Origin of the sequence: Pseudoroseicyclus aestuarii (assembly GCF_003217255.1) — a bacterium.
Classification (GTDB): domain Bacteria; phylum Pseudomonadota; class Alphaproteobacteria; order Rhodobacterales; family Rhodobacteraceae; genus Pseudoroseicyclus; species Pseudoroseicyclus aestuarii.
In genome coordinates, this window is sequence record NZ_QJTE01000001.1 from 947,047 (window position 1) to 1,003,135 (window position 56,089).

The 56,089-nt window shown below is 67.5% G+C and carries 54 protein-coding genes and 2 tRNA genes (2 of these 56 running past the window's edge); 29 read left to right on the forward strand and 27 right to left on the reverse strand.

The features are described from left to right. The 4 genes from DFP88_RS17210 to pyrH form a co-directional block, all read right to left on the reverse strand. A protein-coding gene (locus tag DFP88_RS17210) for a phosphatidate cytidylyltransferase (RefSeq protein ID WP_425450804.1) crosses the window boundary here: on the reverse strand, positions 1-262 show its start. The gene continues 581 nt to the left of window position 1, outside the view; 262 of the gene's 843 nt are visible here — the first part of the coding sequence; its start codon is at positions 260-262; its stop codon lies beyond the left edge, outside the window. A gap of 7 nt (positions 263-269) precedes the next feature. Beyond that, complete coding sequence (uppS, locus tag DFP88_RS04430; protein WP_110813202.1) at positions 270-1,010, reverse strand: polyprenyl diphosphate synthase; 741 nt, start codon at positions 1,008-1,010, stop codon at positions 270-272. 39 nt (positions 1,011-1,049) lie between these two features. After that, on the reverse strand, positions 1,050-1,613 hold the full coding sequence (gene frr, locus DFP88_RS04435) for a ribosome recycling factor (RefSeq protein WP_110813203.1): 564 nt from the start codon (positions 1,611-1,613) through the stop codon (positions 1,050-1,052). Positions 1,614-1,717: 104 nt separating this feature from the next. After that, positions 1,718-2,494, reverse strand: a complete 777-nt coding sequence (pyrH, locus tag DFP88_RS04440) for a UMP kinase (protein ID WP_110813204.1) — start codon at positions 2,492-2,494, stop codon at positions 1,718-1,720. 113 nt (positions 2,495-2,607) lie between these two features. On the opposite strand from pyrH, the gene miaA reads away from it, so the two are divergent. The 6 genes from miaA (at position 2,608) to DFP88_RS04470 (ending at position 11,136) form a co-directional block, all read left to right on the forward strand. Continuing rightward, positions 2,608-3,537 carry a tRNA (adenosine(37)-N6)-dimethylallyltransferase MiaA gene (gene miaA / locus DFP88_RS04445; RefSeq protein ID WP_110813323.1) on the forward strand — a complete coding sequence of 310 codons (930 nt, stop codon included), beginning with the start codon at positions 2,608-2,610 and terminating at the stop codon, positions 3,535-3,537. A gap of 235 nt (positions 3,538-3,772) precedes the next feature. Beyond that, positions 3,773-5,422 (forward strand): ABC transporter substrate-binding protein, encoded by a 1,650-nt coding sequence (locus DFP88_RS04450; RefSeq protein WP_110813205.1) that lies wholly within the window; start codon positions 3,773-3,775, stop codon positions 5,420-5,422. A gap of 175 nt (positions 5,423-5,597) precedes the next feature. After that, positions 5,598-6,614 (forward strand): ABC transporter permease, encoded by a 1,017-nt coding sequence (locus DFP88_RS04455; RefSeq protein WP_425450811.1) that lies wholly within the window; start codon positions 5,598-5,600, stop codon positions 6,612-6,614. 10 nt (positions 6,615-6,624) lie between these two features. Continuing rightward, positions 6,625-8,067 (forward strand): ABC transporter permease, encoded by a 1,443-nt coding sequence (locus DFP88_RS04460; RefSeq protein WP_110813207.1) that lies wholly within the window; start codon positions 6,625-6,627, stop codon positions 8,065-8,067. Between the two features lie 91 nt (positions 8,068-8,158). Beyond that, positions 8,159-10,234: a dipeptide ABC transporter ATP-binding protein gene (locus tag DFP88_RS04465; protein ID WP_110813208.1), complete on the forward strand. Its 2,076-nt coding sequence runs from the start codon at positions 8,159-8,161 to the stop codon at positions 10,232-10,234. Between the two features lie 92 nt (positions 10,235-10,326). Then, the gene (locus DFP88_RS04470) at positions 10,327-11,136 is read left to right on the forward strand and encodes a DUF1206 domain-containing protein (RefSeq protein ID WP_110813209.1); all 810 of its coding nucleotides are present in this window, start codon (positions 10,327-10,329) and stop codon (positions 11,134-11,136) included. Here DFP88_RS04470 and DFP88_RS04475 read toward each other — a convergent pair. Further along, positions 11,133-11,720 (reverse strand): lytic transglycosylase domain-containing protein, encoded by a 588-nt coding sequence (locus DFP88_RS04475; RefSeq protein WP_110813210.1) that lies wholly within the window; start codon positions 11,718-11,720, stop codon positions 11,133-11,135. The two genes, DFP88_RS04470 and DFP88_RS04475, sit on opposite strands and share 4 nt — an antisense overlap. Before the next feature lie 201 nt (positions 11,721-11,921). Here DFP88_RS04475 and ssb point away from each other — a divergent pair, with 201 nt between their 5' ends. Continuing rightward, positions 11,922-12,467 carry a single-stranded DNA-binding protein gene (gene ssb, locus DFP88_RS04480; protein WP_110813211.1) on the forward strand — a complete coding sequence of 182 codons (546 nt, stop codon included), beginning with the start codon at positions 11,922-11,924 and terminating at the stop codon, positions 12,465-12,467. Between the two features lie 40 nt (positions 12,468-12,507). Here ssb and DFP88_RS04485 read toward each other — a convergent pair whose 3' ends face one another. Further along, complete coding sequence (locus DFP88_RS04485; RefSeq protein ID WP_110813212.1) at positions 12,508-13,608, reverse strand: anhydro-N-acetylmuramic acid kinase; 1,101 nt, start codon at positions 13,606-13,608, stop codon at positions 12,508-12,510. Positions 13,609-13,687: 79 nt separating this feature from the next. Here DFP88_RS04485 and tyrS point away from each other — a divergent pair, with 79 nt between their 5' ends. From tyrS to eno, 3 genes are all read left to right on the forward strand, one after another. Next, positions 13,688-14,938: a tyrosine--tRNA ligase gene (gene tyrS, locus DFP88_RS04490; RefSeq protein ID WP_110813213.1), complete on the forward strand. Its 1,251-nt coding sequence runs from the start codon at positions 13,688-13,690 to the stop codon at positions 14,936-14,938. Positions 14,939-15,064: 126 nt separating this feature from the next. Then, positions 15,065-15,493 (forward strand): Fur family transcriptional regulator, encoded by a 429-nt coding sequence (locus tag DFP88_RS04495; protein ID WP_110813214.1) that lies wholly within the window; start codon positions 15,065-15,067, stop codon positions 15,491-15,493. Between the two features lie 39 nt (positions 15,494-15,532). Next, positions 15,533-16,810, forward strand: a complete 1,278-nt coding sequence (eno, locus tag DFP88_RS04500; RefSeq protein WP_110813215.1) for a phosphopyruvate hydratase — start codon at positions 15,533-15,535, stop codon at positions 16,808-16,810. A gap of 176 nt (positions 16,811-16,986) precedes the next feature. On the opposite strand, the gene DFP88_RS04505 is transcribed toward eno, so the two are convergent. The 3 genes from DFP88_RS04505 to guaB all read right to left on the reverse strand — a co-directional run bounded on the left by DFP88_RS04505 (position 16,987) and on the right by guaB (position 22,120). Further along, positions 16,987-19,305, reverse strand: a complete 2,319-nt coding sequence (locus DFP88_RS04505; RefSeq protein WP_245904677.1) for an ATP-binding protein — start codon at positions 19,303-19,305, stop codon at positions 16,987-16,989. A 204-nt stretch (positions 19,306-19,509) separates the two neighbouring features. Next, positions 19,510-20,664 (reverse strand): RsmB/NOP family class I SAM-dependent RNA methyltransferase, encoded by a 1,155-nt coding sequence (locus DFP88_RS04510; RefSeq protein ID WP_110813217.1) that lies wholly within the window; start codon positions 20,662-20,664, stop codon positions 19,510-19,512. A gap of 7 nt (positions 20,665-20,671) precedes the next feature. Next, entirely contained in the window at positions 20,672-22,120 is a 1,449-nt protein-coding gene (gene guaB / locus DFP88_RS04515; RefSeq protein WP_110813218.1) for an IMP dehydrogenase, read from the reverse strand. Positions 22,121-22,271: 151 nt separating this feature from the next. Between guaB and DFP88_RS04520 the strand changes: the two genes are divergently transcribed. From DFP88_RS04520 to DFP88_RS04530, 3 genes are all read left to right on the forward strand, one after another. After that, entirely contained in the window at positions 22,272-22,844 is a 573-nt protein-coding gene (locus tag DFP88_RS04520; protein ID WP_110813219.1) for a fasciclin domain-containing protein, read from the forward strand. Between the two features lie 48 nt (positions 22,845-22,892). Next, a tRNA-Gly gene (locus tag DFP88_RS04525) sits at positions 22,893-22,966 on the forward strand. A 183-nt stretch (positions 22,967-23,149) separates the two neighbouring features. Continuing rightward, complete coding sequence (locus DFP88_RS04530; protein WP_110813220.1) at positions 23,150-23,704, forward strand: fasciclin domain-containing protein; 555 nt, start codon at positions 23,150-23,152, stop codon at positions 23,702-23,704. Positions 23,705-23,774: 70 nt separating this feature from the next. Here the strand turns inward: DFP88_RS04530 and pgi are convergent, their stop codons facing one another. The 10 genes from pgi to purM form a co-directional block, all read right to left on the reverse strand. Further along, a complete protein-coding gene (pgi, locus tag DFP88_RS04535; protein WP_110813221.1) occupies positions 23,775-25,376 on the reverse strand; it encodes a glucose-6-phosphate isomerase in 1,602 nt (533 codons plus the stop codon). 4 nt (positions 25,377-25,380) lie between these two features. After that, a complete protein-coding gene (gene pgl, locus DFP88_RS04540) occupies positions 25,381-26,052 on the reverse strand; it encodes a 6-phosphogluconolactonase (RefSeq protein WP_110813222.1) in 672 nt (223 codons plus the stop codon). A gap of 10 nt (positions 26,053-26,062) precedes the next feature. After that, positions 26,063-27,625, reverse strand: a complete 1,563-nt coding sequence (zwf, locus tag DFP88_RS04545; protein WP_110813223.1) for a glucose-6-phosphate dehydrogenase — start codon at positions 27,623-27,625, stop codon at positions 26,063-26,065. Between the two features lie 126 nt (positions 27,626-27,751). Further along, positions 27,752-28,336 carry an HNH endonuclease gene (locus DFP88_RS04550; protein WP_110813224.1) on the reverse strand — a complete coding sequence of 195 codons (585 nt, stop codon included), beginning with the start codon at positions 28,334-28,336 and terminating at the stop codon, positions 27,752-27,754. Positions 28,337-28,506: 170 nt separating this feature from the next. Continuing rightward, positions 28,507-30,075 (reverse strand): ATP-binding cassette domain-containing protein, encoded by a 1,569-nt coding sequence (locus tag DFP88_RS04555; protein WP_245904695.1) that lies wholly within the window; start codon positions 30,073-30,075, stop codon positions 28,507-28,509. After that, positions 30,041-30,163 (reverse strand): hypothetical protein, encoded by a 123-nt coding sequence (locus DFP88_RS17455; RefSeq protein ID WP_281268151.1) that lies wholly within the window; start codon positions 30,161-30,163, stop codon positions 30,041-30,043. Before DFP88_RS17455 ends, DFP88_RS04555 begins: the two co-directional genes overlap by 35 nt. A 76-nt stretch (positions 30,164-30,239) precedes the next feature. Beyond that, a complete protein-coding gene (locus DFP88_RS04560) occupies positions 30,240-30,908 on the reverse strand; it encodes an alpha/beta hydrolase (RefSeq protein WP_110813226.1) in 669 nt (222 codons plus the stop codon). Then, positions 30,905-31,528, reverse strand: coding sequence for a DNA-3-methyladenine glycosylase family protein (locus tag DFP88_RS04565; RefSeq protein WP_110813227.1), 624 nt, complete (start codon positions 31,526-31,528; stop codon positions 30,905-30,907). The genes DFP88_RS04560 and DFP88_RS04565 overlap by 4 nt, the downstream gene beginning before the upstream one ends. A 231-nt stretch (positions 31,529-31,759) precedes the next feature. Then, positions 31,760-32,374, reverse strand: coding sequence for a phosphoribosylglycinamide formyltransferase (gene purN / locus DFP88_RS04570; protein ID WP_281268147.1), 615 nt, complete (start codon positions 32,372-32,374; stop codon positions 31,760-31,762). Beyond that, positions 32,371-33,420, reverse strand: a complete 1,050-nt coding sequence (purM, locus tag DFP88_RS04575) for a phosphoribosylformylglycinamidine cyclo-ligase (protein ID WP_110813228.1) — start codon at positions 33,418-33,420, stop codon at positions 32,371-32,373. Before purM ends, purN begins: the two co-directional genes overlap by 4 nt. A gap of 80 nt (positions 33,421-33,500) precedes the next feature. On the opposite strand from purM, the gene DFP88_RS04580 reads away from it, so the two are divergent. Continuing rightward, positions 33,501-33,576: transfer RNA gene (locus DFP88_RS04580), tRNA-Ile, on the forward strand. A 121-nt stretch (positions 33,577-33,697) separates the two neighbouring features. Here DFP88_RS04580 and DFP88_RS17520 read toward each other — a convergent pair. Together DFP88_RS17520 and DFP88_RS17525 are read right to left on the reverse strand one after the other, a co-directional pair. Continuing rightward, a complete protein-coding gene (locus DFP88_RS17520) occupies positions 33,698-34,180 on the reverse strand; it encodes a LysR substrate-binding domain-containing protein (protein WP_425450805.1) in 483 nt (160 codons plus the stop codon). Positions 34,181-34,294: 114 nt separating this feature from the next. After that, on the reverse strand, positions 34,295-34,423 hold the full coding sequence (locus DFP88_RS17525) for a LysR family transcriptional regulator (RefSeq protein ID WP_110813230.1): 129 nt from the start codon (positions 34,421-34,423) through the stop codon (positions 34,295-34,297). A gap of 119 nt (positions 34,424-34,542) precedes the next feature. Here DFP88_RS17525 and DFP88_RS04595 point away from each other — a divergent pair, with 119 nt between their 5' ends. Continuing rightward, complete coding sequence (locus DFP88_RS04595) at positions 34,543-34,809, forward strand: Rid family hydrolase (protein ID WP_220032282.1); 267 nt, start codon at positions 34,543-34,545, stop codon at positions 34,807-34,809. 90 nt (positions 34,810-34,899) lie between these two features. Here the strand turns inward: DFP88_RS04595 and DFP88_RS04600 are convergent, their stop codons facing one another. Further along, positions 34,900-36,081 carry a zinc-binding alcohol dehydrogenase family protein gene (locus DFP88_RS04600; protein ID WP_220032283.1) on the reverse strand — a complete coding sequence of 394 codons (1,182 nt, stop codon included), beginning with the start codon at positions 36,079-36,081 and terminating at the stop codon, positions 34,900-34,902. Between the two features lie 112 nt (positions 36,082-36,193). On the opposite strand from DFP88_RS04600, the gene DFP88_RS04605 reads away from it, so the two are divergent. After that, on the forward strand, positions 36,194-36,808 hold the full coding sequence (locus tag DFP88_RS04605) for a TetR/AcrR family transcriptional regulator (RefSeq protein ID WP_181418554.1): 615 nt from the start codon (positions 36,194-36,196) through the stop codon (positions 36,806-36,808). Positions 36,809-36,898: 90 nt separating this feature from the next. Next, positions 36,899-37,276, forward strand: a complete 378-nt coding sequence (locus tag DFP88_RS16810) for a hypothetical protein (protein WP_146227415.1) — start codon at positions 36,899-36,901, stop codon at positions 37,274-37,276. On the opposite strand, the gene DFP88_RS04610 is transcribed toward DFP88_RS16810, so the two are convergent. Further along, the gene (locus DFP88_RS04610) at positions 37,253-38,437 is read right to left on the reverse strand and encodes an MFS transporter (protein ID WP_110813232.1); all 1,185 of its coding nucleotides are present in this window, start codon (positions 38,435-38,437) and stop codon (positions 37,253-37,255) included. The two genes, DFP88_RS16810 and DFP88_RS04610, sit on opposite strands and share 24 nt — an antisense overlap. 231 nt (positions 38,438-38,668) lie before the next feature. Between DFP88_RS04610 and soxR the strand changes: the two genes are divergently transcribed. Further along, positions 38,669-39,100, forward strand: coding sequence for a redox-sensitive transcriptional activator SoxR (gene soxR / locus DFP88_RS04615; RefSeq protein ID WP_110813233.1), 432 nt, complete (start codon positions 38,669-38,671; stop codon positions 39,098-39,100). A gap of 278 nt (positions 39,101-39,378) precedes the next feature. On the opposite strand, the gene DFP88_RS04620 is transcribed toward soxR, so the two are convergent. Further along, a complete protein-coding gene (locus DFP88_RS04620) occupies positions 39,379-40,239 on the reverse strand; it encodes a LysR family transcriptional regulator (RefSeq protein ID WP_110813234.1) in 861 nt (286 codons plus the stop codon). A gap of 141 nt (positions 40,240-40,380) precedes the next feature. On the opposite strand from DFP88_RS04620, the gene DFP88_RS04625 reads away from it, so the two are divergent. From DFP88_RS04625 to DFP88_RS04635, 3 genes are all read left to right on the forward strand, one after another. Continuing rightward, positions 40,381-41,244, forward strand: coding sequence for an alpha/beta hydrolase fold domain-containing protein (locus DFP88_RS04625; protein WP_181418555.1), 864 nt, complete (start codon positions 40,381-40,383; stop codon positions 41,242-41,244). Then, positions 41,241-41,876 carry an NAD(P)-dependent oxidoreductase gene (locus tag DFP88_RS04630; RefSeq protein ID WP_110813235.1) on the forward strand — a complete coding sequence of 212 codons (636 nt, stop codon included), beginning with the start codon at positions 41,241-41,243 and terminating at the stop codon, positions 41,874-41,876. The genes DFP88_RS04625 and DFP88_RS04630 overlap by 4 nt, the downstream gene beginning before the upstream one ends. Positions 41,877-42,821: 945 nt before the next feature. Then, positions 42,822-44,699, forward strand: coding sequence for a DUF2264 domain-containing protein (locus tag DFP88_RS04635; protein WP_181418556.1), 1,878 nt, complete (start codon positions 42,822-42,824; stop codon positions 44,697-44,699). Here DFP88_RS04635 and DFP88_RS04640 read toward each other — a convergent pair. The 3 genes from DFP88_RS04640 to DFP88_RS04650 are packed head-to-tail and all read right to left on the reverse strand — an operon-like array spanning position 44,696 to position 47,901. Then, complete coding sequence (locus DFP88_RS04640) at positions 44,696-45,433, reverse strand: FadR/GntR family transcriptional regulator (protein ID WP_110813326.1); 738 nt, start codon at positions 45,431-45,433, stop codon at positions 44,696-44,698. The genes DFP88_RS04635 and DFP88_RS04640 overlap by 4 nt on opposite strands. A gap of 49 nt (positions 45,434-45,482) precedes the next feature. Next, positions 45,483-46,265: a carbohydrate-binding protein gene (locus DFP88_RS04645; protein ID WP_220032284.1), complete on the reverse strand. Its 783-nt coding sequence runs from the start codon at positions 46,263-46,265 to the stop codon at positions 45,483-45,485. A gap of 10 nt (positions 46,266-46,275) precedes the next feature. Continuing rightward, positions 46,276-47,901 (reverse strand): heparinase II/III domain-containing protein, encoded by a 1,626-nt coding sequence (locus DFP88_RS04650; protein ID WP_110813237.1) that lies wholly within the window; start codon positions 47,899-47,901, stop codon positions 46,276-46,278. Between the two features lie 315 nt (positions 47,902-48,216). On the opposite strand from DFP88_RS04650, the gene DFP88_RS04655 reads away from it, so the two are divergent. The 8 genes from DFP88_RS04655 to kduI form a co-directional block, all read left to right on the forward strand. Then, positions 48,217-49,158 carry a carbohydrate ABC transporter permease gene (locus DFP88_RS04655; protein ID WP_110813238.1) on the forward strand — a complete coding sequence of 314 codons (942 nt, stop codon included), beginning with the start codon at positions 48,217-48,219 and terminating at the stop codon, positions 49,156-49,158. A gap of 28 nt (positions 49,159-49,186) precedes the next feature. Continuing rightward, positions 49,187-50,044 (forward strand): carbohydrate ABC transporter permease, encoded by an 858-nt coding sequence (locus DFP88_RS04660; protein WP_245904679.1) that lies wholly within the window; start codon positions 49,187-49,189, stop codon positions 50,042-50,044. A 4-nt stretch (positions 50,045-50,048) separates the two neighbouring features. Continuing rightward, the gene (locus DFP88_RS04665) at positions 50,049-51,221 is read left to right on the forward strand and encodes a glycoside hydrolase family 88 protein (protein WP_220032285.1); all 1,173 of its coding nucleotides are present in this window, start codon (positions 50,049-50,051) and stop codon (positions 51,219-51,221) included. Positions 51,222-51,239: 18 nt separating this feature from the next. Further along, positions 51,240-52,361, forward strand: a complete 1,122-nt coding sequence (locus tag DFP88_RS04670; RefSeq protein WP_110813240.1) for an ABC transporter ATP-binding protein — start codon at positions 51,240-51,242, stop codon at positions 52,359-52,361. Positions 52,362-52,447: 86 nt separating this feature from the next. Beyond that, positions 52,448-53,068 (forward strand): DUF624 domain-containing protein, encoded by a 621-nt coding sequence (locus DFP88_RS04675; protein WP_110813241.1) that lies wholly within the window; start codon positions 52,448-52,450, stop codon positions 53,066-53,068. 12 nt (positions 53,069-53,080) lie between these two features. After that, positions 53,081-54,322: an ABC transporter substrate-binding protein gene (locus tag DFP88_RS04680; RefSeq protein WP_220032286.1), complete on the forward strand. Its 1,242-nt coding sequence runs from the start codon at positions 53,081-53,083 to the stop codon at positions 54,320-54,322. Positions 54,323-54,387: 65 nt separating this feature from the next. Further along, positions 54,388-55,974 carry an acyltransferase gene (locus tag DFP88_RS17500; RefSeq protein ID WP_110813243.1) on the forward strand — a complete coding sequence of 529 codons (1,587 nt, stop codon included), beginning with the start codon at positions 54,388-54,390 and terminating at the stop codon, positions 55,972-55,974. Between the two features lie 23 nt (positions 55,975-55,997). Beyond that, positions 55,998-56,089, forward strand: partial view of a 5-dehydro-4-deoxy-D-glucuronate isomerase gene (gene kduI / locus DFP88_RS04690; protein WP_110813244.1) — the 5' end (the start) only. It continues 733 nt past the right edge of the window; only the first 92 of its 825 coding nucleotides appear in the window; its start codon is at positions 55,998-56,000; the stop codon falls past the right edge of the window.

The following is a 56,089-nucleotide window of genomic DNA, read 5'->3' on the forward strand; positions in this document are numbered from 1 at the left end:
TCGCCACCAGCGCGGCCAGCAGCATGCCCGGTGTCGGGCGCTGCGGCTCGATCATCATCCACAGTTCCCAGACCATGACCGCGGTGACGAAGACCGTGAGCATCTGGAACCAGACGCCCCCCGCCAGCACCGCCATCAGACCGATGACGGCCATGGCGGCGCCCGAGACGAAGCGCACGGTGAAATCGGCCCAGCGGCTTGCCGCGGCGCCCTCGGCCTGCGCGGCGGCGGTGGGCGCCTGTGTCGTGGTCTCCGTGCTCACGGGCGGCTCAGGCCGGCGCCGCGCCGTAGCGGCGCACGCGATTGGAATAGGCCTCGACAACCTTGGCGAATTCGGCGGCGGTGAAATCGGGCCAGAGCGTATCGACGAAGTCGTATTCGGCATAGGCTGATTGCCAGAGCAGGAAGTTCGAGATCCGCGCCTCGCCGCTGGTGCGGATCACCAGATCCGGATCGGGCAGCACGCGGGTGTCGAGGAATCGCGCCAGCGTCTCGGCATCGACATCCTTGTGCGTCAGCCGCCCCTGCTCGATCTCGAGCGCGAGGCGCTGCGCGGCGCGCGTCACCTCGTCCCGTCCGCCGTAATTGATGGCGATGGTCAGGTTCAGGCCGTCGTTGCCGCTGGTCAGCAGCTCCAGCTCGTCCATCAGGCAGACCAGCTTCTCGTCGAGCTTGATGCGGTCGCCGATGAAGCGCACCCGCACCTTCTCGGCCATGAGCGCGCGGGCTTCGCGCTCGATGTAGCGGCGGAACAGCGCCATCAGGCCCGCGACCTCGGTCTGCGTGCGCTTCCAGTTCTCGGTCGAGAAGGCGAAGACGGTCAGGTAGCGCACGCCGAGGTCCGGGCAGGCCTCGACCAGCTCGCGCACCCGCTTGGCGCCGGCGTGATGGCCGAAGAGGCGCGGCCGCCCGCGCAGCTGCGCCCAGCGGCCGTTTCCGTCCATGATGATGGCCACGTGCTTTGGCCCGTCGCCCCGCGGCGCGGGGCTGGCAGTCGTCGTCTCGGGCATCGCCTTACTCCCTTGAGGCCGCGTCCGGGTCGTGCCGTCTCAGACCTGCATGATCTCCGCCTGCTTGGTCTCGAGCTGGGCGTCGATCTGCTTGATGTACTGGTCGGTCATCTCCTGCACCTCGGATTCCCAGAACTTCTGGTCGTCCTCGGACAGGCCGTCGGCCTTGGCCTTCTTGATCTGATCCATGCCGTCGCGCCGCAGGTTGCGCACCGCGACGCGCGCATGTTCGGAGTATTGCGCGGCAACTTTGGTCAATTCACGGCGCCGCTCTTCGTTCAGCTCGGGAATCGGCAGCATGATGATGGTGCCGTTCATCTGCGGATTGATCCCGAGGCCGGAATCGCGGATCGCCTTCTCGACCTTGTTCACAAGGCCCTTGTCCCAGACGTTGATCGTGACCATCCGCGGCTCGGGCACGTTGACCGTGCCGACCTGGTTGATCGGGGTCGGGCTGCCGTAGGCATCGACCATGACCGGATCGAGCATGGAGCCGGAGGCGCGCCCGGTCCGAAGAGAGGCGAATTCCGTCCGCAGGCTGGCGATGGCGCCATCCATCCGGCGCTTGAGGTCGTCAGTATCGAGTTCGAAGTCGTCGGCCATCGTGTCGTTCACCCGCTCCACTTGTAGAGATTGCCACGGCTATACCCGAGGCATGGCCGCAGTTCCACCGCCTCTGTCGGCGCCCGAGGTCCGGCGCCCCGCCCTCAGGCGGTGACGCGCGTGTAGGTGCCCCGCCCGGCGAGGATGCCGCGGAAGCCGCCCGGCTCGTCGAGGCTGAAGACGATGATCGGCAGGCGGTTCTCGCGCGCAAGGGCGATGGCGCTCGCGTCCATGACGCCAAGGTGCTTTTGCAGCACCTCGTCGTAGCTGACGGTCTCGTAGCGCTTGGCATCCGCGTGCTTCTTGGGGTCCTTGTCGTAGACCCCGTCGACCTTGGTGCCCTTGAAGATCGCCTCGCAGCTCATCTCGCTGGCGCGCAGCGTGGCGGCGGTATCGGTGGTGAAATAGGGATTGCCGGTTCCGGCGGCGAAGATCACCACCCGCTTCTTCTCGAGGTGGCGCACCGCCCGGCGGCGGATGTAGGGCTCGCAGACCTGGTCCATCGGGATCGCGCTCACGACGCGGGTGAAGACGCCCAGCTCCTCGAGAGCCGACTGCATCGCCAGAGCGTTCATCACGGTGGCCAGCATGCCCATGTAGTCGGCGGTCGTCCGCTCCATCCCCTGGGCAGAGCCGGCGAGGCCGCGGAAGATGTTGCCGCCGCCGATGACCATGCAGATCTCGGTGCCCATGTCGCGCACCGACTTGACCTCGCGCGCGATGCGCTGGACGGTCGGCGGATGCAGCCCGAACGTCGTATCGCCCATCAGAGCCTCGCCCGAGATCTTCAGCAGGACCCGGCCGAAGGCGGGAGTCTCGGTCTGGTCGGGCTGGGTCTGGGCGGCCGCGCTGGCGGCACCCTCTGGCGCGGTGGGGGTCATCTGGTCGACTCCGGTCGTAAACGGGGTTCTGGGGCTGGGGGCGGCCGTCAATCCGGCGCGGGCAGGATGGAGCATTGCCGGCCGCGGCGCAATGCCGCATCGCGCGCCCTGCTGTGACGGAAGCCCGCTGGAGCGCCCTGGCCCGCGCCGTGCCGCCGGGCCGGCCCGTGCTGATCGCGGGCCCCACCGCCTCGGGCAAGTCGGCGCTGGCGCTCGAGATCGCGGCGCAGGGCGGCGGGCGCATCGTCAATGCCGATGCGCTGCAGGTCTATGCCGACTGGCGCATCCTGACCGCCCGCCCCTCCACGGCCGAAGAGGACGCGGCGCCGCATAGCCTTTACGGCCATGTCGCGCGGGATCGGCCCTATTCCGCCGGCCACTGGCTGCGCGAGGTGGCGCCGCTGCTGGCGGGCGGCGAGAGGCCGATCGTGGTCGGCGGCACAGGCCTCTACTTCTCCGCCCTGACCGAGGGGCTGGCCGAGATCCCGGCGACCCCGCCTGCCCTGCGGGCCGAGGCCGATACGATCCCCCTGCCCCGGCTGATCGAGACGCTGGACGCGCGCAGCCGCGCGGGCCTCGATCTGGCCAATCGCCCCCGCGTGCAGCGCGCCTGGGAGGTCCTGCAGGCCACCGGGCGCGGCATCGCGGACTGGCAGGCCGAGACGCCGCCGCCGCTGCTGCCGCTGGAGACCGCCGAGGCGCTGGTGCTGACGCCCGATCCCGCCTGGCTCAATGCGCGCATCGCGCGCCGCTTCGACGCCATGCTGGGCGGCGGCGCGCTGGACGAGGCGCGGGCGGCCCTGCCGCATTGGGCGCCGCCGCAGCCCTGGACCCGCGCCATCGGCGCGCCCGAGCTGATCGCCCATCTGCGCGGCGAGATGGATTTGCCCGCGGCGCGCGAGGCCGCGGTCATCGCCAGCCGGCAATACGCGAAGCGCCAGCGCAGCTGGTTCCGCAGCCGAATGCGGGCCTGGACCGCCGTCGATCCGGCAACCGGCGCGATCCTCGAGCGGGGTCTTCCTGCTCCGGCCGGGCGCGGCTGATCAATAATCAGGCACTGCGCGCAGAGGATCGGCAGCTGCGGCGAGTTTGCCCGGCAAGGTTGTTGACGGAATAGTTTGCGTGCGACACATCATGTCGCAAACAGACCATCCGGTACGGCGCCCAGGCTCCCAGGATCGGCCGGGACCACATGCAGCGCAGACTGCAGCCGGGCCCAGGGAGGCCGAGAGCGCGCCGCAAAGCGCCGGTCGCGACCGACAACAGGGAAAAAAGACGATGACGCAGACCAAGACGCCGGGATCCTCCGTGCACCCCGCGGCCCTCATGTACGCCGAGGAGCACAGGTCCGGAAAGCTGAGCCGCCGCGAGTTCCTGACCCGCAGCACCGCGCTTGGCGTCTCCAGCGCCGCCGCATGGGGCCTGATCGGCCTGCAGCAGCCGGCGCGCGCCCAGGACGAGCCGGTCGAGGGCGGCACGCTGCGCATGCAGATGCAGACCAAGGCCCTCAAGGATCCGCGCCTCTCGGACTGGAGCCAGATCGCGAACTTCTACCGCGGCTGGCTCGACTACCTGGTGGAATATCAGAACGACGGCTCCATCCGCGGCATGCTGCTCGAGAGCTGGGAGGCGAACGAGGACGCGACCGAGTTCACGCTGACCGTCCGCCAGGGCGTCACCTGGAACAGCGGCGATCCCTTCACCGCCGAGGACGTGGCCCGCAACATCACCCGCTGGTGCGACAGCACGGTCGAGGGCAACTCCATGGCCGGGCGCATGGGCACGCTCGTCGACCGCGAGACCGGGCAGGCGCGCGAGGGCGCGGTCGAAGTCACCGGCGATCACACCGTCGTCCTGCACCTGCAGGACCCCGACGTCGCGGTCGTCGCCAACATGACCGACTATCCCGCCGCCATCGTCCACAGCTCCTACGAGACCGGCGATCCGTCCGAGGACCCCATCGGCACCGGCCCCTACCTTCCGGCCGAGAACCAGGTCGGCGTGCGGCAGGTGCTCGAGCGGAACGCGGACCACACATGGTGGGGGACAAAGGTCTACGGCGGCCCCTACCTCGACCGGATCGAGTACATCGACTACGGCACCGATCCCGCCGCGACGCTGGCCGCAGCCGAATCCGGCGAGATCGACGCCACCTACGAGACGACCGGCGATTTCGTCGAGATCTTCGACAGCATCGGCTGGATCCCCTCCGAGGTCGTGACTGCCGCGACCATCACGGTCCGGCTGAACCAGAACAGCGCGCCTTACGACAGGGCCGATGTGCGCCGCGCGGTGCAGATGGCGGTCGACAATGCCGTGGTGCTCGAGCTGGGCTACAATGATCGGGGCGAGGTGGCGGCGAACCACCACGTCTGCCCGATCCATCCCGAATACGCCGATATCGGCCCCGCGGAGCATGACCCCGCCGGCGCGCTGGCGCTGATGGAAGAGGCCGGCGAGGCCGATCACACCTTCGAGCTGATCTCGCTCGACGATGCCTGGCAGGCCGCGACCTGCGACGCCGTGGCGGCGCAGATGCGCGACGCCGGGCTGAACGTCGAGCGCGCGGTCCTGCCCGGCTCCACCTTCTGGAACGACTGGCTGACCTATCCCTTTTCGGCCACGGAATGGAACATGCGCCCCTTGGGCGTGCAGGTGCTGGCGCTGGCCTACCGCTCGGGCGAGGCCTGGAACGAGACCGCCTATGCCAACCCCGACTTCGATGCCGCGCTGGCCCGGGCGATGTCCGTCGCCGATGCCGAGGCGCGCAGCGAGATCATGGCCGAGGTCGAGCAGATCCTGCGCGACGACGGCGTGGTCGTGCAGCCCTTCTGGCGCTCGCTCTACCGGCACCACACCGAGGCGGTGCACGACATGGAGCAGCACCCGACCTTCGAGCATCACCACTACCGGTGGTGGATGTCCTGATCCGCTGATCGCCGCCGGCGTCCCCGCCTTTGGGCGCCGGCGGCCCATGTCTTCCGCCCAGACCCGTCCCGCCGCCCGAGGCAGGCGCCGCCGCACCGGCGGGCGCCGCAGGGACCCGACCCCGCCCGAAGGACGCCTGCCCTTGCTGCGATTCATCGCCGGACGCCTTGCCACGATGCTGCTGACGGCCCTGTGCCTGACGCTCGTCGTCTTCTTTCTGACCAATCTCGCCCCCAGCCTCGAGCGCGTCGCCAAGACGCAGATCGGTGCCCGCGTCTCGGATGCCGAGGTCGAGAGCTGGCTGAACCGCAATGGCTACGGCGGCCCGATGCTGGCGCGCTACGGCGAATGGCTGGGCGTCATGCCCGGATGGACGAGCGCGGCCGAGGACGGCGGGCTCGCCGCCGGACGCTGCCTCGGGGATACCGCAGCGGAGGCCGGGGCGCCGCGCTACTGCGGCGTTCTGCAGGGCGACTGGGGCACCTCCACCGTGTTCCGCGACGAGGTCGCCACGATCATCGCCCGCTCGCTGGCGCTGACCGGCAAGCTGATGCTCTGGGTGCTGGTGGTCATGGTGCCCGGCGCGCTGGTGATCGGCGTGCTCTCGGGGATGCGCGAGGGCAGCCGCACCGACCGCGGCCTCTCGACCCTCTCGATCCTCTCGACAGCGACGCCGGAATACGTCTCGGGCGTGGTCTTCATCGCCGTCTTCGCCAGCTCCGCCGTCGGGCTGCGCTGGTTCAACGGCTCGGCCACCTCGGCGATGGAGCAGGCGACCTTCACCAATTTCACCCTGCCGGTCATGACCATCGCGCTCTACGGCATGGGCTATATCGCCCGCATGACCCGCGCCAGCATGGCCGAGGTCATGACCTCCCAGTACATCCGCACCGCCCGGCTCAAGGGCGTCAGCTTCCGCGCGCTTGTGCTGCGCCATGCGCTACGGAACGCGCTGATCGCGCCCTTCACGGTGATCATGCTGCAGATCCCCTGGATCCTGAACGGCGTCGTCATCGTCGAGACCCTGTTCAACTACAAGGGCTTCGGCTGGACGCTGGTACAGGCCGCCAGCAACAACGACATCGAGCTGCTGCTCGGCGTCTCCGTCGTCTCGGTGATCGTGGTGCTGCTGACGCAGCTGATCTCGGACCTCGGCTACGTCTATCTCAACCCGCGCATCCGCATAAGCTGAGGAGAGGCCCATGGATCCCCTGACCTGGACCGGCGCGCTCGGCACTGTCCTGAACCCCCTGCTGCTGCTGTGCACCTGCGCTTTCGCAATTGCCGCGCTCGCCGCGACCCTGCTCGGCCTGCGCGCCGCACCGGCCCGCGCCGGATCGGCTGCCGCCCTCGCCGGCCCCGGCGGCGCGCCCGGCGCGGCCCGCCTTGCGGTGCGCCTCACCTTCTGGGCCATCGTCGCGGTGCTGGTGGCCTATCTCGTCGGCGGGCTCGTCACGCCCTATGGCACCGGCGGCATCCTTGGCTGCCTCTCGCGCCGGTTCCTTCCGGTCTGGATCGCCCTCGCCGCGAGCTTCGGCCTGTCGATCGCCTTCAAGCGGCGGCTCGGCCTTTATGGCAAGCTCTTCGACAGCACCATCGGGATGATCGGCTTCGCGCTGGTGATGTTCTGGGTCTATACCGCCCTCTTCACAGGCCTCTTCGGCTGGATCGTCACGCAGGACCCGCTGACGACGCTCTCGGGGCTGAAGAACAAGGTCCCCGGCACGCCGATCCCCGGCGCGACGGGCCCATGGTCGCACTACCTGCTGGGCGGCGACAACCTGGCGCGCGATGTCTTCAGCCGGATGGTCGCGGGCAGCTGGATCGTGGTGCAGATCGCGCCGCTGGCGACGCTCTTCGCCTTCATGGTCGGCATCACGCTCGGCCTTCCCGCGGGCTTCTACGGCGGCAGGCTCGACACCCTCCTCAGCTTCCTGGCCAACCTGATCCTCGCCTTTCCGGTGATCCTGCTGTTCTACCTGCTGGTCACGCCCGAGATGGTCGCCTCCGGCGTGCCGGCCTGGATGGCGGTGGTGCTCTTCCTCTTCCCGATCCTCTTCGTGGTGGTGCTACTGAACGCCCGGCTCTACACCCGGCCCCTGCGCCGCACCCTCTGGGTCGGCGCGGCCCTCCTCGGCCTCGGCTGGCTCTACCTGTCGATGATCTCGCAGGCCGGCACCCCGATCGCCTTCCTGCCCGAAGACCTCGACCTCTTCGACGTGCCGGGCGGCATCCTCGTGGTCTTCGTCTCCGTGGTCTTCGTCAATGCACCCACGGTCTTCCGCATCGTCCGCGGCCTCGCCATGGACATCAAGACGCGGGACTACGTCGCCGCCGCCCGGACCCGCGGCGAAGGCGCTTGGTACATCATGCTGTGGGAGATCCTGCCCAATGCCCGCGGCCCGCTGATCGTCGATTTCTGCCTGCGCATCGGCTACACCACGATCCTTCTCGGCACGCTCGGTTTCTTCGGCCTCGGCCTGCCGCCCGACAGCCCGGACTGGGGCAGCACGATCAACCTCGGGCGGCGGCTTCTGTCGATCTACCCCCATGCCGCTCTGGTGCCGGCCTTCGCGCTTCTCAGCCTCGTCCTCGGCCTCAACCTGCTCGCCGACGGGCTGCGCGAGGAAAGCCTGCGCGATTGACCGCGCCCCTTCATGTTTCGAAAAATACTCCGGGGGTCCGGGGGCTGGCCCCCGGCTCCGTTTCACGCCAGCGCCGCGCCAGGAGGTCCTGATGACCGCCACCGACCAGCCGATCCTCGAGATCGACGATCTCTCGATCTCCTTCTTCACCCGCGACGGCGAGATCCCGGCCGTGATGAATTTCTCCGCCCGCGTCATGCCCGGCCAGGCGCTGGGCCTCGTCGGGGAATCGGGCTGCGGCAAATCCACCGTGGCGCTTGGCGTGATGCAGGATCTGGGCACCAACGGCCGCGTCACCGGCGGCGCCATCCGCTTTCGCGGACGCGATCTCACGCAAATGACCCCGAAGGAGCTGCGCGCGATCCGCGGCAGCGAGATCGCGATGATCTACCAGGAGCCGATGGCCTCCCTGAACCCCGCGATGCGGATCGAGCAGCAGCTGATCGAGGTGCCGATGATCCACGAGGGGCTGGGCCGCGCCGAGGCCCGGGCTCGCGCGCTCGAACTGGTGGGGGATGTCCGCCTGCCCGACCCCGAGCGCATCCTGCGTGCCTATCCGCACCAGCTCTCGGGCGGGCAGCAGCAGCGCATCGTCATCGCCATGGCACTGATGAGCAAGCCGGCCCTCCTCATCCTCGACGAGCCGACGACGGCGCTCGACGTCACCGTCGAGGCGGCGGTGATCGACCTGCTGCGCGAGCTGGGGACCAAGTACGGCACCTCGATGCTCTTCATCAGCCATAACCTCGGCCTCGTCCTCGAGACCTGCGACCAGATCTGCGTGATGTACTCCGGCGAGGCGGTGGAGCGCGGGCAGATCGCCGATGTCTTCGACAAGATGCGCCATCCCTACACGCAGGCGCTCTTCCGCTCGATCCCGCTGCCCGGCGCGAACAAGGAAAGCCGCCCGCTCGTCCCGATCCCCGGCAACTTTCCCCTCCCGCACGAGCGCCCGCCCGGCTGCAATTTCGGCCCGCGCTGCGATTACTTCGCCGAGGGGCGCTGCGACGCCAGCAAGATCGCGATGGACCGGGTCCCGGACGAGGCGCTGCACGAAAGCCGCTGCCTCCGCTGGGACGAGATCGACTGGGACGCGCCGCCGCAGACCGCCGTGCACAAGCCGAAAACCGAGATCGGCGAGGTCGTGCTCGAAGTGCGGGACCTGCAGAAGTACTACGAGGTCTCCAGCGGCGCGCTGGGCGGCGGCGCGGCGCGAGTGGTCAAGGCCAACGAATCCCTCTCCTTCGTGGCGCATGAAAGCGAGACTCTCGCCATCGTCGGCGAGTCGGGCTGCGGCAAATCGACCCTCGCCAAGGTGCTCATGGGGCTCGAGGTGGCGACGCGGGGCGGCGTGGCCATGGCCGGGCAGGAGATCGCGGATACGCCGATCCAGTCCCGCGGGACGAAGACCATCGCCGACCTGCAGATGATCTTCCAGAACCCCTTCGACACGCTCAACCCCTCGATGACCATCGGGCGGCAGATCATCCGCGCGCTCGAGATCTTCGGCGTTGGCAGGACCGGGGCCGAGCGGCGCGAAAGGATGCTCGAGCTGCTGGATCTGGTAAAGTTGCCGCGCGCCTTCGCCGCCCGCAAGCCGCGCCAGCTTTCGGGCGGGCAGAAGCAGCGTGTCGGGATCGCCCGCGCCTTCGCCGGCGACGCGCGCATCGTCATCGCGGACGAGCCCGTGAGCGCGCTCGACGTCAGCGTGCAGGCCGCCGTCAGCGACCTTCTGATGGACATCCAGCGCGAGAAGAAGACCACGCTCCTCTTCATCAGCCACGACCTGTCGATCGTGCGCTATCTCGCCGACCGGGTGCTGGTGATGTACCTCGGCCATGTCGTCGAGATCGGCACGACGGAGCAGATCTTCGCGCCGCCCTACCACCCCTATACCGAGGCGCTGCTCTCGGCGGTGCCGATTGCCGACACCTCCATCAAGAAGAAGCACATCGTCCTCGAGGGCGAGGTGCCGAGCGCGATGGACCCGCCGCCGGGCTGCCCCTTCCAGACCCGCTGCCGCTGGAAATCGAAGGTCCCGGGCAACAGGTGCGAGACCGAGCTGCCGCCTCTCCGGACCCTGGCCACGGGGCACCAGAGCCTGTGCTGGCTGGACGAGGCCGAGCGTGCCGTGATGGAGCCAGTGATCCAGACCGCCGCCCCCTAGGGGCAGGAAATGATAAGCAGCGGGAACCGGCAGCCGCTGCACGACCTTGTGAAGTCATGACAGATCAAAAACTCGGTTGGGCCGTTCCGGTCATGCGCGCGGGCTTCGTCGGACGAGGCCTGATGAATCTCACCATCGGTATACTGGGCTTCTTGGCGGCGCGCTCCGGCAGCACGCCCGAGGGGACCAGCGATGCCCTCGAACGGCTCGAAGGGCAGCCCTGGGGCGTCGCCGCGCTCCTGGTGATCGCTCTGGGCCTGCTGGCCTACGGCATCTGGCGCCTCGCCGCCGCCTTCTGGGACCTCGAGGCCTATGGCACAGAGGCGAAGGGCATGATCGCCCGCGCCGGGCAGACCGTCACTGGCGTGATCCACATTGGCCTCGCCGCGGTCGCGGCAGCGGTGGTCTTCGGCAGCGGCGGCTCCGGCGGCGGCTCCAGTATCGAGGACTGGACTGCGCGCATCATGGGCTGGCCCTTCGGCCAGTGGATCGTCGGCATCGCCGGCGCAATCGCAGCGGCTGCGGGCCTTTATTACATCTACAAGGGCATCAGCGAGAAATACATGCGCATGCTGCGCTCCAAGCCGCTGACGCTGCGCCTGCGCCCGCTGCTGACCGCCGGCCTCGCCGCGCAGGGCGTGGTCATCACGATCATCGGCGGCCTTCTCGTCTATGCCGCCTGGACCACCAATCCGCAGGAGGCCGGCGGCCTTGGCGATGCCTTCACCTGGCTGCGCGATCAGCCCTACGGCCTCTGGCTGGTCATGGCGCTGTCGCTGGGTCTTTGCGCCTTCTGCGTCTTCTGCCTCGTGAATGCGGCCTACCGCATCATCCCGCGTCTCGGCACCGACGACGTCGAAACCCTGGCCTCGAAGATCGAAGCCAAGGCCAAATCGGCCTAACGCCCGAGAATCGCGAGGACATAGCCCTCTGTCTCGGCGTAGGGCGGTATGCCGCTGTAGCGGCGTACCGCCTCCGGCCCGGCGTTATAGGCGGCCAGCGCCAGCCGCCAATCCCCGAAGGCATCGAACTGCATCCGCAAGTAGCGCGCCCCGCCGTCGAGGTTCTGCTCGGGATCGGTGGGGTCCACGCCCATCATCTGCGCGGTCCCCGGCATAAGCTGCGCCAGACCCAGCGCCCCGACCCGGCTGACGGCGGCGGCATTCCAGCCGCTTTCCTGCTGCACCAGCCGAAGGAAGAGGTCGGCGGGCACGCCGTGCCGCCGCGCCGCGGCCTGCGCCAGGGACAGGTATGGTCCGCTATAGCGACCGGCATAGCGCGGCACACCGGCCAGTCCCGCCGGCGCCTCGCTCCGCTCGGGCTGCAATCGGCTGGACCCCGCGTATTGCTGCGCGGCTCGCCCGTCGAGAAACGAGAAGCGATCGGCAAGGCTGGAGCTGGCCGACATGGTCGAGACCGAGTCGGCCAAGACAGGGCCCGGCAGGACCAGAAACCCCAACAGGGCTGCGCGCGTGATCGGCTTCATAGGCAGTTCCCGTCCTTGCGCGGCGGCCTGCCCCTGTCGAGGCGCCCGCCATCGTCGCGGCGAAGACTACCCGATCCCGCTGCGGAAGCCACCCCCTGCCGCGTTTAGCCCCTGTTAACCGCGCGGCGAAGACCTTAGGCTTCCGCCTCGAAGCCGGCCGGGCCGGCACCCACGGACGCAAGACAATCAGGGGGACAGCACATGGCCGGATCGGTCAACAAGGTGATCCTGGTCGGCAATCTCGGGCGCGACCCCGAGGTTCGGACCTTTCAGAACGGCGGCAAGGTGGTGAACCTGCGGATCGCCACATCCGAGCGCTGGCGCGATCGCAGCACCGGCGAGAACCGTGAGCGCACGGAATGGCACTCGGTCGCCATCTTCAACGAGAACCTCGGGCGGATCGCCGAGCAATACCTCAAGAAGGGCTCGAACGTGTACCTCGAGGGCCAGCTCGAGACCCGTAAATGGCAGGACCAGAACGGCCAGGACCGCTACTCGACCGAGGTCGTGCTGCGCAACTTCCGCGGTGAACTGACGCTTCTGGGCGGCCGCGGCGATGGCGGCGGCGGCGGTGGCGGCGGCTACGACGGTGGCGGCAGCTCGGGCGGTGGCGGCTATGGCGGCGGCTACGACGACCGCGGCGGCAACGACGGCGGCTACGGCGGCGGCAATTCCGGCGGCGGATCCGGCTCCGGCTCGGGCGGCGGCGGCGGCCGCGGCGATCTCGACGACGAGATCCCGTTCTGATCGAACGTCTTCGCGCCCGCCCATCGGCGGGCGCGGACCCTCAGCCGATCTTCCCGGCGGGCAGCAGGGCCGGACGGTTGACCGTGCCGCCGCCGATCGCGGCCCGGACGCCGGTGGTGCCCGGCGCGGTGGTCGGCATCCCGCGGGTGACCCGCACGGCGAGATAGGCCATCGACTGAGCCTCGATCATGTCGCCGTCGAGGCCCAGATCCTCGACCGGCTCGACCGGGCAATCGGCCCCGGCGGCGATCATCTCCATCAGCACCGGGTTACGCCGTCCGCCCCCCGAGACGAGGATTCGCCGCGGCGGCTGCGGCGCAAGCTCCAGCCCCGCCATCACGCCCGCGGCCGAACAGGCACAGAGCGTTGCGGCGGCATCGGCATCGGACAGATCCGCGACCGCGTCGATCATCCAGGCGAAGGTGCCGCGATCAAGCGTCTTGGGCGCCATGCGCGTGAAGTAGCGGTCTTGCAGGAAGTGCTCCACCACGCCCTCGGCGACGGTACCCCCGCGCGCAAGAACGCCGTCCTCGTCGCAGGCACGCCCGATCCTCGTCCGCACCAGATCGTCCACCAGCGCCGTCGCCGGACCCGCATCGAAGGCCAGGAGTGCGCCCTCGTCCTGCGGCCGCGGCACCGTAGGATCGACCAGCGTCAGCTTGGCGATGCCGCCGAGGTTCAGCACCGCCACCGGCCCCTCGAGGTCCAGGTACCGCGCCAGGGCCCAGTGGTAGAAGGCCGCCATCGGCCCCCCCTCGCCGCCCATCTGTACGTCCGCGCTGCGAAAGTCCGAGACCACGGGCAGGCCCATCAGCTGGGCCAGCGCCTGCCCGTCGCCGATCTGCAGCGTGCCGCTTCCGCGCGGATCATGGATCAGGGTCTGGCCGTGGAAGCCGATCAGCTCGAGCCCCTCGAACTGGCTGAGCAGCTCTCCATGGGCGGCGGTGACGACGCGGGCGGCCGAGACGACATGCGGCCCCTCCCATTCCCCGAGCGCCGCGCGCAGCACGCTGCGCTCGCCCTCGGTATAGGGGCGGTAACCGCTCCCGCCGATGGAATAGAGCTTCTCCCCGTCGGTTTCGATCACCGCGGCGTCGACGCCGTCGAAGGCCAGGCCCGACATCGCCCCGAGCACCCGCATTCCGCCTGACTGCAACATCGTCTTTCCCAACCTTCTCCGGTTCCCTATAGAGTGCAGCGTCAATCACAGGGGCACAAGCATGACCTACCACCCCAAGTCCGAGTTCATGGCGACGATCATGGAGCGCGGCTTCATCGCCGATTGCACGGATTACCAGGCGCTGGACGAAGCGCTCTCGACCGGGGTGGTGACCGCCTATATCGGCTATGACGCGACGGCGGCCTCGCTGCATGTCGGGCACCTGCTGAACGTCATGCTGCTACGCTGGTTTCAGAAGACCGGGCACCGTCCGATCACGCTGATGGGCGGCGGCACCACGAAGATCGGCGACCCCTCCTTCCGTTCGGACGAGCGGCCGCTGCTGGACGATGCCGCCATCGCCAGCAACATCGCCGGCATGCAGGCGGTGCTGAACCGCTACCTCGCCTATGGCGAGGGGCCGACGGATGCCTTGCTGCTGAACAACGCCGACTGGCTGGACGGGCTGGAATACATCAAGTTCCTGCGCGACGTGGGCCGGCATTTCAGCGTCAACCGCATGCTGTCCTTCGAGAGCGTGAAAAGCCGGCTCGACCGCGAGCAGTCGCTCTCGTTCCTCGAGTTCAACTACATGATCCTGCAGGCCTACGACTTCATGGAGCTGAACCGCCGCCACGGCTGCCTGCTGCAGATGGGCGGGTCGGACCAGTGGGGCAATATCGTCAACGGCGTCGACCTGACCCGCCGGATGAGCGAGCGCGAGATCTTCGGCCTGACGACGCCGCTGCTGACGACCTCGGACGGGCGCAAGATGGGCAAATCCGCCGGCGGCGCGATCTGGCTGAACGAGGCGATGCTCAGCCCCTATGGCTTCTGGCAGTTCTGGCGCAACACCACCGATGCCGATGTCGGGCGCTTCCTCAAGCTTTATACCGAGATCGACGTCGAGGAATGCGACCGCCTCGGCGCCCTTGGCGGCTCCGAGATCAACGCCGCGAAGATCACGCTCGCCAACGAGGTCACGGCCCTGCTTCATGGGCGCGCGGCGGCCGAGGCGGCAGAGGCCACGGCCCGCGAGGTCTTCGAGAAAGGCGGCGTCGGGGATGATCTGCCGAAACTCACGCTGAGCGCCGAGGATATTGGCGACGGCATCTCGATCGCGCAGCTTCTGGTGCGCGCCGGCCTTGCCGGATCGGGCAAGGAGGCGCGGCGGCTGCTGACCGAAGGCGGCGCGAAGATGGACGATGCCCCGATCGCCGATCCGGGGCTGATGCTGGACGAGGCGGCGCTGTCCACGCCGGTCAAGCTTTCGGCCGGCAAGAAGCGGCACGCGCTGGTGCAGATCGGCTGAGCGCGCGCTGGCCGGCGCCGCGGGAGCGGGGGTTTCACACCCCCGCGCCCCCGTGGAGTATTTGAAGAAACATGAAGGGGGCGGCGCCGCAGGACCCGATACGGCGCCGCGAGACTGGAGGCCGCGATGTCGAAAACCCTCCTCGATCGCTGCGAGGCCGGCGGCCTGCGCCTGACGGACCAGCGCCGCACCGTGGCGCGGGTGCTGGACGCGGCCGCCGATCACCCGGACGTCGAGGAGCTGCATTCCCGCGCCGCCGCCGTCGATCCGCGCATCTCGATCGCGACGGTCTATCGCACGGTCAAGCTGTTCGAGGAGAATGGTTTGCTGGAGAAGCGCGATTTTGGCGACGGGCGCGCCCGCTACGAGACCACCGACGGCGCGCATCACGACCACCTGATCGACATGGAGACCGGGGCGGTCATCGAGTTCGTCGATCCCGAGATCGAGGCGCTGCAGGAGAAAATCGCGGCGCGGCTGGGCTATCGCCTCGTGGGTCACAGGCTGGAGCTTTACGGGCGGCCCGTCCGGGGCCGCGGCTTGAAAAAGGACTGAGCCTCGGGCATCAGCGAGACAACCGCAAAGGGGGCTTTCATGAGCACGATCATCGACATTCACGGCCGCGAGATTCTCGACAGCCGCGGCAACCCGACCGTCGAGGTCGACGTCACGCTGGAGGACGGCTCCATGGGCCGCGCCGCCGTGCCGTCGGGCGCTTCGACCGGCGCCTACGAGGCTGTCGAACGGCGCGACGGCGATGCCGCCCGCTACAAAGGCAAGGGTGTGCGCGAGGCCGTCGCGGCCGTCAACGGCGAGATTGCCGAGGCGCTTCTGGGCACGGACGCGACCGAGCAGACCGGCATCGACCGCATGATGATCGAACTGGACGGCACCGAGAACAAGGGCCGACTGGGCGCCAATGCCATCCTCGGCGTCTCGCTCGCCTGCGCGAAGGCGGCCGCGGAGTTCACCATGCAGCCGCTCTACCGCTACGTCGGCGGCACCAGCGCCACCACCCTGCCGGTGCCGATGATGAACATCATCAACGGCGGCGAGCATGCCGACAACCCGATCGACATTCAGGAATTCATGATCGCCCCCGTGGCCGCGCAGACGATGCAGGACGCGGTGCGCATGGGCTCCGAGATCTTCCATACGCTCAAGAAAGAGCTGTCGACCGCCGGCTTCTCGACCGCCATCGGCGACGAGGGCGGCTTTGCCCCTGCCCTGTCCTCGACCCGCGAGGCGCTCGACTTCATTCTGCGCGCCGTGGAAAAGGCCGGCTACACGCCGGGCGAGCAAATGAAGATCGCGCTCGATTGCGCGGCGACCGAGTATTTCAAGGACGGCAAATACGTCATGGCCGGCGAGGGGCGCACCCTTTCGAGCGAGGAGACGGTGCGCTACCTGCAGGACCTAGCCGGCGACTACCCGATCTTCTCGATCGAGGACGGCATGTCCGAGGACGACTGGGACGGCTGGAAGATGCTGACCGATGCGCTTGGCGACAAGGTCCAGCTGGTGGGCGACGATCTCTTCGTCACCAATCCGGTGCGTCTGAAGGACGGCATCCAGCGCGGCGTCGGCAATTCCCTGCTGTGCAAGGTGAACCAGATCGGCACGCTGACCGAGACGCTCGAGGCCGTCTCCATGGCGCAGCGCGCGGGCTATACCGTGGTGATGTCGCACCGCTCGGGCGAGACCGAGGATGCGACAATCGCCGATCTCGCCGTCGCGACGAACTGCGGGCAGATCAAGACCGGCTCGCTCTCGCGCTCCGACCGGATGGCCAAGTACAATCAGTTGATCCGGATCGAGGAGATGCTGGGCGAAAGCGCGCATTACGCCGGCACGTCGATCCTGAAGGCCTGATCGACCGAGACCGGCCGCGGCAGGCGCCGCGGCCGGTTCTGGGGGCCGTCGTCCTTCTGGCAGGAGCGCCCCTATGTGCGGGACGACGCGATCGTCCCGCGCTGGGCCGAGGTGACGGAGCCCCGTTTCATTTCTAGACACTTGAGGCGCCGCAAGCAGCGGAGCCGTCAGCCCGTCTAGACCTCGCGCCCGTCGTTGACCTGCTGCAGCACCGTTTCCGTGAGCTCGGAGAGAGAAAAGGGCTTCGGCAGGAAGGTCGAATTCGAGACCCGTCGCTGCTGCTCGCCGGCGTGATCCTCGGCATAGCCCGACATGAAGACGACGCGTGTGCCGGGCCGGTCCTCGAGGGCCTCTCGGACCCAGGTCGGGCCGTCCTTGCCCGGCATCACGACGTCGGAGACGATGACGTCGACATGCACCTCCGGATCGGAGAGCGTCTCCAGCGCCTCTTCCGCGCTTTCGGCCTCGATCACCGAAAGGCCGCGCAGGCGCAGCGCCCGGCTGGCAAAGGCCCGGACCGGCGCCTCGTCCTCGACCAGCAGGATGACCCCGTCCACCTGCTGGCCTGCGCGGTCCCCATCGTCGCCGAGGCCCGGGACTGCCTCGTGATCCTCCGGCTGCAGCTCCTGTCCGGGGAAGTAGAGCGTGAAGGTCGTGCCGAGGCCAACTTCGCTGTCGGCAAAGATATAGCCGCCCGTCTGCTTGACGATGCCATAGGCGGTCGAGAGGCCGAGACCGGTCCCCTCCCCCACCTTCTTGGTGGTGTAGAAGGGTTCGAATATCTTCGGCAGGCGTTCGGCCGGAATGCCGTGGCCTGCGTCGATCACCCGGATCGCCACCCAGTCTCCGACGGTCAGGGTCGCCCGGTCGCGGGTCAAAGGCTGATCGAAGCGCTCGTTGACGGTCTCGATCCGGATTTCGCCGCCGCCGGGCATCGCGTCGCGGGCATTCACCACCAGGTTCATCAGCACCTGTTCAAGCTGCCTCTTGTCGGCGCGGATGGGGCGCAGGGCCGGGTCGTGGTGCAGCGACAGCGTCACCTTCTCGCCGACAAGGCGGTTCAGCAGATGCGTCAGGTCGGCGAGGGTGTCGCGCAGGTCCAGGGTCTCTGGCACCAGCGTTTGTTTGCGCGAGAAGGCGAGCAACTGGCCGACGAGGCTGGCGGCGCGGTTGGTGTTCTGGTGGATCTGCACGAGGTCGGGGTAGTCCCGGTCGGAACTGTCGTGGCGCAGCATCAGAAGATCGCAATGCCCGGAGATCGCGGTCAGAAGATTGTTGAAATCATGCGCGACGCCACCGGCAAGCTGCCCCACGGCCTGCATCTTCTGGGCCTGGACGAACTGGGCCTCGAGCGACTTGTGCTCGGTTTCGTCGCGGATCACCGCGACTACCTCATCGCTGCGCGGTCTGCGGGCGTCTGGCCGCGGCAGGGGCGCGAGAGAGATCGAGACCTGCCGGTCCTGGTGCGGCGCCGCGCAGCGCAGCAGCTGCGGGCCGGGCAGGTCGCGCCCCTCGGCGGCTTCCTGCAGCCAGTCGGTGATGGCGCGGCCCAGCCCCTCGAACCGCTGGGCCATGGTGGCATCGGCGGTCAGGGGGTCAGGCAACAGCTGCCGTGCGGCCGCATTGGCATCCAGGATACGACCGCTCGTCGCCAGCCGCAGCAGCGGCACGGGGAGACCCGCCATGGCGTTCCAGGCCGGATCGGTCTCTGCCCCGCGGCCGCTGGGCCCCTCCTCCACGGCGGCGGGCCGCGGCGCCTCGGCGCCGGGCAGCAGGTAGATCTCGCGCCTGCCGCCACCAAGCGGGATCTCGGCGACGAGGCAGGCGATGGCGCCCCCCGGCGCCGCGATGGAGATGGTCTCGCCCCCCGAAACGCCGCCCGCGGCGACACCGTCGAGCGTGCGCGGGCGGGTGCCGATCAACCGGCGCGCGGCTTCGTTCATGAAGAGGATCGCGCCGCCCTCGCCGGCCGTCAGCATCGGCAAGCCGAGGGCATCGGCAGCGCGGCCCGTGCCGGCGGATTCGGCCGCATCGGCAAGCCGCCAGATGGTAAGCCCGGCCTCCAGCCGCTGCGCCGAGAGCCGCAGCGTTCCACGCCCGGTGACGATGGTCTCCTGCGCCCCGCCCTGCCTGGCCGCCCGATCCAGAAGCCGCTGAAGCACGGTATCGGGGCTCGCGAAAAGGTCCGAGAGGATCTGCGACAGAAGGCCCGCCCCCCTGCCGCCAAAGCGGTCCTCGGCCGCGCGGTTGCGGCGGATCACGCGGCCGTCGTCATCCGTCAGGAAGGCGGGCGACTCGTCGGCCTGCACGACACCGCCGAGCATGGCGATCAGCCTGCCGCGGCGGCGGCGGCGCAGCGCAGCCGCCGCCAGCACGAAAAGCACGACTGCCGCGAGCATGCCGCCCGCCAGGAGCAGCGAGGCCCTGTAGGGCGAGGCTGGTGGCAAGAGCGGCATTGCCACGAGGGCGAGCCCAGAGAGCAGCCCGATCAGCAACAAGCGCGCCGGGGCAAGGGCTTCTCCCCTTCCCCAGCGTCGACCCGGCCTGGAAAATTCAGCATCCAGCACATCAAGACCCATTCGCTGACCACACCGACATGAGGCAGGAAATTGGCTAATGCCGGGTTAATCACCGCGGGCGGCGCAGGAGACGAGAGCGATTTCCGACAATCGCAACCTAGAGGCGATAATCCCTAGAATTCAATCTTTTTTGAGGATCGACAGGAAGAAGCCGTCACCGCTATCGTCGGGGAGGCGACGCCAAGCCAGCGCGGCACGCCAGCCGGGGTTGCGCGACAGGAAGGCCGCGATGCGCGCCTCGTTCTCTTCGGCCAGGATCGAGCAGGTGGCATAGGCCAGAACGCCGCCCTGCCTCACCCGGCCCGCCGCGGTATCGAGGATCTCGTCCTGCAGGCGCAGCAGATCCTCCAGCCGCTCGGGCGTCAGCCGCCACTTGGCATCGGGCGCCCGGCGCCAGGTGCCGCTGCCCGAGCAGGGGGCATCGACGAGCACGAGGTCGGCCATCGGCGCGGCGCCGGGGGCTGCAAGATCGATGGTGACGCCGGCGCGGGCGGCCCGCGGGGCGATGTCGGCCATGCGGGCCGGGTCCGCGTCATGGGCGGTGACCTGCACCTGCGCGAGGGCAGCCATGGCAAGCGCCTTGCCGCCGCCCCCGGCGCAGAAGTCCAGAACCTCCAACCCGTCGCGCAGCGGCAGGCGGAGGACGGCCTCCTGGCTGGCGGCATCCTGCAGCTCCACCAGGCCGGAGGCATAGGCCGCGCTATTGCGGATGCGGCGGGCGCCGTGCGTCACTCGAAGGGCCGTGCGGACGGGGTGCGGGAGGGCGTCGATGCCATCCTGATCCAGCGCCTGCGCCGCCTCCTCGCGGGTGCCGCGACCCGGATTGACGCGCAGCGTCACCGGCGCCCGGTCGCGCAGCGCCAGGGCCGCGGTTTCGGCATCCGGACCGAGCGCGGCCTGCAGCCGCGGCCAGAGCCAGTCGGGCATGTCGAGGCGCAGGGCATCGGGCATGGCGCCGGGTTCGGGCGCCAATTCCTCTGGCGCCAGTGGCGCGGGGGCATGCCCCGTGCCGGTGAACAGCGCCTCCACCTCGGCGCTCTGCTGCCGCAGCAGCCCGAGGATCAGCCCGCGCCCGCTCTCTGCGCCGCCCATCCAGGCGGCCGAGCGGCGCCGCCGCAGCGCGTCGAAGACGTGATCGCGCACGGCGGCCCGGTCGCCCGACCCGGCGAAGCGACTGGAGCGGGCCCAGCCGGTCAGCGCCCTTTCGGCGGCCATGCCGCCGAGGATGGCGTCCAGGATCTCGATCGCGGCGGAGAGGCGCGCGGCGGGGGTCATCGGGGGCCTACCCGATCCGGTAGTTCGGCGGCTCGCGCGTGATCTGCACGTCGTGGACGTGGCTTTCCGAGAGACCCGCATTGGTGATCTTCACGAAGTCGCAGTTGCCCCGCATCGCGGTGACCGTGCCATGGCCGGTATAGCCCATCGCCGCCCGCAGCCCGCCGACGAGCTGGTGGATCACCGCATTGGCGCTGCCCTTGTAGGGCACCTGCCCCTCGATCCCCTCGGGCACCAGCTTGTCGCTGGCGGCATCCTTCTGGAAATAGCGGTCGGCACTGCCGCGGGCCATGGCGGCCAGGCTGCCCATGCCGCGATAGGCCTTGTAGCTGCGGCCCTGGAACAGGATCACCTCGCCCGGGCTCTCGTCGGTGCCGGCGATCATGCTGCCGACCATGGCGCAGGAGGCGCCCGCCGCGATGGCCTTGGCGAAATCGCCCGAGAACTTGATGCCCCCGTCCGCGATGACCGGCACATCGCCCGCCGCGGCGGCGCAGTCCATGACCGCCGTCAGCTGCGGCACGCCGACGCCGGCGACCATCCGCGTCGTGCAGATCGAGCCGGGGCCGATGCCGACTTTGATGCCGTCGGCGCCCGCCTCGATCAGCGCCCGCGTCGCGGCGCCGGTGGCGACGTTGCCGGCGATCACCTGCACCTGCGGCGCATGGGCCTTGAGACGCTCGACCGCCTTGGCAACGCCCTCGGAATGGCCATGGGCGGTATCGATCACCACCACGTCGACGCCGGCCTCGATCAGCGCGGCGGACCGCTCGAACCCGGCATCGCCGGTGGTCGAGGCGGCGGCGACGCGCAGGCGCCCCAGCTCGTCCTTGCAGGCCACCGGGTTCAGCACCGCCTGCTCGCTGTCCTTGAGGGTCAGCAGGCCGGTCAGCTTGCCCCCCTTGTCGGTGACGAGCAGCTTCTCGATCCGGCGCTGCTTCATCAGGTTGCGCGCTTCCTCGCGGTCCACCGGCTCGGTCAGGATCGCGAGGCCCTCGGCGGTCATCATCGCGCGCACGGGCGTATCGTCATGCTCGGCAAAGCGCATGTCGCGGTTGGTGACGATGCCGACGACGCGGCCATCGGCCTCGACCACCGGAAAACCGGTGACGTTGTAGCGCTCCATCAGCGCGCGGGCATCGCCCAGCGTCTGCTCGGGCGTCAGGGTGATCGGCTTGTAGACGATGCCCGAGACGAAGCGCTTGACCTTGCGAACCTCGTCGGACTGCTGCTCGACCGTCAGGTTGCGGTGGATCACGCCGATCCCGCCGGCCTGCGCCATGCAGATGGCCATGCGCGCCTCGGTCACCGTGTCCATCGCGCTCGACAGGAGCGGGATGTTCAGCTCGATCCCGCGCGTCAGCCGCGTACGGGTATCGGCGGTCGAGGGCAGGACCGAGGAGGCCGCCGGCACCAGAAGCACGTCGTCGAAAGTCAGAGCCTCGCGGATTTCCATTGCCGTCACTCCTTGTCTGCGCCCGGATGCAAGCGCGCTTACTCCATGCGCCGGGCAGGCGCAAACGCCGCCGCGGGATCCAGCGGCAGCGGGAACGCTGGGAGCCGACAAAAGGTTAAGATGCCGGACCAAGAACACGAGGACCCGCGTCATGCATGTCGCAGCCCCCCTGACCGCCCTGCTCTCGCTGAGCCTTCTCGCCGCGGTGCCCGCACAGGCCCAGACCGCCGAGGCCGCCCCCCTGGACGAGAGCAACACCGTGGTCGTCAATGCCAAGGACAGCCCCGAGCTGTCGCGCCTTGCCGCCGCGATCGAGATCGCTGGCATGGCCGAGGGGCTCGAGGGGCCCGGCCCGCTGACGCTCTTCGCCCCCGTCGATGCAGGATTCGAGGCGTTGCCGGAGGGCAGCTGGGACAGCCTGAACGATCCGGCCAACCGCGATTCGCTCGTCGCCCTGATCGGCGGCCATGTCGTCGAGGGTGCCCTGACGACGGAAGCTCTGTCTGCCCTGCTGGCCGAGGAGGAGGACGGCGTGCTGGCCCTGCCCAGCATCGCCGGCACGCCGCTATTCGTGGCGCAGGGAGAATCCGGCCTGACGGTCACGACCGACCCCGAGGGTGCGGCACAGGCGACCTGGATCGCCGCCGATATCGCCTCCTCCAACGGTGTGCTGCACGAGATCGACGCCGTGCTGCTGCCGGCGCAGGACGCGGCGGCAGACTAGCCGCCCCTTGCAAGGGGGCTGCGCTTGGGCTAATCGGGCGCAGCCTTTGCGGGTATGATGTAATGGTAGCCTGTCAGCTTCCCAAGCTGAACGCGCGGGTTCGATTCCCGCTACCCGCTCCAGCCTCCTCCTGATTGCCGAACTTACGTTCCAGCCGTTCGCCGGACGCGGCTACGCGCGCCAGAGCCGGCTGGATCAAAGATTTCATTCGCGTCACCCTGTGGCGAGGACGCAAACTAAACTCTGCGGCCTTTCGTTCTTCCTGTATCGCTCCGAGCTGGTCGGGGCATGACAGGGAGAAACACATGAAACGCTTCACCACCGCAAGCTTCGCACTGCTGCTCGGAACCGCTGCTCTGCCCGCGCTGGCGCAGGACAACCCGATGGTCGGCGGCGCCGAGATGTTCCCGGACAGCACCATCGTCGAGAACGCGGCGAACTCTGCCGATCACACCACGCTCGTCGCGGCGGTTCAGGCCGCTGGCCTGGCCGAGACGCTGTCGGGTGACGGTCCCTTCACCGTCTTCGCACCGACCAACGAGGCCTTCGAAGCCCTGCCCGAAGGCACGGTCGACACGCTGCTGATGCCCGAGAACAAGCAGATGCTGACCGACATCCTGCTGTGCCATGTCGTCGATGCGGAGGTCTTCTCGACCGACATCGCCGGCATGATCGAGGATGACGGCGGCATGCACGAGGTCCAGACCATGGGCCCCTGCGTCCTCGAGGCCGCGATGGACGGCGACGCGCTGACGCTCACGGACGAGAACGGCACGGTCGCGACCGTGACCCAGGCCGATGTGGATCAGTCCAACGGCGTCATCCACGTGATCGACGCTGTCCTGACGCCCGCAAGCTAAGACACGACAAAGGGCCGGAGCGATGCTCCGGCCCTTTTTCCTTGCCTGACGTGCAGGCGTGGCGGCTGTCTCAGACGCCCTGCTTGCGCAGGAAATCAACCAGCTGCGCGGTGGAGCCGTCCTTGCCCGCCGCCGACTGCTCGCCGTCGACCATGGGCTGCAGCGCCGTCGCCAGCTCTTTCCCCAGCTCCACGCCCCATTGGTCGTAGGAGTTGATGCCAAGGATCGCGCCCTCGACGAAGACGCGGTGCTCGTAGAGCGCCACGATCATGCCGAAGACCTCGGGCGTCAGCTTCGGATAGGCCAGCGTGGTCGAGGGGCGGTTGCCCTCGAAGACGCGGTGGCTTGCCTGCCGCTCCAGCTCGTCGCCGGTCAGGCCCTTCTTCTCCATCAGCCCGCGCGCGACATCCATGTCGCGGCCCTTCATCAGCGCCTCGGACTGCGCGAGGCAGTTGGCGACCAGCATGCGGTGCTGATGCTCCAGCCCCTCTTCATGGCCCTGCGCCGCCACGAGGAACTCGCAGGGAATGACCCGCGTGCCCTGATGGATCAGCTGGTAGAAGGCGTGCTGGCCGTTGGTCCCGGGCTCGCCCCAGACGACGGGGCCGCTGTCGTAGGGCAGCGGCTTGCCGTCCATGCTGACGCGCTTGCCGTTGCTCTCCATCTCCAGCTGCTGGAGGTAGGCCGGCAGCCGCGCGAGGCGGTTGTCGTATGGCAGCACGGCGCGGGTGGCATGGCCCAGAACCTGATTGTGCCAGAGGCCGACCAGCGCCAGCAGCGCCGGCATGTTCTCGTGCCATTCAGCCTGGCGGAAGTGCCGGTCCATCGCCTGGCCGCCGCGCAGGAAGGCGCGGAAGGCGTCGCCGCCGATGGCGATCATCAGGCTCAGCCCGATCGGGCCCCACATGGAATAGCGCCCGCCGACCCAATCGGCGAAACCGAAGACGCGCGAGGGGTCGATCCCGAAGTCCGAGGTCTTGTCGACCGCGCTCGACAGCGCGGCGAACTGCGCCGCCGGGTCAGAGACCGTCTCGCCCATCCAGGCCTTGGCGGTACGCGCATTGGCCATGGTCTCGGCGGTGGTGAAGGTCTTGGAGGCGACGATCACCAGCGTGGTCGCCGGATCGCAGGCCTGCAGCACGTCCTGGATATCCGCCGGATCGACGTTCGAGACGAAGTGGCAGCGCGGCCCGTCGTGGTAGGGCCGCAGCGCCAGCGCGCCCATCGCCGGGCCGAGGTCCGAGCCGCCGATGCCGATGTTCACGACATCGGTGATCTTGCCGCCCTGCCCCGCGAAGCTGCCAGTGCGGACGGCTTCAGAGAAGTCCTCCATCCGCTGCAGCGTCTCGAGGACCTCGGGCATGACGTCCTGGCCGTCCACCTCGACCGCGCCGCCGTCGAGGTTGCGCAGCGCGGTATGCAGCACCGCGCGACCCTCTGTCACGTTGATCGCCTCGCCGGTGAACATCGCCTCGCGCCGCTCGGCGACCTTCGCCGCCTCAAGCTGGCCGATCAGCATGTCCAGCGTTTCGGCGTCGATGTTGGTCTTGGAATAATCAAAGAGCATATCGCCGACAGAGACGGAGAACGCCTCGGCCCGGTTGTCGTCGAACAGATCCTCGATGCGGCGGGAGGCGACCGCCTCCGCCTTGGCCTTCAAAGCCTCGAACATGGTATTACTCCTTGGCCCAGTGCACGACGGCGTTCTTCAGGATGGCCGCGACCGGCGCCTCTTCGGGCGGCAGGCTGCGGGCCTTTTCCAGCGCCTCGCGCTTGGCCTCTCCGGTGATGACGATGTGCCGGCGCACCGCGTCGTTGAGCATCTTGGCAGACAGCGTGATCCGCGCCTCGGGGGCGCCGGGCGCGCGCATCGCGACCAGCGGCGCCTCGGTGGTCAGCCCCTCGGCCAGCCTGTCGGCGCCGGGAAAGAGCGAGGCGGTGTGCATGTCCGCGCCCATGCCCAGCAGCACGACGGAGATCGGGTTCAGCGCGCCAACGGCGGCGGAAAGCTCCTCCATCGCCTCTTCGGGCTGCTCCTTCGGCAGGTAGAGCGGCACGTAGGTCGCCGAGGCGGCGCGATCCGTCATCAGCCGCCGCTTCACGAGGCCAGTATTGGAGCGGGGGCTGTCCTCGGGCACCCAGCGCTCGTCCGTCAGCAGGACCTTCACCCGGTCCCAGTCCAGATCGACACTGGAGAGGCTGTCGAAGATCGGCCCGGGCGTGGTGCCGCCCGGCACCGCCAGGCTGGCGGTCTCGTCCCGGCCGAGCGCCTCGCGCAACTCGCCGGCAAGGCGGTTCGCGAGGTCGATCATCATCATCTCGGCGTCGGCGTATTCGATCAGTTCCATGACGGTATCCTTACTCGCCCGCCTTGCGCGGCTGCTGCACCGGGGGCTGGACTGGGTCGTCCTCGGGATCGTGGATGCCGCTGCCGACGGTCGTCGCGGGACCGGGCCGACGCTTGAACTCCTCGCGGATTTCGCGCCAGCGGCGACCGTCGCGATGCATGAGCATCATCGCATCCTCGGGACCCTGCGTGTCGGGATCGTAGGTCTTGGGCACGTCGTGCCGCGCCTCCCAGCCGGCGATGATCGGATCGGTCCAGGCCCAGGCGGCCTCGACTTCGTCGCCGCGCATGAAGAGCGTCTGGTTGCCGCGGATCACGTCCATGATCAGCCGCTCGTAGGCATCCGGCACCTGCTCCTGATCCGGCCCCAGCGCATCGGCGAAGGTCATGTCGAGCGGCACGTCCACCAGACGCATCCCGCCCGGCCCCGGCTCCTTGATGGTGACCTGAAGGTCCATCCCCTCGTTCGGCTGCAGCCGGATCGCGAGGATGTTGCGGTGGCGGGCCGTGTCACCCTCGAAGATCGTGTGCCCGAGGTCCTTGAAGACCACGGCGATCTCGGAGGTGCGGGCCTTCAGCCGCTTGCCGGTGCGCAGGTAGAAGGGCACGCCGGCCCAACGCCAGTTGGCGATATGGGTCTTGAGGGCGATGAAGCTCTCGGTATGGCTGCGCGGGTTCTCGACGTCGTCGCGGTAGGAGGGATCGCCCCCGGCGGCGTCGTACTGGCCGCGCACGACCTGATGCGGCTGCAGCGGTTGCAGCGCGCGGATCACCTTGAGCTTCTCGTCGCGGACCCGGTCGGCGTCGTATTGCGCCGGCGGCTCCATCGCGATCAGGCACAGAAGCTGCATCAGGTGGTTCTGCACCATGTCGCGCATCGCGCCCGACTGGTCGTAGTAGCTGCCGCGGCCACCCACGCCCACCGTCTCGGCGACGGTGATCTGGATGTGATCGACGTAGTGCGAATTCCACAGCGGCTCGAAGAGCACGTTGCCGAAGCGGACGGCCATCAGGTTCTGGACGGTTTCCTTGCCCAGGTAATGGTCGATCCGGTAGATCTGGTGCTCGCCGAAATGCGCGGCGAGATCGGCGTTCAGCTGCTGCGCCGAGGCCAGATCGCGGCCGAAGGGCTTTTCGACGACGATGCGGCTTTGCTCGTCGGCGATGGAGTGGGTGTGCAGCCGCTCCGCGAGATCGCCGAAAAGCGAGGGGCCGACCGAGAAGTAGAAGGCGCGGATCACGCCGTCGCGCATCAGCGCGGCAAGCTCGGGCCAGCCGCCGTCGCCCTTGGCGTCGATGGGCACGTAGTGCAGCCGGCCGAGGAACTGCTTCAGCCCCTCTGCATCGGCCTTCTCCTCGCCGCCGAATTCCTCGACGGCATCGGCGATGAGCTGGCGGTAGCCCTCGTCATCCATCTCGGCGCGCGCGGCGCCGATGATGCGGGCATCCTCGGGCATCTGGCCCGAGCGGAACCTGCGGAACAGGCCCGGAAGGATCTTGCGACGCGCGAGGTCGCCTGTTCCGCCGAAGATCACTAGGTCGAAGCTGTCGACCGGAATGACGCGCGAGACCATGGGGTGTTCTCCGTGGTTGCGGTGTTAGCGCTATCAGCGCTTTATGGACGCCCCGCTTTAACGGCGGGTCACGGTGCAGTCTAGGCCTCTGAGGGCCGGCGGCAACCGCATGGCGCAACGTGAGGGCTACTGCTCGAGCTCGGCGTCCCAGTAGAGGAAGTCGATCCAGCTGTCGTGCAGGTGGTTCGGCGGGAAGCGGCGCCCGGTGTTCTGCAACTCTTCCGAGGCGGGGCGGCGCGGCGCGCGGCGCAGCGAAAGCCCCGATTGCCGCAGGCTCTTGGAGCCCTTGCGCAGGTTGCAGCGCGAACAGGCGGCAACCACGTTCTCCCAGCTGGTGACCCCGCCGCGGGCGCGCGGCACCACGTGATCGAAGGTCAGATCGCCCTTCGCGCCGCAGTACTGGCAGCAAAATTCGTCCCTCAGAAAAAGATTGAAGCGCGTGAAAGCCACGCGCTTCTGGGGTTTGACGAATTCCTTGAGGACCACGACCGAGGGTATGCGTATCACCGTGGAGGGGCTGCGCACCTCGGCCTCGTATTCCGCGACGATATCGACGCGGTCGAGCCAGGCCGCCTTCACCGCCTCCTGCCAGGGCCAGAGCGACAGCGGATAATAGGAGAGCGGCCTGTAATCGGCATTGAGGACCAGCGCGGGGTGCTGGCGCAGCCCTGCCGGATCGCGCACGAAGCTGGTCCTGAAATCCGCATCCATGGAACGTCTCTCCTCGCTCAGGCGGTCCCCATCGGCACAGCCGGAGCGGGAGCCCCGCTCCTGCCGTTGGGGAACTATATCTCGCGGGTGACCTTACGCAAGCCTATAGGTCTAGCCCCGTCTTGCGCGCAGACTGCAAACCTTGGGTGACAGGGGCGTGACGCGCCCGCCTAAGCCTCCGACAGGCCCCCGGGCGTCATGCGCCAGACCCGGTCCGGATGCAGCGCGTCGCGGAAGGCCGCGTCGTGGCTGACGGCGATCAGCGCGCCGTCATAGCCCTCAAGCGCCGCCTCGAGCAGTTCGCGCGCGGCGAGGTCGAGGTGGTTGGTCGGCTCGTCCAGCAGCAAGAGCTCGGGCGGCCGGGGCCCGCCAAGCGCGAGGGCGAGGCCGGCCCGCAGCCGCTCTCCGCCCGACAGCTGCCCTGCCGGCACCGCGCCGCGCGCGGCACGGAAGTGGAACCGCGCGAGGGCGGCGGCAGCCTCCTGCCGGCTCGCCTGCGGGTGACGCGCCGCGAAAAGGTTTAGCAGGCTTTGCGCGGGGTCAAGGTCGGCCAGCGTCTGGTCCAGCCGCGCAAGATGCGGCGTCGCCACCACCCGGCCGCTGTCCAGCGGCAGCACGCCCGCAATCGCGTCCAGAAGCGTGCTCTTGCCGCTGCCATTGGCGCCGGTCAGCACGATGCGCTCCGGCCCCTTCACCACGAGCGACAGCGCCTCGAGGCGCAGCGCGCCGCGGGCCACCGTGGCGCCGTCCATCCGCAGCACCTCGCGCGTGGCGGCAAGCCCCGTGGGCGCCAGATCGAAGCGCATGGGACGTGCCCGCTCCACCGCCGCCTGCGCGCGGGTCAGCCGCTCCTGCGCCTCCTCCTGCTGGCGCTGCGCCAGCCGGGCGCCGCCCCCCGCGGCGCGCTCGGCGCTGTTCCGGCGCTTGTCCATCAGCATCTTGCCCTGGCTGCCGCTCGCCCGCTCGACCCGGCCCTGCCGGGCGCGCACCGCCCGCTTCCGGTCCGCCACGGCGGCCCGGCCAGCGGCCTCGTCCACCGCCGCCCCAGCCCGCTCGACCTCGGCCTCGCGGCGCGCCTGCGCGGCGTCCCGCTCCACGACATGGGCCGACCAGCCGCCGCCCGTCACCTGAACATCGACGGAACTGAGCGCGACGATGCGATCCATATGCTCAAGAAGGGCGCGGTCATGGCTGGCGATCAGGCTGATGCCCCGGTGCTGCCCGAGGCGGTCGAGCAGCAGCGCCCGCCCCTCGGCATCGAGATCGTTCGTCGGCTCGTCGAGAAGAAGGATATCGGGCGCATCCTCGAAGAGCGCGGCAATGGCGGCCCGGCGCCTCTGGCCGCCCGAGAGGCTGCCGAGGGGCCGGTCGAGATCGCGGGGAAGGCCGACGCGCATCAGCGCCGCGCCCAGCCGCTCTTCCAGCGTCCAGTCGACGAGGTCGGGATCCTCGGGCGCGCCGGCAAGCGCGCGCCGCAGAACCGCCAGCGCCTCGGCCGCGCCGAAAAGATCGACAAGCCGCGCGGCGGGATCTTCGGCCTGCCGCAGACGCCGCACGGCCCCGCTGGCGCTGACATGGCCGGGGCCATCGCGCAGCCCGGCGATCCGGTCAATCAGAGAGGATTTACCGCAGCCGTTATCCCCGACGAGGCCGGTCGCACCGGGGCCGAGAGACAGGGTGAGAGGCGGAAAGAGAGGCTGCCGATCAGCGCCGGGAAGCGCGATCCCGGACAGGGACAGGGACGGGAGCCTTGGAGACGGACTTGGCATGAACCACCGGGATCAGACACGCGAGAGTGGCGAGTGCGGCGATCAGCGTGATGTCCATGAGACAGTCTCCTCTTCCTGTACATCAGTAGATAGGCATCGCCCCCGGGGCTGCAAGTCACGGCGGCGTGAGGTCGTCAGTCGGCGCCAAGCCGCTCGCGCAGGAAGGCCAGCGCCACCGACAGCCCATCGGGCGCGATGCCATGGCCGGTGCCTTCCATGAAATGGGCGAAGACCTCCTGCCAGCCGGCGCGCTGCAGCGCCTCGGCGGCGGCGGGCATGGACTGCGGCGGCACGACCTCGTCCTGGTCGCCGTGCAGCAGCAGCACCGGCGGGCGGCACTGCAGCTCGTCCTCCAGCAGCTCGGGCTCCATCAGCATGCCGGAGAAGGCAGCGATGGCGGCGACCGGATCCTCGCGCCGCGGCGCGACATGCAGCGCCATCATCGAGCCCTGCGAGAAACCGACGAGCGCGACCTGTTCGGGCAGCAGATCCTCGTCCACCATCAGCCCGTCGAGAAAGGCGTTGAGATCCGAGGCCGCCCGTTCGAGGCCCGAGCGGGCCTCTTCCTCGGAACTGCCGTCGATCCAGGGGATCGGGAACCACTGGTAGCCCATGGGCGCGCCGGCGCAGGCCTCTGGCGCATCGGGCGCGATAAAGAGCGTGTCGGGCAGATGCTCGGCCATCGGGCCGGCAAGGCTGAGAAGATCGGCGCCATTCGCGCCGTAGCCATGCAGGAAGACCACGGCGGAGCGCATCTCTCCGCTCAGAGGCTCGATCCGGTTCGCGTCCAGTGCCCGTGTCATAAGCTGCCTTCCCTGCCCTTGCGCTGCCGGTAGTAGGCCCAGAGTGCCCGCGCCGCAACAGAGCGCCAGGGCGACCAATCCGCCGCGATCCGGCGCAGGTCCTTGTCGCCGGGCCGCTCGGGCAGATCCAGCAGCAGCCGCGCGGCCTCGCGTAGGGCCAAATCGCCGGCTGCGAAGACATCCGCCCGGCCAAGGGCGAACATCGCGTAAATCTCGGCGGTCCAGAGGCCGATCCCCGGCACGGCGGTCAGCTGCGTCAGCACCGCTTCGGTCGGGGTGTCCCTCAGCGCGGCATAGTCCAGCCGCGCCTCGGCCAGCGCGCGCAGGTAGCGCATCTTGGGCCGCGAGAGGCCAACGGCACGCAGATCCGCGTCACTCGCGCCGCGGATCGCGGCCTCATGCGTGAGCCCCGCCGCCTGCATCCGGGCCCGGATCGCGGCGGCGCTGGCGGTGCTGACCTGCTGCGCGGTGATCGCGCCGGCGAGCGCGTCGAAGCCGTCCGGGATCAGCCGCAGAGGCAGGGCCTCTTCGAGCGCGGGAGCAAAGCGCGGCTCTGCGCGCAAGAGCCAGTCCGCCCCCTCGGCCAGGCAGGCCTCGGTCCTGATGATCCGCCCGGTCACGGCGCCCGCAGCCGATCGAGCGCCCCTTGCGCCGCGGCGACGCCCGGGACGTCGCGCGAGTCGCGCGCATCGCTGGCGCCGGGGGCCCAACTATGGCGGAGCTTGGGGGCCTGGGTCATGGCGGCAAGGGTAGGCTGCCTGCACGTTGGTGGGAAGCGGGGGCGCGCGGGTCGACGCGGGCTGGGGGCTCTGCCCCCGGCCCGGCTGCGCCGGACCTCCCCCGGGATACTTTCAAAGAGAAGAAAGGCGGGCCGAAGGGGAGGCGCTCTGGCGCGAGAGGCGCTCGGCCACCTCGCGCAGCACGCGCGGGTAGAGGCGGTGCTCTTGGGTGAGGACCTTGGCGGCAAGGGTCTCCGGCGTCTCGCCGGGATCCAGCGTGACCCGCGCCTGCCCCAGCACCGGCCCGCCGTCGAGGTCGGCCGTGACCTCGTGCACCGAGGCGCCGGCCTCGGCATCGCCCGCCGCGATGGCGCGGGCATGAGTGTCGAGACCGGGATAGAGCGGCAGGAGCGAGGGGTGGATGTTCAGCATCCGCCCCTGCCAGCGCGCGACGAAGCCGGGCGTCAGGATCCGCATGAAGCCGGCGAGGCAGAGGATGTCGGGCCGCGCCGCCTCGAGCCGGGCCTGCAGGGCCTCCTCGAAGGCCTCGCGGGTCTCGAACCCGCGGTGATCGACTGTGGCCGTTGCAATGCCCGCCGCCTCGGCCCTGGCGAGCCCGCCGGCGCCGGGGCGGTTCGACAGGACCAGCACCGGGCGCGCCGGGTGATCGCCGGTCATCGAGCGGACCAGCGCCTCCATGTTGGAGCCGCCGCCGGAGATCAGGATCGCAACGCGCAGCGGCGTCACGCGAGGCTGCCGCTGTAGCTGACCCCCTGCCCCGGCGCGACATCGCCCAGGCGGAAGACGGTCTCGCCCGCCTCGGTCAGAAGCGCCGTCAGCGCCTCGGCCCGGTCGGGGCGGACGGTGAGGACCATGCCGATGCCGGCATTGAAGGTCTTGAGCATCTCGGCCTGATCGAGGCCGCCCTCCTGCGCCAGCCAGGCCATGACCGGCGGCAGGCGCCAGGCGCCGAGGTCGATGCGGGCGCCGAGCCCCTCGGGCAGGACGCGCGGCAGGTTCTCGGTCAGCCCGCCGCCGGTGATATGGGCCAGCGCCCGCACGCCGCCCGCGCGGATCGCCTGAAGCGCGGGCTGGACGTAGAGACGCGTCGGCGCGAGCAGCGCCTCGCCGAGGCTGCCGTCAGCGAAGGGCGCGGCATCACCCCAGCCGAGGCCCGCCGTCTCGACGATGCGGCGCACGAGGCTGTAGCCGTTGGAATGGACCCCGTCCGAGGCGAGGCCCAGCAGCACGTCGCCCTCCGCCACGCCATCGGGCAGCGCGGCGCCGCGCTCCATCGCGCCGACGGCGAAGCCGGCGAGGTCGAAGTCGCCCTTCGGATACATGCCCGGCATCTCGGCGGTCTCGCCGCCGATCAGCGCGCAGCCGGCGGCGCTGCAGCCCCTCGCGATCCCTTCGACCACGCGGGCCGCAGCCTCGACCTCGAGCTTGCCGGTGGCGAAATAATCGAGGAAGAACAGCGGCTCGGCGCCCTGGCACACCAGGTCGTTGACGCACATCGCCACGAGATCGATGCCCACGCCGTCGACGAGGCCGGTATCGATCGCGATCCGCAGCTTGGTGCCGACACCGTCGGTGGCGGCGACGAGGATCGGATCCTCGTATCCCGCGGCCTTGAGGTCGAAAAGCGCGCCGAAGCCGCCGAGGCCGGACATCGTGCCGGGCCGCTGCGTCGCCTTGGCGGCGGGTTTGATCCGCTCGACCAGCGCGTTGCCGGCGTCGATATCGACGCCCGCCTCGGCATAGCTGAGCCCGTTCTTTTGACTGTCACTCATGGCGCATCGCCTAGCGCAAGCCGCCGTCCTAGGCCAGCGGCAACTTGACCAGAGGCGGCGGCGATGCGACGAGACGGTGGGGGCCCGTAGCTCAACGGTCAGAGCAGACCGCTCATAACGGTTTGGTTGCAGGTTCGAATCCTGCCGGGCCTACCAAAATAACTTATAAGCCCTTGAATTTATTAAAACTATGCACCCCAAGGGGGTGAATTTTCTATGATATCGAAATCAATGACTTAGGCTGCTGATTACCCCAGGATTCCCGCCCTTAAGGCGGTCAAGCTTGAGCCCAACATGGATGCCGTCGTGCACCGCAGCCCGAGCGATGAGGTAGCTCTAATAGTGAGGCTAGAGGCAGCAACGCGACGCCCACATCCGCCAATGCCGCCTCCCTGCGAGCTTCGCGGGAATCAAGTCGCAGGCGGGAGCGTCCGCTGGCCCGCACCCATGTGCCGTCAGCTTCCTTCAAATGCCAATTCCGCCGCGTGTTCTGGCTGGCATGAAACAGCAGATCATGTCGGCTCAGATGCTCGACCCGCGTCGGGAGGGTGATGCGGAAGAGGTAGGCGGGACTGGCGCAGAGCACCAAGGGTTCCTGCCGCAGGGTCCGGCAGATCAGGCCAGGATTCGGCAGGCGCATACCGATGCGCTCAGCAAGGTCCGCCCCTTCCGAGACGAGGTCCGTTACCCCGTCCGACAGGCTCATCTCGACCTGCACCTCCGGCCATTTCTCGAGAAACCGTTTCACCACCGGCAGCACAAGTCGGCGCCCGAGGGCGTCCGGCGCGCTGATGTGGAGCTCGCCGCGCGGATCGCGGCCGTCGCCCGCGAACTGGGCGCCGACCGCATCGAGTGTGCTGCGAAGATCGCCCCCCTAGGCATAGAGCCGCCGGTCTTTTTCGGTCAGGCTCAGGGCGCGCGAGGTCCGGTTCAACAGCCTCGCCCCGCAATGCGCCTCGAGCCGCGTCAGGGCCTTGCCGGCGGCGGATCGCGACAGGCCCATGCTCCGGCTGCCTGACGCGGGACGCGTCGGTTACTCGCAGATCTCGGTGACCCCGCCGGGTCCGCTCGCCTTCGTTTCGGGTCAGGTCCCGTGGCGGCGCGAAGGGGGGGGGGGGCGCGGTGCCGGCCGATCTGGACGAGCAGACCGGAATCGCGATCGAAAACCTCGCGCATGCCCTGGCGGCGCTGGACGCGGGGCCGGAGCAGATCGCACAGATGCGGATCTACATGACCGATCTGCGCCCGGAAACTCACGGGGTCATCATGACCCGGCTCGCGGCCTTCCTGAACGGGGAGCAACCGAGCCTGACCGGCATCGGCGTGTCAGCGCTGGCTGAGCCGGAGTTGCAGCTCGAAATCGAGATGGTCGTCAGCCTTCCCGCGTGACCGCTGCTGTCCCTCCTCGGCCGAGGGGCAGTCGCTCGCCTGGTGAAGCGCGTCCGATCAGTCGTTTCAGCAAGGTTTGACGCCAACGGTTCAGGAAGGCGCATGGCCCATGGCCGTCGTATAATTTCGCCTTTCGAAGGTGAGATCGGCCTCAAAGCGTAACGACGATCTTGGCAGCCGAGACCCCATGTCTCTGCCGCTCGAAGGCCGGTTGGATAGCCTCCAGCCCGTGCCCGTGATCAAGGGCGGCGGTGCGGCGACGATCTGATCCGACGCCAGCGCCTGGGGTAGGAAGTTCTCGAAGATTGCCGGGCCGAGGTCGGTGTCCATCAGCGCCGTCCCCCAGATGGTCGAGCGCGCCACGCCATGGCGCCTCGCCGCGAGTGAGAGCCCGGCCATGCCGGCGAGCATGCGGGGCAGCATCCGGGTCATGAGCGTCCAGTGGCCCGGCCGGTCCGGCAGGGCGTCGACGTCGACCGGCGGGAATGTCGCCATGGCGAGTTTGTGCGTGCCTTCACTGGAGCCCAGCACCTCGATGCACGCCCGGGCGGAACCGGCGCCCATCGCGATCGCCCCCGCTACATCGTGGCCCTTCAGCGCCCGCGCCACGCGGTCGGCGGCATCCGGGCCCGCGTAGTCGAGCACGTCGTCCGCACCAAGGCGTTTCAGATAGTCGAAATTGGCCGGCGAAGCGGTGGTGACGACCCGATAGCCCGCCGCCTTGGCCAGCTGGATTGCGCTGCACCCCACGCTGGTCGACCCGCCCCAGACAAGCAGTGTCTGTCCTTGATCCTCGGGCGCGGCGCAGGGCCGGGAGAGGCCGAGCTGATCCTCTGCGAACAGACCACAGGCCGCCGTCGACAAGGCCACCGGCAGGACGGCAGCGGCCTCGTAACTCATATCTTCCGGGATCGGCGCAGCCAGGTCCGCCCGCACGATGGGGAAAAGCTGAAAGGCCGCCTCGGCGTCGCGGTTGCGAGATTTCTCCATGCCGGTCGCGAGTGCGAGCACCCGGTCACCGGGCGCGAACCGCGTGACACCGGGGCCGACCGCCTCGACCTCTCCGGCCACGTCGAAGCCCAGGATCATCGGATACTCCCGCCAACCGTAGAGCGGTTTGCCCAACTTCTGCTTGAACCGGTCGACCGGGTTGATCGCGACCGCCCGGGCCCGCAGCCGGATCTTACCTGGCTCGGGTTGCACGAGCGGGGCCTCGGCGACGGTCAGGGGGGCGTGGGGGGCGGCGAGCCAGGCGGCTGCGTTTGACGACATGGAGCGCTTTCCTATCAATGATAGGTAAAAGCTATCGCTGATAGGGTGGCTTTCAAGGTCCAACAGGCAGGGTTAGGTTGAAAAGCTCAGGATGGAGGAGGGACCACCGATCATGCCGCCCGAGGAGATGACTCCGAGACGCCGGAACCGCAGGAACGAAATCCTGGAAGTCGCAGGCGAGCTCTTCGCCCGCCACGGCGTGGACGCGGTGACCACGCGGCGCATCGCGCAGGCTGTCGGGATCTCGCAGCCCTCGCTCTATGCACATTTCGCCTCGCTCCAGCAGATCCAGGACGAGGTCGCAGCCGAGGCGTTCGCGCGTCTGGAACAGGCGATCTCCTCAGCAGACGGCGAGAGCCCGGAAACACAGCTCGAAAAGGCGGTACGCGGCTATTTCGACTTCGGTCTCTCTCACCCGTATGCCTACCGGATCGCCTTCATGGTGGAATATCCGGCGGACAAGCCAGACCCGGCCGACCCGAGCGTGTCCGCGTTCTTTCAGACCGATCATCCCGGCCCTCGGGCATCTGAGCATCTATGCCGGATCGTCGGGTTAAATCGTCCGGACCTCTCTGCCAAAGCCGTCATAATGCGAAGTCAGAGCCTGTGGGCCTCCCTACACGGCCTCGTCTCGCTGCTGCTTGCGCGACCGGCATTCCCGTGGGGCGAAAAACAGGAGCTCGTCGACGAGCACAGCCGCCTGGCGTGCAAGATGGTCTTCGATTGATACACTCGATTTCGGGGCGGAGGCGCGAACAGTTGCCATGCCACCTTTGGGCCAATCGGAATCGAATGCGACTTCCGCCGACGCGGCTGCATGCTTCGAGCTCTCATCCAGAAGGTCGCCGCTTGCGGCCCTGACCTGCCGTTCACCGAGGTGATCGTTGTTGCGGTGCTGCTTCCCAAACCGGCCATTCATGCAGGTGACAGCATCGTCCTGGAGCCCGAGGTCAGCAGTGCGGACATTCATGCCGTTCGCCGTGCGCGCTCGATGTTCGTCGAGCCTGCGAACGCCTTCTTAGAAGGCGATGTGCGGACATTCGTCACGCTCTCCCCTGATGTCCGCAGTACGAGAGCAGCAGCCAGTAGCGGTTTTCAAGAAGGCAATAATCTAATCATTCCATCAATTATTCGAAAATGCCGCGCGAGGTCGATCGCGCGGCACAGGTTTTCAAGACCTCTGAACCTGATGTGAGGTGCGTCGGCGTTCCGAAGGACGTCCGATCAGCAGCACGACCGCGGCGCCCACCAAGGCTGCGACCCCTGCGGTATAGATCGGGGCGGTCTCGCTCAGGCGCTCGATCATGAGACCACCGAGAACCCCGCCACCGGCGATGGCAAGCTGGAAACTCGTGGAAAGCAGCGCGCCGGCACTTTCGGCCTGATCGGGGGCCGCCTGCGCATTCCAGCTCGAGATCGCGACCGGAAAGGCGCCGAACCCGATCCCCCAGACCGCTGTCGCCACGAAAACCACCGCAAGCAGCTGTCCCTGGCTGGCTAATGCCGCCGTCGCACCTGCAATCGCGAGCGCGCCACAACCCGCCGCAAGCGCGGGACTGCGCGCCGAGAGTGCGCCCCCCAACAAGTTGCCGAAGAATCCGGCAACGCCGAATGTCAGAAGCACGAGAGAAACCGTGGTCACGTTGATCTGAGCCCCACCCTCGAGGAAGGGTCGCAGGAAGGAGATGCCCGCCGTGTTGCCGCACAGTACGAAGAATGCGGTTGCAAGTCCGATCAGCACGGCAGGTTTTCTGAGCGCGATCCGGAAAGACGCCAGACTGGGCGGCGTCGCCGCCGGAAGTTTCGGCATTGTCGCGACTTGGCCGGTCAGGGCGATGAGCGCGAAAGCGGCCGACATCGCGAAGGCGGCGCGCCAGCTCAGTATATCGCTGAGCCAAGATCCGAGAGGTGCCGCGATGACGTTCGCGATCGAGACGCCAGTGAAGATCACTGCAAGCGCGCGGGACACCGAGCCCTCCGGCACGAGCCTCATCGCCAGCGCGATAGCCATGGCCCAGGTGCCACCAAGCGCAACGCCCAGCAGCGCTCGGGCGGCCAGCAAAAGTGGTAGGGTCGTCGCGAAGACACACAGGAGCGCTGCAATCAGGAAGCACAGGCCGAGCATCCAGACCACCTTCTGGCGGTCAAGGCGGCCCGAAAAGAGCACGAGGATGGGGCCCGTGGTGGCGGCAACGATCGCCGTGGCGGTGATCGCCTGTCCGGCGGCGCCTTCGCTGACGCCCAGGTCAGCAGCCATCGGCGGGATCAGCCCGATGGGGAGAAGCTCGGTGGTAACGAGACCGAACAGTCCGAAGGCCAGCGCACCGACAGCGGGCCAGTTTGCATTGGCTTGCATGGCCGCGGAGCCAGGCGATGGAAAACTTGAGGCAGAGGAAAGAGACATTGGTTTCCTGTTTCTTGAATTGGGAAAGTCCAGCCGGACTTTCTGCTTGATTCTGAACAGGTCGGCTTATCAAACCTCGACTATAGTTGAGGTCAAGCGCCTTTTCTGGATATTCTGATTCCGGGTTGCATGCGTCGTGCTGCCCGGTGCCTCGAGTTCACCTTAGTTTAAAGGATTGCCATCATGCGAAACGAAATGACGGTAGGAGACATGGCGCGACGTTCTGGCGTGCCTGTCTCAACTCTGCACTTCTACGAGAAGAAGGGCCTGATCACGTCTCGGCGCACCCACGGGAATCAGCGGCGATACCCCCGGGGTCTACTGCGACATGTGGCCATTATCCGTATCGCGCAGCGGGCCGGAATCTCCTTGGCAGAAATCAAGGAGACGATGTCCTCCTTGCCGGAAGACCGTGCTCCGACAGCAGCCGAATGGAGGAGGATGTCAGCGATGTGGGCAGATCGACTGAATGATCGGATCAAGACGCTTTCCCAGCTTCGGGACGACATGCAGGGCTGCATCGGGTGCGGATGCCTCTCGATGAAGGACTGCCCGCTGAGAAACCCCAAAGATGTCCTGGGAAAAGCTGGAGCGGGGCCGATCCTGTTGGACTGAGCCGGGCGGTAGATCGGGTGCCTCACTCTGAGTTTACCTGTCCCCACTCTTTCTACTCGAGACATTTCTCGGAAAAGTGATCGAAGCGGCCGTTGCCTACGTGAAACAGCAAGGTTCGGTAAGCGCCTGTCGCGACGGGCGCTCCCATTCTGCAATTGTGAACTCATCCAGAATCGATGCGGTCAATTTGGGTTCGAATCAGTCCCCCCGCGATGCAGAACAAGCCTCGACCTTGGTCCGTTCCGAATGTCGGCTTCCACAGCCGTGAGCCTTGCGTTTCATACCGGTGTCCGAAACCGCCCCGATACGAAGTCCACGAATGCCCTAACCTTGGGTGAGGTAAGGCGTCGGGCGGTATGCAGCACCCAGATCTGGGTGGCGTGGCCCTCAAGTGTCCCCATGCTAAGCAGCTTTCCACTACGCAGGTCGTTCTCGACAATGGAATGGGGGAGCGCTGCGGCGCCCGCGTCCTCGAGCACAGCCGTCCGGACCAGAATGTAGCTCGGAAGTTTCAGCACAACCGACCCGGCGACCTGACTCACCCCAGCGTCGGTTTGAACTGTCCAATGCTCCTGGGTCTTATGAGACGTCAGTATGACGGCGGGGACCTTCTCGGTAGCACGCCTTGCAACTGCAGGCGTGGCGACCAGCGTCAGCCGGTCTTCCATGAAACACCGTCCGACCAGACCAAGCGTATCAGGCGGGTTGACGCGGATGACAACGTCGAAACCTTCGTCGACAAGATCGACCCGGCGGTCGTCGGCCTGAACTTCCAGAACCAGCCCTGGATAGCGGGCCCGGAATGCGACTGCGAGAGTGGCCAGATGCATATGGCAGAAGAGCAAAGGGGCGCTGATGCGTAGTAGCCCCTGTGGTTCGTCACGGCGGCCCTGAATGGCGTCGCGCAGGTCCGTTAACTCGAGAAGCAGTTCGTGCGACCGGGCAGAAAGCGCTCTTCCCTCTTCGGTCAGCCGCAGGTTGTTGGCACCACGCTCCACCAGCCGGACGCCAAGGTCATCTTCGAGACCTGCGAGATGGCGCGACAGCGTCGCCTTGGAGCGGCCCGACGCGCGACTTGCGGCGCCAATGCCGCCGTGTTGTGCAACCAGCACGAAGTCCTGAAGGGCAATCAGATCCATGGGTGTTCCAATAGTGAAACATCAGGACCCATTCTAAGCACCTGCAGCCTCACATTTGAAGTGCCATATCCGTGTCAGCGAGAAGGAGAAAGAACTGTGACTAGAATTGACCACCCGCTCAGCCAGGCGGATCGAACAACCATGGAAGCGATGCGGGCCTATCTGAAACTTCAGCCGGAAATGGCCCTCACCCCCGAGGGCCGTGCGGACTACGACGCCTTCATCGGTTCGGTTCCCACCGCCGATGGCGTGATGTTCGAGGAGGCCCAAATCGCCGGTGTCGATGGTTGGTGGTGCCGCCCTGCAGATGCGCGGCCTGAAGGTGCCATCGTCTACATTCACGGCGGAGCCTTCACACTAGGTTCGGCAGGAAGCTACCGCAATTTCGCGAGCCACCTGGCCCGCGCGGCCGCTGCTGTGACCTTCGTGCCGAACTACGCCCTTGCACCAGAAGCCCCTTATCCTGCGGCGTTGACAGATATCCGCTCCGTTTTGCGCGGGCTGCGGGCCTCTGGTGTCGAACGGGTTGGATTGATCGGGGATTCGGCAGGCGGCGGCCTGGCACTTGCCATTGCTCAGGCGCCTGACCCCGGGCCCAAAGCCGGCTTCCCGGTTATCGGAGCCGTCGTTTCCATGTCGCCCTGGACCGATCTGAGCCTTGCAGCGCCAGGTATCGCCGAACGCACGGCAGCCGATCCCATCCTGTCGCGGGCACAGCTGCTGACGGCAGCCAGTCTTTATGCAGGCCATGTTCAAGACCCGCGCGAGTCGGAACTTTCGCCGTGCTTCGCGCCGAAGGACAAGATGCCGCCCACGATGTTTCATGTCGGCACGGACGAAATCCTGCTCGACGATGCATTGGCCTATAAGGGCGTGGCGGAGGTGCATGTCTGGGACGGTATGACCCACGTGTTCCCCGCAAGCCTGCAATCACTGGAGGCCGCGCGCGATGCCATTGCGCTGATGGGGGACTTCTTGACGACACGCCTGGGGCGTGAGGCATGAAGATTCTCGTCCTTGGCGGAACCGGCGGAACCGGTCGGGCAATTGTCCGTGAAGCTCAGGCGAAAGGCCACGAGGTAGTTGTCCTCGCCCGTTCGCCTGAAAAGGCAGCATTGCTGCGCGATACGGCGACCATCGTCCCGGGGGACGCGCTTGATCCCGTTGCAGTCACCCGGGCGCTGGCAGGATGCGAGGGGGTGATCAGCGCGCTCGGGCCCACCAAGCTGAGCCCGTTGAAGGAGGTGACCTTGCTGTCCGACTCCACGCGCGTGCTGGTCGAGGCAATGCAGGCGCAAGGCGTTCGGCGGCTGGTTGCCATTACCGGAATGGGCGCTGGTGACAGTCGCGGCCAAGGCGGGTTCCTGTACGACCGGCTGTTCCAGCCGCTGCTGCTTGGTCCGATCTACAAGGACAAAGACCGACAGGAGGCGATCATCCGCAGCAGCGGCCTTGACTGGACGATCATGCGCCCCTCGGTCCTGACCGATGGTCAGGAAACCGAGACCGTCCGCGTCCTGACCGACCTGCAGGACTTTCACGGCGGCAAGATTTCGCGGATCGATGTCGCCCGCTGCGTCGTCGCTGAATTCGAACGCCAGGATTGGAAAGGACAAGCGCCGATCATTTCACAGTGAACGTCGTATCTGCTCATCTCGGTTTTCTTCCGCCGGCGTTCCTGGGTCGATATTCTAGGTACCGAATTTGACCGACGGCATCTTCGGATTCCTGTCGTTCGCCAAGACGCAGCGAACGGCAGTTCTCCGCCCTTCCACGACCTTCGGACCAGGCGCAGTCGAGGTCTGCCTTCCGTTCATCTGCGACAATAATAGCCGCCGCGTCGCAGCGTCCCCGTCACGGTCGGCCTCGCCCTAAATCCGCGCTTCACGTCCGTAGACCGCCACTCTCCGTTCCAGGTACTCTCGATCTTTCCGACAACTTGGCCGTGGCACCATTGCCTGATCCTACCGCTACAACCTGCTGGATCGCGACCGTAGTGGCGCGCGGCTAAACGTGACGGCTACCTTAACAACCATACTTCTGTTCGACCCGGTGTCAGTCGACTGCCTGACTTTGGCTTTGCCCCCACTAGCGAAACGTCCGCGCAGCGGGCGTTGTGCCTTCTACTGCAGGTCAGCGTGCGTGAACGCCTCCACCTCAGCCCTACGCGACGCGACGCGACGCGAGATGGTGTCGTAGCTCATATTTGGGCTTTTATTTTTCTTCGAGCCAGTGGTGATCAGCATACTCGCCAGCGTGGATTGTCCGGCCGAGTTAGTTTTCCCGGAGGGAGCTCTGCCTTCGTGGCAACATCGCTGACTCGATAGTAGCCTAGTCCGATCTCCAGAGCCGCGGCGACCAGTCCGTGCTGTTGCGCGCTGGTCCGCCATCGCAAGCGGTGCGCTGGTCCTGCTAACCGGTGCCGGCGACAGTCGGCGCCTTTGAGTTGCAGGCCGCGGCTGACGATCAGCAGGAGGCTTCGAGGCCCCCGCTCATCCCCAGTGCCGACCATCGTCGCGCGGCCCTTGTCCTTTCCGGACCCGTTGCTGCAAATGACACGGTATCGAGGGAGAGGAACCGTCATGTCAGTCACGCCAGCCTGGCTTCAGGAGGCAACCGTCCAGCAGATGGTCCGCGCCAACCCGTTGCACGGCAACCCGCTGAGTACGCGAAGCGACCTTGCGGTGGCAGCGGCGTCGCTGGTCGAGCCCCTGCTGCCGCACATGTCCGCTGGCATGGCCCGCATACGGATCGGTGTCGGCGGGGCACATTACAGCGCCGAGGCGGCCGAGATGGAGGCATTCGCTCGCCCGCTCTGGGGTCTGGCGCCGCTGGTTGCGGGCGGCATCGGACACGAGCGCGCCGACGACTGGGCCAAAGGTCTGGAGAACGGAACCAACCCGGAGCATCCCGAATACTGGGGCGACGTGAACCGCCACGACCAGCGCATGGTCGAGATGGCCGGCCTGTCGCTGGGCATCCTGCTGGCGCGCGAGACGTTCTGGGACCCGATGCCGGCTGAGGCGCGCGCGCGCACCGCCGCCTGGTTGCGCCGGATCAACGCCTTCCCGCCGGCGGACAACAACTGGCTGTTCTTCCGCGTGCTGACGAACCTGGCGCTGCGCCATGTCGGCGAGGACTGGTCCGAGGACCTGACCCGGCAGGCGCTGGACCGGATCGAAGACTTTCACATCGCAGGCGGCCATTACCGCGACGGCACATGGTACCAGCTGGACTACTACACGCCGATGGGCATGCACTTCTACGGGCTGATGATCGCCCAGCTCGTGCCGGAGCTGTTCCCCGATCATGCTGCACGCTACCGCGCCCGCGCCCGCGACTTCGCGCAGGATTTCCAAAGCTGGTTCGCGCATGACGGCGCGGCGATCCCCTTCGGCAGGTCGATGACCTATCGCTTCGCGCAATCGGCCTTCTGGTCCGCCTGCGCCTTTGCCGGCGAAGAGGTGCTCCCCTGGGGCCGGATCAAAGGCCTGCTGCTGCGCAACCTGCGCTGGTGGGCGGACCGCCCGATCGCGGACCGCGACGGCATCCTGTCGATCGGCTACGGCTACCCGAACCTTCTGGTCTCGGAGGCCTACAACGCCCCCGGATCGCCCTACTGGGGGCTCAAGGCCTTCCTGCCCCTTGCCCTGCCAGAGGATCATCCCTTCTGGATGGCCGAGGAGGAACCGGCCGAAGCCCTGCCACTGGGCCGCCACCTGTGCGCAGCGGGCGCCTATATCGCCCGCCGCGAGAGTGGCGACGTGCAGGTGCTGACCGGCGGGCAGGATGGGCGGGAGCACCGCTACCACGATGCGAAATACGGGCGCTTCGCCTATTCCACGGCCTTCGCGTTCTCCGTCGCCTCGGACGCCTGGGGCAACCGACCCGAGCGCGCGGCAGTCGATTGCGGCATTGCAGTCAGCCGTGACGGGCTGTCCTGGCTGTCACGCGCGACCATCACCGAGGCGGGCATCGACAGCGACATGGCCTGGGGCCGCTGGTCACCCGACGACGGGCTGTGCATCGACAGCTGGCTTGATTTCGGCCCCGAGGGCTGGCACGTCCGGCTGCACCGCGTCGTGACAGACCGGCCGCTGCAGATCACCGAGGGCGGCTTTGCAATCGACCGGACCGGGGACGGGCATATAACGCCGGAGGGCTGGATCACCGAAGCCCCCGGGCTCGCCCGGGTCCGGACGCACTCTGCTCTGTCTGTGCTGAGCGATGTGTCGGGACAACGCGCCGGCACGATCGTCCGCGCGGCGCCGAACACGAACTTGCTGTATCCGCGTACCTTCTTCCCGCGCCTCTCGGGTGAGGTGCCGGTGGGCAAGACATGGCTTGCCACCGCGGCCTTCGGCCGACCCGATCCACAAGCCGAGCCGGCGCCGTTCATCCTGCCCGAGACAGCCCGTGCGCTCCTGTCGCGCGAGGGCATCTCCTTGGGCGCCGACTAGGCGCGCAGATCGGTGCCGGCCGGAGACAGACTGTGGCTTTGCAGGATATCACGGTGACGGCTTTGGCTGCCGATCAGGTGCCGGCGCATCGCCTCCTCGGCGGCCGACCGGTCGCTGGCGCAGATCGCCCGCACGATTGCCTCGTGCTCGTCCATCAGCAGGGCGCGGTAGCTGCGCCGCGCCTCTTCGTCCGAGGCCGGGGTGAAATAGGATTGCGGCACCATCGCCTCGCCGATGCGGGCCATGAAGTCGCTGAACTGCGCATTGCTCGTCGCTTCGGCGATGGCGACATGCAACGCGAAATCCGCCGCGCGGAAGGCGTCTCCGCCCTGCTCCATCAGACCCAGCATCGCCGCGTGACGGGCCAGGATCCGCTCTTCCTGCACCGGTGACCGGCGCAGCGCAGCCAGCCCAGCCGCCGCCACCTCAAGCGCGATGCGCAGCTCGAGGATTTCCAGCGACGACGTCAGGCGCGCTCGTTCCGCCGGCATCGCCCGCGCCCTGTCCAGAACGAAGACGCCCAGACCCTGATGCGCCTCGACCAGACCGTCCCGGCGCAGATGGGCCAGCGCCTCGCGCACCACGGTTCGGCTGACACCATGCGCCTCGGTCAGCTGCGCCTCGCTTGGCAGCTTGTCGCCCGGGGCGTAGCGGCCTGACAGGATGTCCTGCCGCAGCGTGTCGCCGATCGCCGTGGCAAGTTTACCGGACCTGCGGAGCGGAGGCTGGCTCATGCGGTTGCCCTCGCCAAGCACTGGGACTTCACCGGCTCTCCCTCCTGCCTCATCCCTTGTCCACCCCAAGCACCTCGATCCGGGTGAGTGCCGGGAAAGGCGATGGATCCTCGGCGCGGATGAGGTCGTGCAGCACGAGCTGACGGCTGGTGCGGGGCGTCATGGCAAAGCTCTGCCGCGCGCCGGTCTTGCTCAGTGTCAGCTGCTCCGTGCTGCCGTCGTCGAAGGTGACGCTGGCCCGCGTCCACCAGGCGTCGTGCGGGAAATCGGCCCGCAGGGTCAGCGCAACGGTATCGATCCGCACCGGCCGGCCGAATTGGATCGTCAGCGCGGCGTTCGGATCCTCGGCGATACCCCAGGATGTGTAGGGCCAGCGCCCGTGGTCGTCGTTCGCAGCCTCCCCGTCAATCGCGCAGCGGGCGGCAAAGCCGGCTTCGCCGCGTGTCACGACGCTGGCCACGGCATGAGGAAACGCCTCGCTGCCGGCATGATCCAGCGGGTTCAGCGCCAGGTCGCGGCGCAGCGCGATTTCCTCGGGCCGGGCAATACGCGCCTGCAGGCGATGCCGCCCCCCTGCAAAGGCGCGCGGAGAGTATCCGTCGGCCTGCGCCGGCCCCGGCACAGGATAGGAAAAGCGGCCGCCCGGCAGATGCAGGAGTGCCGGCGCAACCGCGTCGTCCAGCACGATCCAGACCACGGCCCCCGCCGGCGCAGAGAGCGTCAGCACGCAGTCCTCGGGATAAGTCCCATCATGGACGAGGAACACCTCGTCCGCCGCGCTGGACGATCCAAGAACGGTCCCTCCCGCGTCCAAAACCGTCAATTCCAGCATGCATGCCCCATCAGTTGATCGTCACTTTCAGCTGTCCCGTCGGCACGGCGCACAGCACGCGCCAGATACCATTGGGCCAGGAACGCGCCAGGCGCGGGTCGGTCACAGGCACAGCAGATATGCGCAGGTCGCTCAGACCCTCCAGCCGCAGGTCAGCCAGGCCCGGAAGCTCCAGCCCCTGCCCCGTCACGCGCGGTTCGGCAGAAAACAGAAGCGTCAGCTCGGCTGGCAGGTCGCCATCGTAGCTATCCTCGATCTCTACACCAACACCCTTGTGCAGCGTCACGCGGCGGCGCGCAGCCCGCAGCCCTGCCTCGGGAGGCCAGGCGGCGGTGATGTCCATGTCGAGCCTGGCCTGCCCTTCGGTCAGCGACGCCGCAACGTCGCAGGCAGCGAAGGCGTCGCCGGGCGCCTGCCCGACACCGCCGAAGCTGGGCAGGTTGTGCCAGCTCGACTGCATCGTCCAGATTTCGTAGCGCCGCGATGAAAAGGTGCGGGCGGTGTAGGTCTCGACCCCGAGATCGATCAGCACCGGCTGCCCGTTCTTGTAGAGCGTGACGCTGCCGACATCGTTGTGATTGTGGCTGTCGCCGTTGTCACCGGCCTTGACCGCCAGGGTGAACCGGTCGTCGCGCGCCACCATCAGGCCGATGCTGGGATACCAGACGTCGCGCGGCGGAGGCGCAGGCGGGGGCGGGCCGATGACGGCGCCGGCATGCCGGGCCTGCAGCAGTCGGTACCACAGGTTGATCTCGTCCGGCAGGTCGTCCCATCCCTCGGCGCCGGCATTGCGCGTAGCGAAGGCCTCCAGCCGCGTGCTGCCCACAGCGCGGCCGAACAGGACCTCGCGCAGGCTGCAGCGCGCGGTCACCGCGGGGCAGTCGGCAAAGTTGATGTATCGATGGCCGCCGACATGAACGGCCTCGATGTAGTCGGCGATGTTGCGTATCTTCGGCAGGCGCCAGACCGGCTCAACCTGCTGGGGCATGACCCGCTCCAACAGGTCAAGGGCGCCCCACAGACACAACCCGGCGTGGCGGTAGTACATCGCGCCCTCTTCGCAGGCGCCGTCCTCGCCGTAATCCGACAGGAAGGCGTGCAGGCTGCGGACAGCGCGCCGCACTAGCGCGGCCCGACGATCTGCAGCAATCGGCTGCGTCAGCCCCGCCAGCAGAACGTTCTGGGTGATCCAGACCGTCCAGTTGTTGGTCGGTCCATCCACGCCGCCCATCCACCAATAGTCGCGCGTCATGTAGGGCGTCAGGATACGGCGCTCGATCTCGGCCTCGGCGCGCGCCCGCAGTCCGGGCAGATGTTCCTCGAGTCGCTCTCCCAGCAGCGACAGCAACACCGCGACCAGCCCCCCCGTCTCGGCAGCGAAGAGGTCGAGCACAGGATCGGCCGGGTCCGGCAGCGGCGCGCGCCGGCCACCGCGCGCCTGGGCGTTATGCGCCGGCAACTGCCAGCCGCTCTCCTCACAGATCAGCCACAGGCCGTCGGCTATCGCGTCCAGATAACGGCCATCCCCCCTCGCCAATTCTGCCATGACCAAGGCGTTCAGCTTCCGCCGGCGGGCGAAGTAGCGCGCTTCGAAATCTTCGCGATCCCCCTGCCGCACGTAGGCGGCGAATGCCATGGCTGGAAGCAAGGTCCATGGCTCTTGCAGAGCAGCTTCCCCGCGCTCCGCCAACTTGTCTAGAACAAGTGGATCGAGATCCGCCCAGCTGGACTGACCTCCTGCGCGCCGTGGAATATCGAGAGCAGGCAAGCTGGAAGGCACAGCAAGCAAAACAGACCCTATTAGACAAGAGGTATGCTCAACGGACCTTGTATCTACACCCGGCACGGAACCCTCGCCTTCCCATCTTGTCCTACTTGTTATCTTTATTCAGGTAGGTTAGCAACAAGTTGTCCGGTGGGATCGCGGAGCCGGGCATGATTGGGAGGTCGCATGTCCAGCGCAGACACGGAACTGCAGGTCGCGGTGAAGCACGCGCGTCGTCCGCTTCTGTCGAAAGCGCAGCAGAAGCGGCGCGCGACGCTCGTCGCCTACTCCTTCATCGCACCGAATCTGATCGGATTCCTGGTCTTCACCTTCGGGCCCATCTGCTTCGCCTTTGCGCTGGCCTTCATGCACTGGGACGGGTCCAACCCGATCCAGTGGGCTGGGCTCGACAATTTCTTCGAGCTGTTCCGCGACAAGGCGTTCCAGGCCGCGCTCTGGAATACACTGATCTACACGGCCTTCTCGGTGCCGCTGACGCTGGCCGCCGCGCTTGGCGTCGCGGTGCTGCTCAACAACAAGATCGCCGGACGCAATTTCTTCCGCACCGCGATGTTCTTTCCCTACGTCGCGTCGCTCGTGGCCGTGGCGGTGGTCTGGAACATGCTGTTCAACCCGGCGATGGGGCCGGTGAACATGATCCTCTACACCGTCGGCGTCGACCCCCAGGCCCTGCCCGGCTGGGCCGCGGACCGGTACTGGGCGATGCCCACGGTGATCCTGTTCGGCGTCTGGAAAGACCTGGGCTACTTCATGGTGATCTATCTGGCGGGGCTGCAGGGCATCCCGCGCGAGCTTTACGAGGCCGCCGATATCGACGGAGCAAATGGCTGGCAGAAGTTCTGGAAGATCACCGTCCCGCAACTGGCGCCGACAACCTTCTTCGTTTCGGTGATCCTGACCATCCAGTCGTTCAAGGTGTTCGACCAGATCTTCATGATCACGCAGGGCGGGCCGGGCACATCGACCCTCGTGCTGGTCTACCACATCTACAACGAGGCCTTCATTTCCTGGGACCTTGGCTATGCCAGCATGGTGGCCATGGTGCTCTTCCTGATCGTGCTGGCGGTAACGATCCTGCAGTTCCGCCTCACCCGCGACATCGACTGAAGGGGGCGCCGCAATGACCGCAATTCCCATGGCCCAGAAGCCCCGGCGCACTCCGCGGCGGCGGTCCCGGATCAAGCTCGGCCGCGTCTCACTCTACCTCGTGGTGATCGCGATCACGGCGATCATGATCCTGCCTTTCCTGTGGATGCTCTCGGCGTCACTGAAGCTCGACCGAGAGGTCTTTGCCTTCCCGATCCAGTGGATCCCGGAGGCACCGCGCTGGCAGAACTACGTCGAGATCTGGGAAATGATCCCGCTGGCGCGCTTTGTCTACAACACGGCCAAGATCACGATCATCGTCACGGTGCTGCAGCTCTTCACCTCGAGCTTTGCGGCCTATGCCTTTGCAAAACTGGACTTTCCCTACAAGAACGTCCTGTTCTTGGGCTACATTGCGACGATCGCGGTGCCCTGGCATGTCTACATGGTCCCGCAGTTCGTGATGATGCGCGAGTTCGGGCTCAACAACACGCATCTCGCGCTGATCTGCCTGCAGGCCTTCACCGCCTTCGGCGTGTTCCTGATGCGGCAGTTCTACATGTCGGTTCCGGACGAGCTGTGCGAAGCGGCGCGGATCGACGGCATGAACGAATACCAGATCTGGTACCGGATCATGCTGCCCCTGTCGAAGCCGGCGCTGTCGACACTGACCATCTTCACCTTCGTGGCGACCTGGAACGACTTTCTGGGACCGCTGATCTACCTGACCGAGACCAAGCTGAAGACCATCCAGATCGGTCTGCGGATGTTCATCTCGCAATATTCCTCGGAGTACGGGCTGATCATGGCGGCGTCGGTCGTGGCCCTGATCCCGGTTCTGATCGTGTTCCTGTCGCTGCAGCGCTTCTTCGTCGAAGGCATCGCCTCGACCGGACTGAAAGGCTGACCGCATGACCACTGAAGCCCTCATCGACGCCATCGCACCGCTGAGCGCGGCCGAACACGATGCGGCGTTGACGCAAGCCTGCGCGCAGGTGCGGCGCAATCTGCCCTCCTTCACCTACGCCGCGCAGAACCATTCGTCGGTGGACAACATGTACCCGGCAGTGCCGAACGACCAGTGGACCGCCGGCTTCTGGCCCGGGCAGATCTGGCTGGCCTTCGAGCATACGCAGGACCCCGTGTTTCGCCATGCCGCGCAGATCCAGGTGCAGAGCTTTCTGCACCGGATCGAGAACCGGATCGCGACGGATCATCATGACATGGGTTTTCTCTACAGCCCGACCTGCGTCGCGGCATGGAAGCTCGTCGGCGACGAGGACGGACGCCGGGCGGCGATCCTGGCCGCGGATCAGCTGAAGGAACGCTACCACGCTGTCGGCGGCTTCATTCAGGCCTGGGGCAGCAAGGGCAACCCGGACGAATACCGCTATATCATCGACTGCCTGCTGAACCTGCCGCTGCTGTACTGGGCGTCCCGCGAGACCGGCGACGAGAGTTATCGGGAGATCGCGCTGACCCATGCGCGCACGACGCTGGCGCATTCGATCCGGCCCGACAATTCTACCTATCACACCTTCTACATGAACCCCGAGAGTGGCGCACCGATGCGCGGCGTGACCAAGCAGGGTCATTCGGATGACAGCTCCTGGGCCCGTGGGCAGGCCTGGGGCATCTACGGCATGGCGCTGAGCTACCGCTACGAGGCGCTGCCGGAGTATCTCGAGACTTTCGCGAAGCTTCTGGATTACTACCTGTCCCGCCTGCCCGGCGACCTCGTACCCTACTGGGACATGATCTTTACCGACGGGGACGAGCCACGCGACAGCTCCTCCGCGGCGATAACCGCCTGCGGTCTTCTTGAAATGGCCGACCTTATCGGCGGTGACCAGGCTGCGCGCTGGCGCGACCTTGCCCGGCGGATGACCGGCAGTCTCGTGCGAAGCTACGCCGTGACGGATCCGGCAGTGTCGAACGGGCAGCTGCTGCACGGCACCTATTCCAAGAAGACCCCCTTCAACACTTGCCGCGGCGAAGGCGTCGATGAGTGCGTGAGCTGGGGAGACTACTACTACATCGAGGCGCTGACCCGCCTGAAGGGTGGCTGGTCCACCTATTGGTAAGGCCCTGACGAGGACGGTATGGCGCAGATAACGCTGAACAAACTGAACAAGACCTACGGCGCCGTGGAAGTGATCCACGACATCGACCTCAAGATCGCGGACAAGGAGTTCGTGGTCTTCGTCGGCCCTTCCGGCTGCGGGAAATCGACCACGCTGCGGATGATCGCCGGCCTCGAGGAAGTGTCGGACGGAGAGCTGTGGATCGGCGAGGACATGGTCAACGACGTTCCGTCCAAGGACCGGGACATCGCGATGGTGTTCCAGAACTACGCGCTCTACCCGCACATGACGGTCTACAAGAACATGGCCTTCGGGCTGGCGCTGCGAAAGGCCAAGGAGTCCGAGATCGACGCCAAGGTCCGGGAGGCGGCGCGCATCCTGGACATCGAACACCTGTTGAACCGCAAGCCCAAGGCCCTCTCGGGCGGCCAGCGCCAGCGTGTCGCTCTGGGCCGGGCAATGGTACGCAATCCGGAGGTCTTCCTGCTCGACGAACCCCTGTCGAACCTCGATGCGAAGCTGCGTGGAACGATGCGGGCGGAGATCACGAAGCTGCACAAGCGGCTCGACGCGACCTTCGTCTATGTCACCCACGACCAGGTCGAGGCGATGACCATGGCCGACCGCATCGTGGTGATGCGGGACGGGCATATCCTGCAGGTCGACACGCCGCAGGAACTGTACGATCGGCCGGTGGACATGTTCGTGGCAAGCTTCATCGGCGCGCCGCAGATGAACATGCTGCCGGCCACCCTGCGTCATACCGAGACCGGCTTTGCCGCCGAGTTCGACGGTCGGCTGATGCCTCTGCCGGTTCAGGACAACCCCGCCCGGCTTGCCAGTTTCGGCGATCGAGGCGTGATCCTCGGGATCCGTCCTGAAGACATGCACGAGGCGCCGCCGCCGGGCCTCCCCTCGGAGCAGCTTGCAGCTATTCACGGCACCGTCGATCTGGCCGAGCCTCTGGGATCGGAAAAGCACTTGAACCTGTCCGCAGGCGGGGTGCAGATCGTCGCCCGTGTCTCGGCCCGCTGCCCGGCTGTCACCGGCGCGCCGATCGATCTGACGGTCGACATGCGCCACGTTCACCTGTTCGATCCCGATACCGAACAGTCGATCCTGTACGGCCGGGACAGCTGAGGGTGCAACAGCTCGACCGCCTGTGGCTGCGCGAGGGACCGGGTGTCCCGCGGGATGAGGCGCCCAGGAGGGGCTTGCCCCTACTCATGGCCACATGCCGGCGCGAAGCAGGCGAGCTCCTTACCCTGAATGCGCTGATCCTGCTTGCCAGCCTGCCTGTCGTCACGATCCCGGCGGCCCAGGCCGCCGGCCTGCGGATCACGCTGCGGATGTTGGACGATGCGCCGATCTATCTGTGGCGCGATTTCTGGCGTGCGTTTCGCTCATGTTTTCTTCTGGCCACGACGTTTGGCGTCGTCGCCGCATGCGCGGCCCTGGCCGCCGGCTGGACCAGCTGGATCTATGCCCAGATGGCCGGGCAGCATGTCCTTTACGTGGTGCCCTTCGTAATCGCCGCCAGCGTCGCGCTTCTGGTCTGCGCAGTGGCGGCTCAAGGCTTCGTGCTGATCGCAGCCGACACTGAAGCGCGCCCGCATCTGCTCCGCCGCGCCGTGTTTGCCACGCTTGCACGACCGCTGCCCATCCTTTCCGGCCTGACGGCGCTCGCGGCGCTGTGGCTGAGCGTGGCCATCCTTTACCCCGTCTCGGTGCTGTTGCCTGCGACGGTCGCTTTCTCGTTCGGATCGCTGATCGCAGCCTTTGCGATGCGGCCCGTCGCGGAAACCTGCACGGCGGGGAACCGTGCATCCACAGAGGAGGAGAACTGAATGAAACACCTGATGAGAACGACAGTCCTGGCCGGGCTTCTGGCGCCGGGCGCCGTCCTGGCGCAGGAGGAGCAGACGACCCTGAACTGGGCGCTCTGGGACGCCAATGCGGTAGCCTATATTCAACCGCTGATCGACGGTTACGAAGCCGCGCATCCTGACGTGACCATCGAGGTCACCGATCTGGGCTCTGCCGATTACAACCAGATGCTGATGACCCAGCTGACCGGCAATAACGCCGATATCGACGTGGTCACGATCAAGGACATCCCGGGCTACGCGCAGCTTGTCAGCACCAGCAGCCTCGTCGACCTGTCCGATGCCTACGAAGAGCCGATCGACGCCGCGCCCTTCGGCGGCCTGATCGAAGCGATGACCGTCGACGGCGGCCTTTACGGCCTGCCCTTCCGCGCGGATTTCTGGATCCTGTACTACAACAAGGATCTCTTCGACGCCGCTGGGGTGGACTATCCCACCAACGACATGACCTGGGCCGATCATGACGAGATGGCGCGTGCGCTGACCTCTGGCTTCGGTGCGAACAAGGTCTACGGCTCGCATCTGCACACCTGGCGCTCGACCGTGCAGCTGCCGGGGATCCTCGACGGGCAGAACACGCTGATCGCGGATGACTACACCTTCCTCGTGCCGTGGTACGAGCGGGCTCTGGCCCTTCAAGACGAGGGCGTGATCCAGAGCTACGCCGCCCTGAAGACCTCGCAGACGCATTACTCCGGGCCGTTCTATAACGGCAGCGTGGCGATGCTGCCGATGGGCAGCTGGTTCATCGGCACGCAGATCGACAAGGTCGCCTCTGGCGAGAGCCTGGCCACGAACTGGGGCATCGCCAGCTTCCCGCATCCCGAAGGCGTCGAGGCCGGTACCACCGCCGCCACGATCACCTCTCTGGGCGTCAATGCCAGTGCCGGCGACAAGGAGGCCGCGCTCGACTTCGTACGCTGGGTGGTCAGCCCCGAAGGCGCGGCGATCGTCGCCGCGAGCGGCACGCTGCCGGCAATCCGCGATGACGCGGTGATCGACCAGATCGCCGGGATCGACGGCTTTCCGGAGGACGAAACAAGCCGTGGCGCCCTGAAGACCGTGCAGACCTATCTCGAGCTGCCGGTGGACCTTCAGGCTGCCGAGATCGAGCTGGTCCTGAACCGCGCGCATGACAACATCATGACCGAGAACGTCTCGGTCGAGGACGGCATCGCCGAGATGAACGAAGGCGTTCAGGACATCCGCAACTAAGCGACGCGGCTTCGGTCGGCCCGCGTACCTTCGCGGGCCGATCATCCGGACAACGGGAGGGCAACATGCAGGCACGGCGCATCGAGTATCTCCCTTGGGAGCGGACACCTCACGATTGTGCCGCCCCCGCCCAGCAGCAGCGCCACGCGGCGCTGGCCGAAGCAGGACAGGCCGACATCGACCCTACGGCGTTCGTGGCCGAAGGCGCCCTTGTCTTCACCGAGCGACTGACCCTTGGCCCCGGCTGCATCGTCGCGGCGCAGGCCCTGCTGCGCGGCGAGCTGCACCTTGGTGCCGACTGCAGCATCAACCCGTTCGCTTGCCTGTCGGGCCGCATCACCTGCGGAAGCGGCGTTCGCATCGCCTCCCACGCCACGCTGGTGGGCTTCGATCACGGCATAGACGATCCGGACCTGCCCATCCACCGCCAGCCCCTGCGCATTCAGGGGATCGAGATCGGCGACGATGTCTGGATCGGTGCCAATGCGGTAATCCTTGACGGCGCGCGGATCGGGTCCGGCGCCGTGATCGCCGCCGGCGCGGTGGTACGCGGGACGGTGGAGCCGCGCGCGATCATGGGCGGCGTCCCTGCCCGCCTCCTGCGCCATCGTCCGGCGCCCGCCCTGTCCGGCCCTGCCCCGCTTGCCGCCTTGGGACGGCGCGCTGCCGCGCAATGGCAGGACGTGCTCGCCAGCCATTCCACCCCGGAAGGCTATGTCTCGACCGATGCGGCGGGACGCGCCGGACCGGATCTGCGCCATCTGTGCGACGCGATCGAGATCGCCGCCGGCTTTGGCGGCGCCGGGGCCCTCCCCGGTCGCGATGCCGCCGTCGCGCGGCTGAAAGATAGCCAGGATGCCACGACCGGGCTGTTTCCCGACCCCGCTCGCCCGCATGAAGGCGCGCTTCGCGACGATCCGATCGCGCTGTATAACGTGCTCGCGGCCGGCTATGCGCTGCACTGCCTCGGCACCGCGCCCGCCCGCCCTGTTGCAGCCGTCGAAATCGAAAGCGCCGAGCTGCGGGACTGGCTTGATGCCCTGCCATGGGCCGACAATCCCTGGGGCGCCGGCGCGACGGTGGATGCCATCGGCACGGCACTGACCTTCAACGCCAACCATTTCGGACTTGGCCGAGGACGCGACACCCTGCTGGGCTGGCTCGCCTTGGCCGCCGACCCCGCGACCGGCCTCTGGGGCCGCGCCATTGCAGGCGACAGCCTGCTGGCGGTCAACGGCTTCTACCGGGCCAGCCGCAGCACCCACGCCCAGACGGGCATCCCGCTGCCCTACCCCGAACGAAGCATCGACAGCGTGCTGGCCAACTACAACGCCCATCAAGGCTTTGCAGGCTCCGAGCACACCGCCTGCAACCTTCTCGACACGGTGCATCCACTTTGGCTGTGCCTGCGTCAGACCCGCCACCGCCGGGCCGAGGCCGAAGCCATCGCTTGCACCATAATCACCCGCACCGCCGCACGCTGGCAGGACGGGCGCGGCATCGGTTTTGCCGAAGGCCAGGCGCCCTCTCTGCAGGGCACCGAGATGTGGCTTGCAACCGTTCACACAGCCGCCGCGATACTGAAGGAGGAAGATGCCTTCCCCTTCGTGCCGCGCGGCGTTCATCGCCTTGCGCCCCCAACGGGCGCCTGACCAACCCCGACGAAGGAGGTCCCATGCTGACCGTTCATACCCTGCACGCCGTGCATCAAAGCCAGGCCAAGACATTCGACACTGCCACACTGCGCGAGAACTTCCTGATTGATGG

Coding starts and splice junctions, on each gene's coding strand:
- DFP88_RS04520 (WP_110813219.1), top strand. CDS start 22,272: ATGCATGTCGCAGCCCCCCTGACCGCCCTGCTCTCGCTGAGCCTTCTC.
- zwf (WP_110813223.1), bottom strand. CDS start 27,625: ATGGTCTCGCGCGTCATTCCGGTCGACAGCTTCGACCTAGTGATCTTC.
- frr (WP_110813203.1), bottom strand. CDS start 1,613: ATGGCCGACGACTTCGAACTCGATACTGACGACCTCAAGCGCCGGATG.
- guaB (WP_110813218.1), bottom strand. CDS start 22,120: ATGGAAATCCGCGAGGCTCTGACTTTCGACGACGTGCTTCTGGTGCCG.
- DFP88_RS04485 (WP_110813212.1), bottom strand. CDS start 13,608: ATGCGGGTGCTCGGGGCGATGTCGGGCCTGGCCTTCGACGGCGTCGAC.
- DFP88_RS04625 (WP_181418555.1), top strand. CDS start 40,381: ATGGAAGCGATGCGGGCCTATCTGAAACTTCAGCCGGAAATGGCCCTC.
- DFP88_RS04510 (WP_110813217.1), bottom strand. CDS start 20,664: ATGACCCCCGCCGCGCGCCTCTCCGCCGCGATCGAGATCCTGGACGCC.
- DFP88_RS04650 (WP_110813237.1), bottom strand. CDS start 47,901: ATGGCATTCGCCGCCTACGTGCGGCAGGGGGATCGCGAAGATTTCGAA.
- DFP88_RS04455 (WP_425450811.1), top strand. CDS start 5,598: ATGCTGCTGACGGCCCTGTGCCTGACGCTCGTCGTCTTCTTTCTGACC.
- DFP88_RS04475 (WP_110813210.1), bottom strand. CDS start 11,720: ATGAAGCCGATCACGCGCGCAGCCCTGTTGGGGTTTCTGGTCCTGCCG.
- DFP88_RS17525 (WP_110813230.1), bottom strand. CDS start 34,423: ATGGGCCTGTCGCGATCCGCCGCCGGCAAGGCCCTGACGCGGCTCGAG.
- DFP88_RS04610 (WP_110813232.1), bottom strand. CDS start 38,437: ATGCAAGCCAATGCAAACTGGCCCGCTGTCGGTGCGCTGGCCTTCGGA.
- DFP88_RS04620 (WP_110813234.1), bottom strand. CDS start 40,239: ATGGATCTGATTGCCCTTCAGGACTTCGTGCTGGTTGCACAACACGGC.
- DFP88_RS04560 (WP_110813226.1), bottom strand. CDS start 30,908: ATGACACGGGCACTGGACGCGAACCGGATCGAGCCTCTGAGCGGAGAG.
- DFP88_RS04465 (WP_110813208.1), top strand. CDS start 8,159: ATGACCGCCACCGACCAGCCGATCCTCGAGATCGACGATCTCTCGATC.
- DFP88_RS04675 (WP_110813241.1), top strand. CDS start 52,448: ATGGCCACATGCCGGCGCGAAGCAGGCGAGCTCCTTACCCTGAATGCG.
- DFP88_RS04495 (WP_110813214.1), top strand. CDS start 15,065: ATGTCGAAAACCCTCCTCGATCGCTGCGAGGCCGGCGGCCTGCGCCTG.
- DFP88_RS04550 (WP_110813224.1), bottom strand. CDS start 28,336: ATGGATGCGGATTTCAGGACCAGCTTCGTGCGCGATCCGGCAGGGCTG.
- pgi (WP_110813221.1), bottom strand. CDS start 25,376: ATGTTCGAGGCTTTGAAGGCCAAGGCGGAGGCGGTCGCCTCCCGCCGC.
- DFP88_RS04600 (WP_220032283.1), bottom strand. CDS start 36,081: ATGTCGTCAAACGCAGCCGCCTGGCTCGCCGCCCCCCACGCCCCCCTG.
- uppS (WP_110813202.1), bottom strand. CDS start 1,010: ATGCCCGAGACGACGACTGCCAGCCCCGCGCCGCGGGGCGACGGGCCA.
- DFP88_RS04450 (WP_110813205.1), top strand. CDS start 3,773: ATGACGCAGACCAAGACGCCGGGATCCTCCGTGCACCCCGCGGCCCTC.
- DFP88_RS04460 (WP_110813207.1), top strand. CDS start 6,625: ATGGATCCCCTGACCTGGACCGGCGCGCTCGGCACTGTCCTGAACCCC.
- DFP88_RS04670 (WP_110813240.1), top strand. CDS start 51,240: ATGGCGCAGATAACGCTGAACAAACTGAACAAGACCTACGGCGCCGTG.
- soxR (WP_110813233.1), top strand. CDS start 38,669: ATGCGAAACGAAATGACGGTAGGAGACATGGCGCGACGTTCTGGCGTG.
- pyrH (WP_110813204.1), bottom strand. CDS start 2,494: ATGACCCCCACCGCGCCAGAGGGTGCCGCCAGCGCGGCCGCCCAGACC.
- purM (WP_110813228.1), bottom strand. CDS start 33,420: ATGAGTGACAGTCAAAAGAACGGGCTCAGCTATGCCGAGGCGGGCGTC.
- pgl (WP_110813222.1), bottom strand. CDS start 26,052: ATGGAACTGATCGAATACGCCGACGCCGAGATGATGATGATCGACCTC.
- DFP88_RS04665 (WP_220032285.1), top strand. CDS start 50,049: ATGACCACTGAAGCCCTCATCGACGCCATCGCACCGCTGAGCGCGGCC.
- DFP88_RS04635 (WP_181418556.1), top strand. CDS start 42,822: ATGTCAGTCACGCCAGCCTGGCTTCAGGAGGCAACCGTCCAGCAGATG.
- tyrS (WP_110813213.1), top strand. CDS start 13,688: ATGACCTACCACCCCAAGTCCGAGTTCATGGCGACGATCATGGAGCGC.
- DFP88_RS04530 (WP_110813220.1), top strand. CDS start 23,150: ATGAAACGCTTCACCACCGCAAGCTTCGCACTGCTGCTCGGAACCGCT.
- DFP88_RS17500 (WP_110813243.1), top strand. CDS start 54,388: ATGCAGGCACGGCGCATCGAGTATCTCCCTTGGGAGCGGACACCTCAC.
- DFP88_RS04630 (WP_110813235.1), top strand. CDS start 41,241: ATGAAGATTCTCGTCCTTGGCGGAACCGGCGGAACCGGTCGGGCAATT.
- DFP88_RS04470 (WP_110813209.1), top strand. CDS start 10,327: ATGCGCGCGGGCTTCGTCGGACGAGGCCTGATGAATCTCACCATCGGT.
- eno (WP_110813215.1), top strand. CDS start 15,533: ATGAGCACGATCATCGACATTCACGGCCGCGAGATTCTCGACAGCCGC.
- DFP88_RS04680 (WP_220032286.1), top strand. CDS start 53,081: ATGAGAACGACAGTCCTGGCCGGGCTTCTGGCGCCGGGCGCCGTCCTG.
- DFP88_RS04660 (WP_245904679.1), top strand. CDS start 49,187: ATGGCCCAGAAGCCCCGGCGCACTCCGCGGCGGCGGTCCCGGATCAAG.
- DFP88_RS04645 (WP_220032284.1), bottom strand. CDS start 46,265: ATGCTGGAATTGACGGTTTTGGACGCGGGAGGGACCGTTCTTGGATCG.
- DFP88_RS04605 (WP_181418554.1), top strand. CDS start 36,194: ATGCCGCCCGAGGAGATGACTCCGAGACGCCGGAACCGCAGGAACGAA.
- ssb (WP_110813211.1), top strand. CDS start 11,922: ATGGCCGGATCGGTCAACAAGGTGATCCTGGTCGGCAATCTCGGGCGC.
- DFP88_RS17455 (WP_281268151.1), bottom strand. CDS start 30,163: ATGGACATCACGCTGATCGCCGCACTCGCCACTCTCGCGTGTCTGATC.
- DFP88_RS04655 (WP_110813238.1), top strand. CDS start 48,217: ATGTCCAGCGCAGACACGGAACTGCAGGTCGCGGTGAAGCACGCGCGT.
- DFP88_RS04640 (WP_110813326.1), bottom strand. CDS start 45,433: ATGAGCCAGCCTCCGCTCCGCAGGTCCGGTAAACTTGCCACGGCGATC.
- DFP88_RS16810 (WP_146227415.1), top strand. CDS start 36,899: ATGCTTCGAGCTCTCATCCAGAAGGTCGCCGCTTGCGGCCCTGACCTG.